This window comes from Bradyrhizobium hereditatis, assembly GCF_020329435.1.
Lineage (GTDB): Bacteria > Pseudomonadota > Alphaproteobacteria > Rhizobiales > Xanthobacteraceae > Bradyrhizobium > Bradyrhizobium hereditatis.
On the sequence record NZ_JAGKJK010000012.1, the window covers coordinates 169,588 to 225,123 of the forward strand.

A 55,536-nucleotide genomic window follows, 5' to 3' on the forward strand; every position below is an offset into this window, starting at 1 on the left:
ATATGCGCGCAAAACCCGGTTCAAACTACGGCTCTGATACCGAACCGGGTTCGGCCCACAGGACATTTTTGATCGGCGGCCACGTCCTTAACGCCGCGAAGCCCGCGCCGGGCCTCTATCTGGTGGCAACCCCGATCGGTAATCTCGGCGACATCACATTGCGCGCCCTGGAGACGCTGGCTGGCGTCGACATCATCGCCTGCGAGGATACCCGCATCACCCGCCGCCTGACCGAGCGCTATGCGATTTCGGCGGAACTCAAGCCCTATCACGAGCACAACGCGGCCATGGCGCGGCCGAAAATCCTGGAACGGCTGGCGCAAGGCGCCTCGATCGCGCTGGTGTCGGACGCCGGCACGCCCCTCATCTCCGATCCCGGCTTCAAGCTGGTGCGCGAGGTCTGTGCCGCCGGCCACGCCGTGATCGCGGTGCCGGGCGCGTCCTCGGTGCTAACGGCGCTGTCGGTCGCGGCCCTCCCGACCGATCGCTTCTTCTTCGACGGATTTTTGCCGGCCAAAGAAATCTCGCGGCGGACGCGGCTCGCCGAACTGGCCCGGATCGACGCCACGCTCGTCATGTTCGAATCCGGCAACCGCGTGCAGGAGACGCTCGCCGACCTCGCCGAAATCATGGCCGGCCGCGACGTCGCGATCTGCCGCGAGCTGACAAAGCTGCACGAGGATATCAAGCGCGGCCCCATCGCCGATCTGGCGAAGGCTGCCGGCACGCTGGAAACCCGCGGCGAGTTCGTGCTCGTGGTCGGCCCGCCGCGCAAGGACGCCAATGTCATGACGCAGCACGACCTCGACGATCTACTGCGCTCGTCGCTCATGCGCGACAGCGTCAAGGACAGCGTCGCGCATGCGGTCGAGCTTTCGGGACGGCCGCGCCGCGAGGTCTACGCTCGCGCGCTCGAGCTCGCCAAGGAGATCAAAGAGGAAGTCAGGGGCGACGATGGCGAAGAATGACGGCACATCGCCACCGGACGCGGTGGCAAAGCTCGCCGCGCCAGAGCGGGTCGCCGCCTTTCGCACTGGCCTCTCGGCCGAAAGCCGCGCGGCCGCTTATCTGATGGCCAAGGGCTATCGCATCCTGGCTAAGCGCTTCCGCAGCCCTTACGGCGAGATCGACCTGATCGCGAAAAAGCGCGATCTCGTGGCCTTCATCGAGGTCAAGGCCCGCGCCAGCCTGGATGACGCCGCCTACGCCGTGACGCCGCGCCAGCAGGCGCGCATCGTCAATGCCGCCCAGGCCTGGCTGATGGCGCATCCCGAGCATGCCGAATTCGAGCTCAGATTTGATGCCATCCTGATTGCGCCGCGTCGCCTGCCACGCCATGTGTTATCGGCATTCGACGCCAGTCCATAAATATCCCTCAAGAGACCCGGACCTCTCCCATGAAACTGAATGTCGCCGTCCAGATGGATCCCATCGCGCGTATCAACATCCGCGGCGATTCGACCTTTGCGCTGCTCCTGGAAGCGCAAAAGCGCGGCCACAGCCTTTGCTATTACACCCCCGACAAGCTGTCGCTGCGCGGCGGGGAGCTGGTGGCGCCGGTGCAGCATCTCACCGTGCGCGACGAGGTCGGCGATCATTTCACCCTCGGCGAGCCCAGGCGCGAGCCGCTTGAGTCCTTCGACGTTATCCTGCTGCGGCAGGACCCGCCCTTTGACCTAGCCTACATCACCTCGACCCATTTCCTGGAGCGCATCCATCCCAAGACGCTGGTGGTGAACAACCCGGCAGCCGTGCGCAACGCGCCGGAAAAACTCTTCGTGATGAACTTTCCGCAGCTGATGCCGCCAACGCTGATTTCGCGTGACCTCGACGAAATCAATTCGTTCCGCGACCAGCATGGCGCCGTGGTGATGAAGCCGTTGCACGGCCATGGCGGCGCCGCGGTGTTCCGCGTGATGCCGCAGGATATGAATTTCGGCTCATTGTTCGACATGTTCTCGGTCACCTTCCGCGAGCCTTGGGTGATCCAGCGCTTCCTGCCCGAGGTGAAGCACGGCGACAAGCGCATCATCCTGGTCGATGGCGAATTCGCCGGCGCGGTCAACCGCGTGCCCGCGCCCGACGACCTTCGCTCCAACATGGTGCGCGGCGGCGCTGCACACGCGACCGAGCTTTCACCGCGCGAGCGCGAGATCTGCGACACGTTGGGGCCGGCGCTGCGCGAACGCGGACTATTGTTCGTTGGCATCGACGTGATCGACGGCAACCTCACCGAGATCAACGTGACCTCGCCGACTGGCATCCGCGCCATCCAGCGCCTCAACGGCCCGGACGTCGCCGGAAAAATCTGGGATACGATCGAGAAGAAACGCGCCGGGAAATAGTTTCCCCCAAACGACCTATCGACCAACTTGTTTGCAGCGCGCCCGGCGCGACCTGACTTGCGCCGGATGAGTTGCGGGCGCTCTCCTGCCGGCTGGATGGAACCGACGGGGGAGCCGCGGTGCCGTTCTGCTGCGCCGCCGGCAGCGGTCTGCCGGATTCCATGACGCTATCGCCACGCGATCCGATATTCTATCATCATACGTCCACTCTTTGGACAAGACTGCACGGAGCGCTGCCGGATGCTCGACCGGCCACCTTCGGATGACATTGGACGAAAGGAGCGCCAATGAACTCCACGCCACCTCCGAAACAAACCGAACCTCACGATGCGCCCGCCGCACGCGCTGATGAACGGCTCGCCCACGCCCGCGAACAGATCAAGCGCGCGGACGAACAGCTTGCGCGTCTGACTGAACAGGTTGCAAAAATGGAGCGCGACGATGCGCATCCGCCTTCGGCGCGATCCGCTCCGCAATCTGACCCGCAATCACCAAGAAAGCTGGCGTTCCGGACCCTCGCCGCCTTGCCGCTGGCGGCGTGCATCATTGTCGTTGCCCTGGTTTTGCAGTCGTCCTATGGCGACGGCGCCAAGCGCGGGGCACCGCAGCTCGCTTCAACGCAATCAGCGCCGCCGGAAAATCCGTCGTCGCCCGCAGAGCCCACTCCATCTACCGTTCAAGTGGCCGGTGCGGCGCCAGCGCCGCCGCAAGCATCATCACCGCAAGCACCATCCTTGGCTGAGGCCCCATCACCGCAAGCATCACCACCGCAAGCACCAACCCTGGCTCAAGCCACACCACCGCAAGACGCCGCGCCGCCTGCTGCCGCGGCGGCTCCCGAACCGACACAGTTGCTGCAAACCATCGCGCGCGATCTCGCGAACCTCGAGCGAAACATCGAACAGCTCAGGGCGAACCAGCAACAAATGGCCAGCGACAATGCAAAAGCCATTGGGGATCTGAAGGCGACCCAGGAAGAGATGAAACGCGCGCTCGCGAAGGCTTCCGAGCAGAACCCGCCCAAGGTGTCAGCGCCTGCGACGCAGCGGGCTCCGACCTTCCGCAAGCCAGAGCGCTCGCAAGCGAGATCGCGGCCGCGATACCCAAGGGAGTGGATGTACGACGACTACGACTGGTAGCTGTCGATGCCAGTCTTATTTTAAGCCGTAGCGCGACATCTCGCCGGCAATATCCGGTTTGACGCGCTCCGCCATCATTATGTCGACAGTGCCACGCGGCTCGTCACCCTTCATCAACCTCGCCTTTCCGCGTCCAAACAGAGCGTGCGGTTGATTCGGGTTGATCTGCAAAGCAGCGTCGTAATCCGCAATTGCCTTATCGAGGTTGCCCATCTTGAGATAGACGAATCCGCGACTGTCCAGGAAAGCGGCGTCCGCCTGGTACAGCCGGAGCGCCTCATTGCAATCGGCTAACGCGGCCTGCAGTTCGTCCCTGATTGCGCGGGCGTAACAACGGCTGTTGAAGGCTACAAAGCAATTTGGCGCGACTTTGATCGCTTGACTATATTTATCGATAGCACGATCATGCTCTCCTTTGTCGCGGTATACTTGACCCCTTCCCACGTGAGCCAAGGCGTTGTTGGGATAGATATTGATTGCGATATCGAACTGGGTAGCAGCTCGATCGTTGTCGCTTCGTTGCAAAGACCACAGTCCGCTATTGTAAGCCTGCGCGCTGTTACGCCAGTTCTGATAGGCTGGACCCTTGGGATTTGGCATGCATGCCGCGACGGTTTTCGATGCCCGACTGTTCTCCGGCGATTCGGACAATTTCAACAAACTGTCCGCCGTGGCTAGACCGGCAAATCCAACCGCCGCAACAAATTCGACGACAAGCCATAGCGTAGCTACGCGCGCAGGCACTCTCGATTTCATAGCCGACCTTGATGATTTTAAAGCTTGCACTTTCATATCTCTGCAATGTGACGCTGCTGTTGTTCGGACGCCCGTTCGTTCTGCCGTTCTGTCTCTGACGAACTGGCGCTATCTCGTTTTCACATCGCTGCTCTGTCGCCGCCTCCCACTTGCCAATTTCGGCAGGCGGGAGCAGCCTGTAGCCGCGGATGAATCTGTCCGGGCACGAACTGCAAGACATAAAATAGTGGAGGAAGAGGCATGACGACGAATCTTTCGCGGCGGTCTTTGCTTGCGCTTGGCGCAGGACTCGGTGTGGGTCTCGGCGCCTCGACGATGCTCGGCGGCAGCGCGCTGGCGAAGGCGCCGAAGCTCGGCACCCAGACGCCCTATTGGCACCGCTTCATCCTCGGCGACGCCGAAGTGACCGTCGTCTCCGACGGCCCGCTCCCGCTCGGCGATCCCTCCGGCACCTTTACCGGCGTGCCGAAGGAAGAAGTGAAGAAGATGCTCTCCGACAACTTCCTCAACCCGGACAATGTCGTGCTCGAGCAGAACTCGCCCGTTGTGAACACCGGCGACAGACTGATCCTGTTCGACACCGGCATGGGCACTTCGAAAGCGTTCGGCCCGACCACCGGCCAGCAGCAGAAGAACCTCGCAGCGGCGGGCATCAAGCCTGAAGACATCGACGCGGTGGTGTGCTCGCACGCCCATATCGATCACATCGGCGGCCTCGTCGGTGCCGACGACAAGCCGCTATTCCCGAACGCGCAGGTCTACATCGCCCAGAGCGATTTCGATTTCTGGACCGATGAAGGCAAGCTCGGCAGTCCGCTCAAGGATTTCATCATCCACGCCCGCAAGAACCTGATGCCGGTGCGCGACCGGATCGTCTTTATCAAGGACAATCAGGAATTCCTGCCCGGCGTCACCGCGCTCTCGGCTCCCGGCCACACCGTCGGCCACACCATTTATATGGTGAGCTCGAAGGGCAAATCCTTCTGCTTCCTCGGCGATCTCTCGCATCATTCGGTGTTGCTCTTGGAGAAGCCGCGAATGGAATTCGCCTACGACAGCGACCCGAAGCAGGCGGCCGCCTCGCGGGTGAAGATGCTGGACATGCTCGCTGCGCAGAAGATCCCCGTCATGTCCTACCACTTCGCCTGGCCCGGCTACGGTCACGTCGCCAAGAGCGGCGACGGCTTCAGGTATTATCCGGAGCCGATGAATATGCAGCTCTAGGAAAGTCCTCGGTCCGGGGCCGGCCGGTGATCGGCCCCGGATTATCAACGTGGTACCGCGGGCGACCATGCGCACGGCTGGCGCTTCGCCGGGAGCGTCGATCCAAAGCGTCTTGGAACGATCGCGGACCGCCGAAATTGGTTCTCCTTACGCGAGAAAGCACCAGGAGCGTCAGGCCACAGGACCAGCGGGCACCTAGGCCGAAGCAGTAAATAGTAAGCCTGCATCTCGTCCGCTCGGCAGCCAGTTTGGAGGCCCGGCAAATGACCAAGGACATGATAGCGATCGGCGCGGGAATGCTCGTCGTCTGGCTAGGCGTGTGGAGCCTCCGCGATGGCCTGCCGAATGCGAGCCCTGCAAAGACGCAAGCGGTACGGACTCTCGCCGACGATCCGGCGCTGAAGCTCGTTTCCGAGAATAGCCCGTACATGCGAACGGAGCGCTGAGCGCTCCAGTACGGGCCGGAATGGTTGACGATCTGGGGTTGCGCCGGTCGGCGGGTGCCGACAGGCGGCGAAGTCTTTTGCGCCTATGTTCCCCTATTGTTCTTGACTTACCCTCCGGTTCCCCGCTACCTTTGATTGCGTCACGAGGGGTAGCATGGTTGCGCGGGTATCTACCGTAGCCTTTGAAGGGATTGAGGCCCGCGCGGTCGACGTCCAGGTGCAGGTCGCGCCCGGCCTGCCGGCGTTTGCGATCGTCGGTCTTCCCGACAAGGCGGTGTCGGAAGCGCGGGAGCGGGTGCGTTCGGCGCTGATCGCCTCAGGTCTGGCACTGCCGGCGCGGCGGATCACGGTCAATCTCGCGCCGGCCGATCTGCCCAAGGAAGGCAGCCATTATGATCTGCCCATCGCACTCGGGCTGATGGCGGCGATCGGCGCGATCCCGCCGGATGCGCTGAACGGCTTTACCGTGCTCGGCGAGCTCGGGCTCGATGGCTCCATCGCACCTGTGGCGGGCGTGTTGCCGGCGGCGATCGGCGCCAATGCGCGCGAGGAAGGATTGATCTGTCCGGCGGCATGCGGAACGGAGGCGGCCTGGGCGAGCCCCGACATCCAGATCATCGCGGCCAAATCGCTGATCCAGATCGCCAACCACTTCAAAGGCACGCAGGTGCTGTCGCGCCCGCAACCGAAAGTGCACGAGCCGGAAGCGACGCATCTCGACCTGCGCGACATCAAGGGCCAGGAGAGCGCCAAGCGCGCGCTGGAGATCGCCGCGGCAGGCGGACATCACCTCCTGATGATTGGGTCGCCAGGCGCGGGCAAGTCGATGCTGGCGGCTCGGCTGCCCTCGATCCTGCCGCCGCTGTCGCCGTCGGAGCTGCTGGAAGTCTCGATGATCGCCTCGGTCGCCGGCGAAATCCGCGACGGGGCCTTGACGGCGCGGCGGCCGTTCCGCGCGCCGCATCATTCTGCAAGCATGGCTGCGCTGACCGGCGGAGGCCTGCGCGCAAGGCCCGGCGAGATTTCGCTGGCGCATCAGGGCGTGCTGTTTCTCGACGAGCTGCCGGAGTTCGATCCGCGCGTGCTCGATTCGCTGCGCCAACCCCTGGAGAACGGCGAGGTCTCGGTCTCCCGTGCGAATCACCGCGTCACCTATCCGGCCCGCTTCATGCTGGTCGCGGCGATGAACCCTTGCCGCTGCGGTCAGGCTTATGATCCCGGCTATTCCTGCAGGCGCGCACCGGTCGACCGCTGCACGGCGGATTACCAGATGCGCATCTCCGGCCCGCTGATGGACCGCATCGATCTGCGCATTGAGGTTCCCGCGGTCACCGCCGCCGACCTGATCCTGCCGCCGCCGTCCGAAGGCTCGGCAGAGGTCGCCGCTCGCGTCGCTGCCGCCCGCGACATCCAGCTTGCGCGCTATGCATCGACCGGCATGCCGCAGATCCGCACCAATGCTGAAGCCCCGGCCTCGCTACTCGAGACGATCGCGCAGCCGGATTCGCAGGGGCAAAAGCTTCTGCGCGACGCTGCCGAAACCATGAAGCTGACGGCGCGCGGCTATCACCGCGTGCTCCGCGTCGCGCGCACGCTTGCCGATCTCGATGGCGCAGAGAAGATCGGCCGGCTGCATCTGGCCGAGGCGCTGTCCTATCGCGCGCTGGCCGAGGATCTGCGGCGGGCGGCTTGATGCGTCGCACCATTCCGGCTGGCGCACGGCTCGTTGGAGCGCGGCCATAATAAGAGATCATCAAACAAGCCGAGCATTTGCCCCTCGTTATTAAGATGCAGGCGTCGAAAGAAGTCTGGGACAAGATCTTCGGCACGATCGACACCAGGCAGAAATTCCAAAATCACCGGCTCGAACTCGCCAAGCACGAATGATCCGCGCGCCGAGCTGGCACGCTATTTTTCCACGGCTACCGCCGAGCGGCCCTAAAGCAGGAGACGATCCGAGGAATGATCGTCACGCTCTAATCCCTCGCTCGCCGGTCGGCGTAGCGTAAACCGCGGATCAATTCCTCCAGGTACGGCAGGACTTCGAACAGGGCGGTCGCGACCAGCATCGTGACGATGTACGTCAGCGGCAGTGGCTGTTGCTTCAGCGTGAATGAAAAGTCCGGTGTTCCCTGACCGAACAATGCGGCGAAGGCTGGCCAGTGCAGCGCGATGACGAGCAGCAATCCAGTGAGCGGCAGCATCTCGAGGAAGCTGTGAACGTGCTGCTCGGTCGGCGAAACTTCACGCGTTTTCGACGCGTAGCGGACATCCCAAATTGCGGTGACCTCGTGAAGAAGCAGGAATACGATCATGACGAGGATCACGCCCGAGGTTATTTCGAGGAAAAGCGCGGCCAGCACCGGAACGGCCATTTGCGCAAATTGGGCCAGATGCAGAACCGACTCCCACCAGCCGCTTGTTTTCTCGATGTGGCTGGCGCGATGACAGAGATAATCGGCAAAGCCGGCAGCTAGCCAAAGCGGCAGTATGAAGTACATCAACATCCCTCGCAGGACCTCGTCAGCCCCCATCGGCACCTCCCGTGACAAGCCCGACGGTACAAACGGCTGAGTTCGGACAAGTTCCTGTGCGCCGGGATCCGAGCCCCCTAACCCGGGTGAGCGCAGCGACACCGATTTTGGACTTACGCCGTCATTGCGAGCGCAGCGACGCAATCACTTGTCGCCTCACGCGCGGAGAGATTGATTGCTTTTGCTGCGCTTGCAATGACGGCGGGGGAGGCTTCGGAATAGCGATACCCCGCCGGCGCGGAGATGGCGGCCATCCATCCACATGCAATCCACATCCCTCACCCCACTCGCGATCAGGGTGCTGCGTCTCACAAAAACAACCGGCGTCAACCTGCCGGTAACTAGTCCCCTTTACCTTCTGCCAACCATAAGCCCCGTGTCGCGGGCTTATCGTTGGCGAGTAGCGTGTCATGTTGCGTTTGAAGATCCTGGCCTCGGCGATTCCGCTGGCGATTGTCGCGCTGTTCGCACACGGAGAGTTTTTGGGCGGTCCCCGACCCTGTATCGAAGTCGCGGGTACGACGGTCCAGATCGCCGCTCTCTCCTGGCAAGCGCACCACCACGTCAGTTTCACCGATGATCCCTCTCGGGCGACGGTACGGGTCCAGGTTTCCGACAGCGCGGAAGCCGCCGACTTCACCGTGATCGACGATATCGATACCGCCGAAACCGGCGCCTGCCAGAGCAGCACACCGCCGCGGCTGATTGCGATCTCCCGGCACACCTCGGAGGCCGACCCCGTCATCTATTTGTCGAGGGACGGACCGGCGGACTACCGTATCTTCGTTGCCTCGAAGAGCTTTTCGCTGCTCGATGCCGCGGCCCTGATCGTCGGCGCCCGCGGCGAGCGCCATCGCCTTCAGGCGGCATCGCTTTAACACTTGATTCACCCTGTTCTCATCGCGGCCACGACGCGCTGGGAGCCTCAAGCACTTTGCAACGTCGGCGAAGCATCGTCTCTCCGATAGCGACGGCGAAGCAAGCCGGGTCAATTCAGGCAGCAAGCTCAGGGTTATTGGCGATGGGGCGGATTTTCCGGATCAAACTTCGCTTTCGCCGTTTCGGCCGCCGCCATCCCTGGCTCACCTTCACGCTACGCTCGCTCATGATCTTCTCGGTCGTGTTCGGTGCCGCCTATGGATTCATCACCGGAAGCAAGACCGAGAATTCCGGTTACGACCCGCACGCATTTGCAATCGGCGTTTCCTTTCTGTTTGCGATCGCCTGCGTCGCGCTTGCCACGTTCAGCGTCCGCCTCCGCCTCATGCGCAAGAAGATGCGCAAGATCGCGCTGCACAACGAAGCCTTGGCCGACCGGAACTGGGAATTGCAGGAAGCCGAGCAGCGCTCCCGTCGCCTGTTCGAGTCGCAGGGCGATCTGATCGTGCTGCGCGATACCGAGGGTCGCATTACCTTTGTAAATGACGCCTACTGCGAACTCGCGCAAAGGTCCCGCGATCAGTTGATCGGCAGCCGGTTCGCGCTGCCTGTGCTCGAACAGGGCGACACCGCGCTCGAGCCGAACGGCACCCGTGTTCACGACCAGCGAATTGAAGGTCCACTCGGCCCGCGCTGGATTGCCTGGCGCGAGGGCCTCGTCCGCAATGACGCCGGCGGACCGGCCGAAATGCAAGCCGTCGGGCGCGACGTCACCGACCGTACCGAAAGCGAGCGCGCGCTGACCGAAGCCCGCGACCAGGCCGATGCGGCGAGCCGCGCCAAGTCGCGCTTCCTTGCGATGGCAAGCCACGAGATCCGCACGCCGCTCAACGGCATCATCGGCATGAGCAGCCTGTTGATGGATACGCCGCTGACGCCGGAACAGACCACCTATGTCAAGGCGGTGAAGACCTCCGGCGACGCCCTGCTAGCGCTGATCGAGGAGCTGCTCGACTACTCCAAGATCGAGGCCGGCAAGATCGACCTCGAACATCGCCCGTTCGCACTAGCCGGCATGATCGAGGACATTACCGAACTGCTGGCGCCGCGCGCCGAGGCCAAGAAAATCGAGATCGCCGCCTATGTTGACGAGCGGCTGCCGCGCGAGGTGATCGGGGATGCTGCGCGCTTGCGCCAGGTGCTGCTCAACCTGGCCGGCAATGCGATCAAATTCACTTCGGCTGGCGGCGTTGCCCTGATCGTCGAGCCCGGCATCTGGCCCAATGAAATCAGTTTCCTGGTGCGCGACACTGGCATCGGCATCGCGCCCGAGGCGCGCGAGCGCATCTTCCGCGAATTCGAGCAGGCCGATGACAAGATCGCCCGCAGCTATGGCGGCACCGGCCTTGGGCTGAGCATCTCCGACCGTATCATCAAGCGCATGGGCGGCCGTATCACGCTGCACAGCGAGCCGGGCGTCGGCTCGACCTTCGAAGTATCGATCCCGCTCGCTGACGCCGAGGGCGAACAGACCTCCTTCTCGGCACCAGATCTCGCCGGTCAATCGATCATGTTGGTTTCGCCGCAGAGCATCGAGGCCTCGCTTACGGCGCGGCGACTGCAGCGCTGGGGCGGACAGGTCTGCATGGTATCCGAGGTCGATGTCGCCGAGGCCCTGCTGCCCGAGCGTTCCTGGCATGCCGTGCTGATCGACCACACGCTGGGGCTTGCCGAGATTGAGCGGCTCGGCGAAGCCGCGCGCCTACATGCCACGCAGCGCATCGTGATGTTCACGCCGGCGACGCGGCAGGAAATGCAGCCGTCCGCCAGTTCGGCCCTCACCGGTTATCTGGTCAAGCCGCTGCGCGCCGCTTCGCTCGCGGCCCGCCTGACGGCCGCGCCGGAAGTGGCCGCGCCCAGCCTGGAGCCGGCCATCGACCCTGACAAGACGCCGGCCGCGCCGGAGAACAAAGGCCTCTCGATCCTGGTTGCCGAGGACAATCAGATCAATGCGCTGTTGATCCGCTCGCTGCTCGGCCGGCTCGGCCATCACGCCGTCATCACAACCAATGGCGAAGAGGCGCTGGAGTCCTGGCTGTCGGCGAAATCCGCTGGCACCCCTTATGATCTCGTCCTGATGGACATCCAGATGCCGCAGCTCAACGGTATCGAAACCACCAAGCGGATTCGCGCCCTCGAGGCCGGCGAGCCGGGCAACCGGACGCCGATCCTTGCGCTGACCGCCAACACGCTGGTCGAAGATCGCTACGCCTGCTTCGAAGCCGGCATGGACGGATTTTTGATCAAGCCGCTCGACCGCGAGAAACTTGCCGAGGCGCTTGCCGGCCTGATCGCATCACGGCACATCGCGGCGTGATTTCGTAGGGTGGGCAAAGCGGAGCGTGCCCACCATTCAGCAATTGAGGATAGATGGTGGGCACGGCGCAAGAGCGCCTTTGCCCGCCCTACGAAAGCCGCTAACGCAGGGACGACAGCGACTACAGCCGCCGCAACGCCACCGTCTCGACGAGATGATCGGCGCGCTTTTTCAGGATCAGCGTCGCGCGCGGACGGGTCGGCAGGATGTTGTCCTCGAGATTGGCAAGGTTGGTGCGTTCCCAGATCGCGATTGCGGTCGCGGTCGCCTCCTCGTCGGACAGCACCGCATAGCGATGGAAGTACGATTTGGGATCATGGAACGCGGTATCGCGGAGCGCGAGGAAACGCCTTACATACCATTCGCGCAGCACCGGCTCCTCGGCGTCGATATAGACGGAGAAATCGAAGAAGTCGGATACCACCGGCACGGCTTTGCCATCGCGCGGCAGACGGCCGGTCTGTAGCACGTTGACGCCCTCGACGATCAGGATGTCGGGGCGGTCGACCTCGATCCACTCGTTCGGCACGATGTCGTAGACCAAATGCGAATAGACCGGCGCACGCACCGGCCGGCGCCCGGCCTTGATGTCGGAGAGGAAGGCCAGCAGCCGCGGCAGATCGTAGCTCTCCGGAAAGCCCTTCTTCTGCATCAGCCCCTGGCGCTCCAGCACGGCATTGGGAAACAGGAAGCCGTCGGTCGTCACAAGGTCGACCTTGGGCCGCGGCGACCAGCGTGCGAGCAGCGCCTGCAGCACGCGCGCGGTGGTCGACTTTCCGACCGCGACAGAGCCGGCGACGCCGATGATGTAGGGCACCTTGCGGTCGCGGATGCCGAGAAACTGACGCTGCGCGCGGAAGAGCCGATCGGTCGCATCGACATAGATCGACAACAGGCGCGACAGCGGCAGGTAGATGTCCTCGACCTCCTGCAAGTCGAGGCGGTCATGCATCGAACGCAGCCGCTCGAATTCACCCGGCTCCAGCGTCATTGGGGTGTCGTCGCGCAGCCGCGCCCACTGCTCGCGGGTGAAGATGCGGTAGGGATTATATTGCTGATCGGGGGTCCGGATATCCATGAGCTGCCTCTCGGTCAGTCGCGCTTGCGCGACGCCTTCTCCTCGAGCCCGGACATCGAGGTCCGCTGCGCCAGCGCGGCCTCGACCTCTTCCAGCTTCACGCCGCGCGACTTCAAAAGCACCAGGAGGTGAAACACCAGGTCTGCGCTTTCGGCGATCAGGTGGCCACGATCGTTCTCGATCGCCGCGATTACGGTCTCGACCGCTTCCTCGCCCAGCTTCTTGGCGCAGTGCTCCGCGCCCTTGTCGAGCAGCTTGCGGGTGTAGGACGCCTCTCCTCCCGATGCGGCCCGTGCATCGATGGTGGCGGCCAGATCATGGATCGTGAAACGCGACATCAACCGAACTCAACGCTCGCGCCCGGCCAAAGGCCGCGGCGCCGTCCCAAGGCAGGACCTAACGCAGGACTTAGCACTTTTGTGACAGCGAGTCGTCAGGGATCGAGCCGCATCGGCAGGCCGGCCCGCGCCATGTGCTCCTTGGCTTGGCGTATGGTAAATTCGCCGAAGTGGAATATCGAAGCGGCCAGCACCGCGGTGGCGTGGCCTTGGCGGATGCCGTCGACGAGATGGTCGAGGTTGCCGACCCCGCCGGAGGCGATAACCGGTACGGGGACACTATCGGCGATGGCACGGGTCAACGGCAGGTCGAACCCTTGGCGCGTGCCGTCACGGTCCATCGAGGTCAGGAGGATCTCGCCGGCGCCGAGCGACACCACTTCCTGCGCGTATTCAATGGCGTCGATCCCGGTGGAGTTGCGGCCGCCATGGGTGAAGATCTCCCAGCGGTCCGAGCCGCCGGCGCGCTTGACCCGCTTGGCGTCGATCGCGACCACGATGCACTGTTCGCCGAACTTTTCGGCCGCCTGCTTGACGAATTCGCGGTTGGAGACCGCGGCCGAATTGATCGAGACCTTGTCGGCGCCGGAGCGCAGCAGCGTCTTGATGTCCTCGATGGTGCGGACCCCGCCGCCGACCGTCAATGGCATGAAGCAGGCTTCGGCGGTGCGCCGCACGACATCCAGCATGATGCCGCGGTTTTCGTGGGTCGCCGTGATGTCGAGGAAGCACAATTCGTCGGCGCCGGCGGCGTCATAGGCGATCGCCGCCTCGACGGGATCGCCGGCGTCGCGCAGATCGACGAAATTGACGCCCTTGACTACCCTTCCATCTTTCACATCGAGACATGGGATGACGCGGACTTTGAACATGGCGAAACTCCCAAAGCGTTTTCAAGCGAAGTGGGTACCGGTTCGCGTGAAGAAAACGCGTCAAAATAAAGAAGTAGAGCCATGGTTCCAACCATGGCTCTACGCCGCGGCGCGCGCGTTGCGGATCAGCGCGAGCGCGGCGGCGGGATCGAGCCGGCCGTCATAGAGCGCGCGGCCTGCAATGGCGCCGGCGAGCTTTTTGGCGCGCGGCTCCAGCATCGCCTTGACGTCCTCGATCGAGGCGAGGCCGCCGGAGGCGATCACGGGGATGGAGATGCGCTCGGCCAGCGCGATTGTGGCATCGAGGTTCAGGCCCTTTAATAATCCGTCGCGGGCGATGTCGGTAAAGATGATGGCAGCGACGCCGGCATCCTCAAAACGCTGCGCGATTTCGAGGACGGTGACCTGCGAGGTTTCGGCCCAGCCTTCGACGGCGACCTTGCCGTCGCGCGCATCGAGCCCGACCGCGACGCGGCCGGGAAATTTTTTGGCCGCGCTCTTCACCAGTTCCGGATCGCGTACCGCCGCGGTGCCGATGATGACGCGGGCGATGCCCTTGTCCAGCCAGGCTTCCACGGTCTTGAGATCCCGAATGCCACCGCCGAGCTGCACCGGCATGGTGACAGCCTTGAGCATCGCCTCGACCGCGCGCGCGTTCATCGGCTTGCCGGCAAAGGCGCCGTCGAGATCGACGACATGTAGATATTCGAACCCCTGCTCGGCAAAGGATCGCGCCTGCGCGGCGGGATCGAGGTTGAACACGGTCGCGCGCGCCATGTCGCCTTGCTCGAGGCGCACGCACTGACCGTTTTTCAGGTCAACCGCAGGAAAGAGGATCACGGCTTCCACTTCAAAAAGTTCGAGATCAGGGCCAGGCCAAAGCGCTGGCTCTTCTCGGGGTGAAACTGCGTGCCGATTGCGGTGTCCTTGCTCACGATCGCAGTCACCGGCCCGCCGTAATCGGCGCGCGCCAGCACATCCGCTTCGTTGGCAGCGTTGAGGTGATAGGAATGCACGAAATAGGCGTGGCGTCCCTTCGGCCCGAGCGGCAGGTGCTCCAGCACCGGGTGCTCGCGGAGCAGGTCGAGCGTGTTCCAGCCCATATGCGGGATCTTCAGGTTTTCCTCGCGCGGCGAGATCTTCTCGACATGGCCTTCGATCCAGTTGAAGCCCTCAGTGACGACATGCTCCTTGCCGCGCGTCGCCATCAACTGCATGCCGACGCAGATGCCGAAGAACGGCCGCGCCTTCACGCGCACTGCTTCCGTCATCGCTTCCAGCATGCCGTCCACCGCATCGAGGCCGCGGCGGCAATCGGCGAAGGCGCCGACGCCGGGCAGCACAATGCGGTCGGCGCGGTACACTGTATCAGGGTCGCGCGTCACCATGACCTTCTGCGGATCTTCCATGCTCCGCGCGGCGCGCTCGAAGGCTTTTGCCGCCGAGTGAAGATTGCCGGAGCCGTAATCGATGATGGCAACGGTCATCGCGGCCCTCCCGGTTCGGGGAACAGGCCGATGATCCCGCCTTGCGGCAATGGCGGAGGCTTGGAGAACGGCTGGCCCGGAATGTTGCGGGTCGGCGGCGGCGCCCCGCGATCGACCGACCATTGGTCGTTGACCAAGCCACGGTGCCCACCGGCCCACCGCTCGAAGAAGCGGTGCTCGGCAGCTTCCTCGTCGTCGGCCACCACGATATCGAGCTGACGCCATTTGCCCCGCGACAGCGTCCAGCGCCGCAGGCTGGCCGCCTCCAGACCCATCAGGATTGCGATCAGAACGTCGACGGCAACCATCGTGTTGCGGCTTGCGCCGAGCGCCGACATTCCGAACTGGATCGCGATCATCAGAACAATCCAGCCGATAAGCACCAGCCACAGCCGATGCCACAGCAGCCAGATTACGCTCGCGACCGCTGCCCAGAAATGAAAGCCGTCACGAACAAAGACGAACTTGTCGGTCGCCGAAAGATCGGCGCCATTGGCCACGGGAGCATGCACTGTGTAGACCGGCATCGAACCTCTCCGCCGCGAACAAAAACGCGAACAAGGAATCAACCGCCGAGCTGACCCTTGGTGGAAGGCACTTCGCCCGCCGCGCGCGGATCGATCGCGACCGCGGCCCGAAGCGCCCTCGCCAGACCCTTGAAACAGGATTCGGCGATATGATGGCTGTTCTCGCCATATAAGGTTTCGACGTGCAAAGTCACGCCGGCGTTCATGGTGAAGGCGTTGAACCATTCGCGCACCAGCTCGGTGTCGAACTGCCCGACCTTGTCGCGCGGAAAATCGACTTTGAACACCAGCACCGGCCGGCCCGAAATGTCGATAACCACGCGCGACAGCGTCTCGTCCATCGGCATGTGGATCGAGGCGTAGCGGGTGATGCCGGCCATGGTTCCGAGCGCTTGTTTTACGGCCTGCCCGAGCGCGATGCCGACGTCCTCGGTGGTGTGGTGATGGTCGACATGAAGGTCGCCATCGGCCTTCACGGTGATGTCGATGCGGGAATGCCGGGCCAAGAGATCGAGCATATGGTCGAAAAAGCCGATGCCGGTCGAAACGTTGGATATACCGGTGCCGTCGAGGTTTACCGCAACCTCGATGTCGGTTTCCTTGGTCTTGCGCTTGATGGACGCTGTGCGCATGAAAAACTGCTTCCCTTTGGCCGCTTGGGCCGAAAACGCGGCCCTTTTAACAGGCCGATCTCTCCTTCGCTACTGCGGGAAGCCGCCCAAGGGGCCCAAGTTCGGCCTATGGTGACCGGAATCCGGACCTGGTCGGCCGCGATTGTAACCCTCCTCGCCAGCCCCTAAATCTGACGGGAACGAGGGCGACCCATGCAAGCATCTGAAAATAACCTGCCGATCTGGCACGGCACCACGATTCTGACGGTCCGCAAGGGCGGCAAGGTGGTAATCGGCGGCGACGGCCAGGTCTCGATCGGCCAGACCGTGATCAAGGCCAACGCCAAAAAGGTCCGCAAAATCGGCAAGGGCGACGTGATCGGCGGCTTCGCCGGGGCCACGGCCGACGCCTTCACCCTGTTCGAACGGCTGGAGAGCAAACTGGAACAGTATCCGGGGCAATTGACCCGGGCGGCAGTCGAACTCGCCAAGGACTGGCGGACCGACCGCTATCTGCGTCGCCTTGAGGCGATGATGATCGTCGCCGACAAGGACGTGTCGCTGGTCCTGACCGGCACCGGCGACGTGCTGGAGCCGGAAGCCGGCGTGATGGCGATCGGCTCCGGCGGCAACTACGCCCTGGCGGCCGCCCGCGCCCTCGTCGACACCGACAAGGACGCCGAGACCATCGTACGCCGCGCCCTCGATATCGCCGCCGACATCTGCGTCTTCACCAACAGGAACGTCACGATCGAAACGCTGTAGGGGAGCGGCGGTGATGGTGCCGGACTATGTGTTCCGCCCAATGACATCAGCTGACCTGCCGCTGATCCGACGCTGGCTGGCAGAGCCGCACGTCACTGAGTGGTGGGGAGATCCATCCGAACAATTCGACCTGGTCAGCGGTGACCTCGCCGAACCGGCGATGGACCAGTTCATCGTCTCGACCGCAGGCAGCGATTTTGCCTATCTGCAGTGCTACGCGTTGACCGCGTGGAATTCGGGTTTTGGCGAGCATCCGCTCGGCACCCGCGGCATCGACCAGTTCATCGGCGAGCCCGATATGATCGAACGCGGCCATGGTTCGGCGTTCATTCGTGCCTTCGTCGACGAGCGCTTGCGAAACGGTGCGCCGCGCATCGTCACCGATCCCGACCCGGCCAACGCAAGGGCCATCCGTGCCTACGAGAAAGCAGGCTTTGAAAAAGCTGGTATGGTCGATACACCTGATGGCCCCGCTCTCTTGATGATCCGCAACGCATGACCTCGACCAGCAGCATCGACAACGCGCCGATTGTTCGCACGCTTTCAGGCTGGCAATGGCTTACGATCGCAGCCGCTATCCTCGCAGCGCAAGCCGCGATCCTCTACGGGATGGGACGTCTGCCGATCTGCGCCTGCGGCTATGTCAAGCTCTGGCATGGCGTGGTGCAGAGTTCGGAAAACTCGCAGCACATCGCCGACTGGTACACGCTGTCGCACATCCTGCATGGCATCCTGTTCTACGGCGCAGCCTTCCTGGCGTTCCCTCGCCTCGCCTGGCAAGGCCGCCTGATTCTTGCCATGCTGGTGGAAGGCGGCTGGGAACTGGTCGAAAATTCGGATCTGATCATCAATCGCTACCGCGCCGGCACGATCTCGCTGGACTATTTCGGCGATACCATCGTCAATTCGATCTCCGACTCGCTGGCGATGGTCGGCGGCTTCCTGCTGGCAAAAAATCTGCCGGTAGCCATCAGCGTAGCGCTCGCGCTGCTGTTCGAGTTGGTGATGGCGCTCCACATTCGCGACAATCTGACGCTCAACATCATCATGCTGATTCACCCCGTCGATGCGATCAAGCTGTGGCAGGGTGGGCCGCCGATCATCTGATCTGCTTCACCTACGGCTTGTTCTCGCTACATTGGACGCCTACCTAGGACACATGACCGACTTTTCTCCCCGTGAAATTGTTTCCGAACTCGACCGCTTCATCGTCGGCCAAGCCGACGCTAAGCGTGCCGTATCGATCGCACTGCGCAACCGCTGGCGGCGGCTGCAGCTCACCGGCAACCTGCGCGAAGAGGTGTTGCCGAAAAACATCCTGATGATCGGGCCGACCGGCGTCGGCAAGACCGAGATCGCGCGGCGGCTGGCGAAGCTGGCCGGCGCGCCCTTCATCAAGGTCGAGGCCACCAAGTTCACCGAGGTCGGCTATGTCGGCCGCGACGTCGAGCAGATCATCCGCGACCTCGTCGAAGTCGCGATCATCCAGGTGCGCGAGCGCAAGCGCAAGGACGTGCAGGCCCGTGCGCAACTCGCCGCGGAGGAGCGCGTGCTGGATGCGCTGGTCGGACCGGCATCGAGTCCGGCCACGCGCGATTCTTTTCGCAGAAAGTTGCGCGCTGGCGAGCTCAACGACAAGGAAATCGAGATCGAGACGCAATCCTCCGGCGGCATGCCGATGTTCGAGATACCGGGAATGCCGGGCGCGCAGATGGGCGCGATCTCGATTGGCGATATCTTCGGCAAGCTTGGCGGTCGGACCAAGACCCGCCGCCTGACGGTCGAGGGCTCGCACGAAATCCTCGTCAACGAGGAATCGGACAAGCTCCTCGACAACGACCAGCTCGTGCTCGAAGCGATTGCCGCGGTCGAGAACAACGGCATCGTGTTCCTCGACGAGATCGACAAGATCTGCGTGCGCGAAAACCGCCTGGGCGGCGACGTCTCGCGCGAGGGCGTGCAGCGCGACCTGCTGCCGCTGATCGAAGGCACGACCGTCACGACCAAGCACGGCGCCGTGAAGACGGACCACATCCTGTTCATCGCCTCGGGCGCGTTCCATATCGCAAAACCCTCGGACCTGCTGCCGGAGTTGCAGGGCCGCCTGCCGATCCGCGTCGAGTTGGAAGCGCTGAGCCGCGACGACATGCGCCGCATCCTGACCGAGCCGGAGGCGTCGCTGATCAAGCAATACGTCGCACTGATGCAGACGGAAGGCGTGACGCTCGACATCACCGACAGCGCGATCGACGCGCTGGCGGACGTCGCGGTTGCCGTCAATTCGGCGGTCGAGAACATCGGCGCGCGGCGGCTGCAGACGGTGATGGAGCGCGTACTCGACGAGATTTCGTTCTCGGCGCCGGACCGCCACGGCGAGACCTTCAAGGTCGATGCCGAATACGTGCAGAAGCACATCGGCGATCTTGCCAAGAACTCAGATCTGAGCCGGTTTATTCTGTAACTGTTGTAGCCCGGAGCGAAGCCAACGGCTCGCGTGAATGCGCGCCCGATGACAGGCTCCGCAAAAATACGGATCGGCGTATCCGGGCGGCAAGACCCCGGAATGCGCTGCGCTCCAGCCCGGCTACGTTGATAACCACAAATCTTCGTTGTGCGGTTCGAATTGGGCCGCTATCCGTCTGAACCGCCGGCCTGCGGTTATAGCTCCCGGCTTGCGCGATCGACTGGCCGGGACGACAATGAACTTGAACTTCCGCGTCTGGGAAAACCCCTGGCGCTTGATGCTTGTCGTCAATGCGGCCGTCATGGTCGGGGTTCTTCTCTACAAGTTCGCGCTGCAGCCCTACGTCCCCTACCTTCATCTCCTGGTCGACTATCATTTCGGCTTCAGCAAGCGTGCGCTGATCGGCGCCATTGTGTCGTTGTTCACTGCCAAGGTGCCGGTATGGCTGGTGTACGCACTCGGCGGTACGGTGTGGCTTATGACAGCGGCCCTGTTCGTCCGGCTATTCCGGCGAACGTTCGGCTTCGTCCACAAGCAATTGCCGCTATTCGTGCTGATGGTGGGTTCGCCGTTCTTTCTCAAGAATTTCCTCTACACGCTGGGGCATTTCGACATCTACGGCTGCGCGGCCGCCATCTGCCTACTCCTGGCGCCGGCTCGCTCCGTTGCTTTCGTCCTCTGCGCTGCGTTGGCATCGATGGTCCTGATCCTCATTCATCACGTTCATTTCCTCATGTACGTGCCGACCATCATCGTCATCGTCGTGCTGCGCTACTATCTCGTGCAGGGCGTGACGACGCAGAACGCGATCGCGGGCACCGTCGCGGTACTCGCCATCGGCTTCTTGTTCGTCGCCACACAGTTTTGGGGAACGCTTACCGTGCCGGCGGCCGAGTTCGTCGCCCATGCCCAGAGCCGCGTCGCCGATGCCACGTCCGAGGACATGCTGCGCCACGTCCATGCCTTTGCCTACATCTGGTACCAGCCGCTTTCGCAGGAAGTCCGCGATACCTGGGAACGGATGCCTTCCAACCTCCTCGGCGTGCCGGTATTTACGCTGCTGATCTGCTTGCACGCACCGCTCTGGTGGTATTTCGAGGATTCCATTCGATTGCTCGCATCGGACCGCGACCGGCGCGTGGTCGTGGCCGCGATCATCCTCGTCAGTGCCGCCTATCTCGTCATGTTCGCGATGATCTTCGATTATTCCAGGTGGATCTCGAACTGGGCGGTATGCCTTTTCCTGATCCTGCACGCGGTGAAGATGCTGCCGTCCTCAAAGAACGCGCCGGTCATTTCGGCGAATGATCCAACGACATTGGCATTCGGCTGGATCGTGACATTGATTCCGCGCGTCGGAATCGTACGGCCGTTCTGAGAGAGTCTAATACCGCGCGCGCCTGACGCGGACGTACAGCGCGCCCTCGCCGCCATGGCCGATATGGGCCTCCTCGAAGCCGACTACCAGCGCACGGAATTCCGGCAGGCCCAGCCATTGCGGCACCTGACGGCGCAGCACGCCGCGTTCAGATTCGGCGCCCACCTTGCCCTTGCCGGTGATGACGAGCACGAAAGTCAGCCCGTCACGATGGGCGCGCTGCAGGAAGCCGAGCAGCGCGCGATGCGCGCGCGTCTGCGTCATGCCGTGGAGATCGAGCATCGCATCGATCTCTTTTCGGCCTCGCGACAGATGCGAGCGCTCGCGGCGGCCAATCGGCGCCAGCGGCGGAGGCGATGGTTTTGAAGGAGCGCCGGGCCGCGGCGCCGCGACGTGCTTCGGCGATGCGGCCGCTTTCGGCGCGGCATGACTACCGGCTTCCGCCGAAGCCATCGACAGTTTCAAGCCGCGATGCCGTTTGCGCAACGGCTTGACCTGTTTGGCGACACTCTCCCATAGCGCGCGCTCCTCCTCGGTCAGCGCGCGCTTGCGCCGCGGCGGCTCCGGCAATTCGGGAATCGACGATCGACGCTTCATCTATGATGGCGATATCGACGCAGGTGACGTTGATGAGGCTTTGCAGAGACTGCTTCGATCCTGGGCCGCGGCTCGGGCAGTGGCACCGGTTTTGCCACGGCAGCCTGGACCGTCGGGGCGTGCGAAGGTGCTGGCGCGGCCGGCGGCGACACCTGCGTCGCGGGCGTGGTACTGGTCGCCGCGGTTACCTCCGGCGGCTTCGCAGAATTCTTCTGCTCCTTGGATGGAGCAGTTTGCGGGAAAAGCTTTGCGATCTTCTCCGACGGCCGCTCGTCGGGCACCGGCATCTTGCGGCCGCGCTCGACCGGATCGAGGCTCTTCGGCACCAGAATCACGAAACGTGCATTGTGGCGCAGACGGCCGGACACCTTGCCGGCATCGGCGCCGGCGCCAAAGTAAAGATCAGCGCGAGCGGGCCCAACGATCGCAGAGCCGGTGTCCTGCGCAATCATCAGCCGACGGAACGGCGTCTTCGATTGCTCTGATGCGATCGGCAGTTCGCCTTCGATGAAGAACGGCGTGCCATAGACATGCAGCGACTTGTCGACCGCTATCGAGCGGCCCGGCGTCAGCGGCACGCCCTGCGCGCCGACCGCCTCGTCCTTGTCGGAAAGCTGCACTTCGCGGAAGAAGACGTAAGACCTGTTCTGCCGCCGCAGTTCGTCGGCCTCGTTCGGATTCTGCTCCATCCATTCCCGGATCCTCTGCATCGACATCTGATCCTTGGGGATGATGTTGCGCTCGATCAGGATGCGGCCGACCGGCGTGTAGGGAAAGCCATTGTGTGCATCGTAATTGATGCGAAGCGTCGAGCCGTCGTCGAGGCTGACGCGCGCCGACCCCTGAATCTGCGAGAACAGAAGATCGGTCTGATCCTTCAGATAGCAGATTTCGAGGCCACGGCCGGCGATGGCGCCATCCTCGATCTCGGCGCGGTCGTAATAGGGCACCAGCTTGCGGCGGCCGATCTTGCGGAACACCTGGCCCTTGTTCGGCAGCCCGGCCGACGCCTGCGTGGTGCCGCGAACAAACAGATTGGACGGCCGTCGATAGACCGGCACCTTGTAGACCTCGTTTTCGCTCCGTGAACCATCGACGATGGGTTCGTAGTAGCCGGTGACAAAGCCCTCGCCTTCGCCCAGCCGCGAGATGCGGAGCGGAAGAAAGTGCTCTTCGAAGAAGGTCCTGGCTTTTGCCTCGTCGGATAGTTCGAGGCTCCTGGCGATACGGCAGGGATCGCGTAGCGACGTACCCAGCGCCTTCGGATCCGCGGGCGGCTTCTGTTGCGCCACTATCGGCCTGCAGCTGACGCGAAACGCCTTGTAGGCAGCGAGATGATCATCCTCGCTCCAGCCCGCGATCTCGGACCAGGCGATCGGCGCATACTGGCCGCCGTTGATCTGAAACGGCAGTTCGAGCTGCGGATACGGCAGCTGGCGGGGAGGCGGCGAATGCGCCTGCTTCTGCGGACGCCCGTGGCGCGCGGCAAGCGCATCCACCGGCGCAAGCGACAGCGCCAAAGCGATCGCGCCGAACGCGAGCCTCAAAAGGTTCTGCGTCTCAGGCCGCGCTTCCAGTGCCAACCAGCTTCCAGTTCGGATCGCGAGAGCTCGTGTCGCGAGCAAACGTCCAGACATCGGTGATATCGGCGACCTTGTCAGGATTGCCGTCGACAATGGCGCCGGTTTTGTCGCGGGTGACCGAGATCATCTGCGACACGAAACGCACCGTGAGCTGCGCCGCGCGGTCACGGGCTTCCGCGCTCACCAGCTCGGCCTTGTCGATCGATACAAACCGCGTTTCGGTCTTCTGCTCGTGCTTCTCGCGATCCCTGATCACGGCTTCGAAGCTGTCATAGACCTCGGTCGATAACAGATCTTTCAGCGCGCGGCGGTCGCCATTGGCAAAGGCCAGTACGATCATCTCGTAGGCGCTGCGGGCACCGGAGAGGAAGTGCCTGGGATCGAACGAGGAGTCCTGGGCGGCGATGGCGTCCAGACCGGCCGCCAACGGCGTGCCCGGCTCGGCAATGCCCTTCCAGCGATCGGCCGGCGAGATATCGGCATTGGGCGCCAGTGGCGACTGATCGATCACCGTGCCCGGCATCGGAACGACATTATTGTTGTCCTGCGTCCGCTGGGCGACAGTAGGTGCCGCACGATCGTAGGGCCGTTCGCTCCCGGTGCGCTGTCCGAGGACGCTGCGCAGGCGCAGGAAGATGAAAACCGCCAGCGCCAGGAAGATGATGGTGTAGATATCCACGTCGTGTTCGCTTTCTGGTTCTAGGCCGGCAACGGGCCCGGCGGTCGAGCGTTCCCTTGGTGTGAGGCTCTCTTACGATGTTCCCCTGAGAACGGCAGAGATTACATCATCCATTGAGACTGCAGCATGTAGGCATGAAACTGCGCCCGGCCAATGGCGCGTTTTGGCGCGGGTTATTGTAGCGCGTTTTCGCGGTGAGGGGAAACCCGATCGTGGCCGGAAATCGCGCACATTCAATCATTTAGGTATAAAATGGGCGGTCGGCCAAGCCACATTAGGCATATCGGCCACAATTGGCGGTCCCACTGCTCTACCGCCGGTCCGTCGTCCTTGTGGAACGAGCCGGCCCTATGATAGCCACTCGCCCGGAAAAGACCTTTTCGCTGATTTGAGCGAATTCAGACGAACCCCGGGCCCGCGCTCGCGAGCGATTCAGGAGAGAGTTTCATGACCAACGGCAACGGCGCGCCTTCCGATCAGGCCCCTCCCCAGCTCAATGTGCTGGCTCAGTACACCAAGGATCTCTCGTTCGAGAATCCGAACGCTCCCTCCTCCCTGGCGCCGCAACAGCAGCAGCCGAATATCAACATCCAGATCAATGTTTCCGCGAATAATCTCTCGGAAAACGAGTTCGAGGTGACGCTCTCGATTGAGGGCAAGGCCGAAAGCGCCAGCAAGGTGATGTTCAGCTTCGAGCTGGCCTATGCCGGTGTGTTCCGCATCGTCAACGTGCCGAAGGAAAACCTGCACCCGCTCGTCATGATCGAGTGCCCGCGGCTGCTGTTCCCGTTCGCGCGCGAGATCATCGCGACCGCGGTGCGCGACGGCGGCTTCCCGCCCCTGATGCTCGATCCGGTCGATTTCGTCGGTCTGTACCGCCAGAACATGGAGCGGCAGGCTGCGGCACAGGCGGCCTCCGGCGTGAAGCCGAGCTAAAGGCCAGCGGCCGGGCGACCGCTAGACCGCCGCTACCGCGGGAAGAAAATCGTTCCAGATCGGCTTGTCGCCGAGGGTGGCGATGAAGGCGCGATGGGCCTCGCGGTCCGCGTCGGTGATTCGTGGCGCCAGCAGAACCTCGCGTTGCCGGCGCGGCATTTCGCCAATCCCGCTCGTCACCGTGACGCGGGTTTCCGCCGCTAGAATCAGCTGCGACTGCCGCGCTCCGATCAGGTCTATATAGACTTCGGCCAATAGCTCGGCATCGAGCAGCGCGCCGTGTTTGGTGCGGCGGGAATTGTCGATCGCATAGCGCGAGCAGAGATCATCAAGCCGGTTCGACACGCCCGGATGCTTGCGGCGCGCCAACAGCAGCGTGTCGACCAGCCGTTCGCGTGAGATCGGCTGCCGCTTGATACGGTCGAGCTCGGCATTGATGAAGCTGATGTCGAACGAAGCGTTGTGGATGACGAGCGGCGCGTCGCCGATGAACTCCAGGAATTCCTCCACCACCTCGGTGAACAGCGGCTTAGAGGCAAGGAATTCGGTGGACAGGCCGTGCACGGCAAAAGCTTCTGCCGGCATGTCGCGTTCCGGATTGATGTAGCGATGAAACGTCTGCCCCGTCGGCATGCGGTTGAAGATCTCGATGCAGCCGATCTCGACCAGGCGGTCGCCGCGCAGCGGGTCGAGGCCTGTGGTTTCGGTATCGAGAACAATTTCGCGCATGGATTTCCGAGGCCGGAGCTTAAGGCGAATCAGGTCCGCCGCTGCGGCATCTTAACGACCTCGGCCAGAATGTCCTTGATTCGCGCGCGCACCGGGTCCAGCCCGTGCGATGTATCCACCACGAAATCCGCGCGTTTGCACTTTTCGGCGTCCGGTAATTGCCGCGCCAGGATGGCGTCGAGCGCCTCATTGGTCATGGTACCGCGCGCCAGAATCCGTTGGCGCTGGGTCGCAGCATCGGTAGACACCACGACAACGGCGTCGACCCGCTTCTCGCCGCCGGTTTCGAACAATAGCGGGATATCCATCACCACGACCGGCGCGCCGGCCTTTTCGGCATCATCGAGAAATTTCTGGCGGGAGGCGCCGAGCATCGGGTGCACGATCTGCTCGAGCTGTTTGATGGCGGCTGGATCGTGCACCACTTTGGCGGACAGTTTGGCGCGATCGACCTTGCCGCCGACGGTAGTGCCGGGAAACGCTGCCTCGATCGCCGGCGCCGCCTCGCCTTCGTAGATTTTGTGGACGGCGGCATCTGCGTCGTACACCGGCACGCCCGCCTCGGCGAACAGCTTTGCGGTGGTAGATTTCCCCATACCGATGGATCCGGTCAGTCCGAGAATCCGCATCAACTCGCCGTTTTCAAAGCAATGAGACTAGACATTGAGCAGGCCCTCGCCGCGCAGGAATGCCAATAGCGGCAACAATGGCAAGCCGAGAATGGTGAAATGGTCGCCCTCGATGCGCTCGAACAGATGCACACCCAGCCCTTCGAGCTGATAGGCGCCGACGCTGGTTGCGACCGCCTGCCCGGCCTGATTCAGATAGGCTTCGATCTCATTGTCGCTCAGCCGCCGCATCGTCATCTTGGCAATGCTGATGTCGGCAAACACTATCTTGCCGTCGCGGGCCACCGCAACGGCGGAATGCAGTTCGTGCGTCTGGCCGGCGAGCAGGCGCAATTGATCTGAGGCCTGCGCACGGCCGGCCGGCTTCGTGAACATCCGGTTTCCCAAAGCCAGAGTCTGATCGGCGCCGACGACGTAACGGGCGGGATTGTTTGAAGATACGAAGCAGGCCTTCTCGCGCGCCAAAAGGCCCGCGATTTCGCCGGGCGCGGCAAGGCCGGAATTTTTCTGAACGGAACGTTCGTCGATATCGGCGGGAACGGCATCAAAGGAAATGCCGGCATTGGCGAGCAGCATCTGCCGCGCACGGCTTTGCGAGGCCAGTATCAGCGGATGTTGTCCACGCCAGATGGTCATTGCAGAGATATCATTCGGCATGCCGCTGCCGCTGGCGATCGGTAAACAGCTTCAGCACAGCCGCGGCAGTTTCCTCGATGGAGCGCCGCGTCACATCAAGCTGCGCCCAACTGAACCTGGCGCTCAGCTTTCGCGCATAGGCCACTTCGTCCGCTACCGCCTGGCGGTCGATGTAGTCATCATTGGGCGTGTCGGCGCCCATGCTCAGCAACCGGTTTTGCCGGACCTGGATCAGCCGCTCGGGCGTCGCGTGGAGGCTGACGACCAACGGCTTCTTTAGTGTCTCCAGTTGGCGCGGCAGCGGAATGCCCGGCACCAACGGCACATTCGCAGTACGGATGCCGCGATTGGCGAGATAGATCGAGGTCGGCGTCTTCGACGTACGGGATACGCCAACGAGAACAACGTCGGCCTCCTCCAGGCCTTCGACGTGCTGCCCGTCGTCATGCATCATGGTGTAGTTCAAGGCGTCGATGCGCTTGAAATATTCCGCGTTGAGAACGTGCTGGGCGCCTACCCTGCCCGTCGTCGCCGCGCCGAGATAGGCTTCGAACAATTGCATCACCGGCCCGATGATGGAGAGGCTCGGGATATTGATGTCCTTGCACTTGGCTTCCAGCCGGCCAACCAGATCTTTTTCCAACAGTGTGAAAAGTACGATGCCCGGCGCCTCCTCGATCTCGTCGAGCACTCGGTCGAGCTGCTTCTGGCTGCGCACCAGCGGATAGACATGTTCTACCGCGGTCACGTTGGCGTATTGCGCAGCCACCGCGCGCGCCACCGTAATCAGCGTCTCGCCGGTGGAATCGGAGACCAGATGCAGATGAAAATAGTTGCCGGTCGTGGGCACCAGAACCCCTGTGTAATCCTGTGAATCCTGTGGAGCCTGGCCGAGATGTCAGGCCCTGCGTGACGACCTCCGGGAAAACCCTCGGTTTCTTCACAGGGCGTCTCGAAGGGACAAGTCCACCGCCTGGCGGCAATGATAATGAGAAGATGTGGATTTGTCTCTTGATAAGCTGGCCACAGACCATCGCAAGCGATTGATGCAAGTGGCGTTATCCTGGACATCCATGGACCGGCCAAAAATAGCGAGGGATGTGAACAAGACCTTCAAAACGGTGGGACCGCATTGTGTGAGTCCAAATCACCGCCACTCAGACTCAAAACCTAAGATTCTAAAATTATTAGTTTAGAGAAGCGGAGCTTTGCGGATATGTCTTGCGTCCCACGTTGGCGGAGTTCTTCGCAACGCTGAGGCATCGGGAACGTTCCGGGGCGAGACGGCTGCAATGTATGAGTGGATCAAGGCGCTGCATGTGATCGCCGTCATCTCGTGGATGGCCGGCATGCTCTACCTGCCGCGGCTGTTCGTCTATCACTGTGAAGCCGAGGTCGGTTCAAAGCAGTCCGAGACCTTCAAGGTCATGGAATGGCGGCTCCTCAAGCTGATCATCAACCCCGCGATGATCGTTACTTGGTTGGCCGGGATCTATATGGCCTGGAGCGGACATTGGTACACGTCGCCCTGGTTTCACGCCAAACTGACGCTGGTGCTGGTCCTGTCGGGTGTCCACGGTTTTTTTGTCCGCTGGGTCAAGGATTTCGCCGCCGACCGGAATACCAGAAGCCAGAAATTCTACCGTATTATCAATGAAGTACCTACCATCCTGATGATTTTCATCGTCATCCTGGTGATCGTGAAGCCGTTCTAGCCTCGCTTTTCCTGAATCCGGCGGTTTCACACCAGCTTGCGAAGCAGCGGCCGATTTTCTATATTGTCTAAATCCCACCCCACGCAGGCGGATGTGGCTGCGTTCCGGTTCCTCATTGGATCGGCCGCCGCATCAGGTTTGACGCCTCACCGGCGCTTTCCTTGCTTAGATCTGCGGACCTTCCTTTTTCCGTGGCCGCTTTTTCTCAAAGCCACCTCGCACCTTCCAGAAGACACTCCACAGGACCACCCCAATGCGGGAAATGAAACTCCAAGACCTCAAATCGAAAACACCGGCCGAGCTCGTCACGTTCGCCGAAGAGAGCGGGGTCGAAAATGCCAGCACCATGCGCAAGCAGGAGCTGATGTTCGCAATTCTCAAGCAACTCGCGATCCAGGAAATCGATATTATCGGTGAAGGCGTCGTTGAGGTTCTCTCCGACGGCTTCGGCTTCCTCCGCTCTCCCGACGCCAACTACCTGCCCGGCCCTGACGACATCTACGTTTCGCCGTCGCAGATCCGCCGTTTCGGCCTTCGCACCGGCGACACCATCGAAGGCCACATCCGCAGCCCGAAAGAAGGCGAACGCTATTTCGCGCTGCTCAAGGTCAACACACTCAATTTCGAAGATCCGGAAAAGTCCAAGCACAAGGTCAATTTCGACAACCTGACCCCGCTGTTTCCGGATCAGCGCTTCCGGCTCGAGCTCGAAGACTCCACACGGAAAGACCTATCGGCACGCGTGATCGACATCGTCGCGCCGATCGGCAAGGGCCAGCGCGCTCTGATCGTGGCGCCTCCGCGGACCGGCAAGACCGTGCTGATGCAGAACATCGCGCACTCGATCACTGCCAACCATCCCGAATGCTATCTGATCGTGCTCTTGATCGACGAGCGTCCGGAAGAAGTCACTGATATGCAGCGCTCGGTAAAAGGCGAGGTGGTGTCGTCCACCTTCGACGAGCCGGCGGTGCGTCACGTCCAGGTCGCCGAGATGGTGATCGAGAAGGCGAAGCGCCTGGTCGAGCACGGCCGCGATGTTGTGATCCTCTTGGACTCGATCACGCGTCTGGGCCGCGCCTACAACACTGTGGTGCCGTCATCGGGCAAGGTGCTGACCGGCGGTGTCGATGCCAACGCGCTGCAGCGGCCGAAGCGATTCTTTGGTGCCGCGCGTAACATCGAGGAGGGCGGTTCGCTCACGATTATCGCGACCGCGCTGGTCGATACCGGCAGCCGAATGGACGAAGTCATCTTCGAAGAATTCAAGGGCACCGGTAACTCCGAACTGATCCTCGACCGCAAGGTCTCGGACAAGCGGACCTTCCCGGCGATCGACATCTCGCGCTCCGGCACCCGCAAGGAAGAGCTGATCACCGATCCGCAGCTCCTGAAGAAGATGTATGTGCTGCGCCGGATCCTCAATCCGATGGGTACGATGGATGCGATCGACTTCCTGCTCGACAAGCTCCGCAATACCAAGAACAACGCCGAGTTCTTCGACTCCATGAATACCTGAGCCGGGAAGCCGGGCTTAGGGGAGGGCGCCTCGCACCGCGGGGGCGCCCTTTTTCATGCCGCAGAGGTCAGAAGTCCGACGTTGTCGATTGGGTAACCATATAAATCATTGAATTCTATGCGGTTTGTTCTCCTGAGGCGGTGCCTGGGCACAAAACCGCGAAAACAACCCCATGCAAAGTAGAATGAGCCCGAACTTGCTCCACTAATGCTGCTTTGTGTCCGGGCAGGAGATCGTCCGTCGCGACGGACCGGCCGACCTCTGCGTTGTCGCTCACCGCTCGAAATCGCGTTGCCTTTTCAGGACCTCCCGGACAAATAGGCCATGCATCCACGGGACCAGACCATTTTTGCACTTTCGTCAGGCCAGCCACCAAACGCGATTGCCTTGGTGCGCGTCTCGGGTTCGCAAGCGGAAAAGGTCGTGAGGGCGCTTGCCGGCAAACTACCTTCTCCGCGATTGGCTACCCGCGCCCTGCTTCGCGATATCAGCCAGCGGCCGATCGACGATGCCGTGGTCCTCTGGTTTCCAGGTCCCGCCAGCGCGACCGGTGAAGACGTCGCGGAATTTCATATCCATGGCGGGCGTGCGGTGCTGGCAGCGTTGTTCGCCGCGCTGTCCGCATTCGAAGATGTTCGTCCGGCCGAGCCCGGAGAATTTACCCGGCGCGCGTTCGAGAACGGTAAGCTTGATCTCACCGAGGCAGAAGGTCTCGACGATCTCATTCACGCCGACACCGATCGACAGCGCCGTCAGGCGCTGCGCCAGTTGAAGGGATTGCTGGGAGACAAGGCACGCGATTGGCGCGCACGGATCATCGAGGCGTCGGCCTTGATTGAAGCCGGGATTGATTTCTCGGACGAGGGCGATGTCCCGGCGGAGTTGATCACGCCGGCGCTGGCTAAGGTCGAAGCATTATTGGCGGAGATCCAGGAAGCGCTGGCGGAGCAGGGGCGCAGCGAACGCCTTCGCGATGGCTTGGTCGTCGCGATCGCCGGACCGCCGAACGTCGGCAAGTCGACGCTGATGAATCAACTCGCGCGCCGCGAGGTCGCGATCGTGTCGCCGCATGCTGGCACCACGCGCGACATCATCGAGGTGCAGCTCGACCTCGAGGGCTATCCGGTGACCGTGATCGACACCGCGGGGATTCGCGAGACGGACGATCCGGTGGAGCAGGAGGGTGTTCGCCGGGCCCGCGCCCGGGCGGCGGATGCGGACCTCGTGTTGTGGCTGACGGACGCATCAGACGTGGAGAGCGAAGGGAAGGGCGAGGCCACCGCGCCGGTCTGGCGGGTCCGCAACAAGATCGATCTCGATGCGGCTGATCGGCCAATGGCCGAGTCGTCCGGAGGCCGTGTTTTCCGAATTTCGGCCCGGCACGGAGACGGGCTGCAAGAGCTGATCGTGGCCATCGTCGAGTTCGCGCAGGTCTACTTCGGCAGCAGTGAAGGCGGCCTGATTGGCCGGACGCGGCAGCGGAAGCTGTTGCAGGACACGGCGGCGTCCCTGCAGCGCTGCGTCGAGGTGCTGGGGGAGGGCGAGGAGCTGGCGGCAGAAGAGCTGCGCGCCGCAGCCTATTCCCTGGGAAGGTTACTCGGCCGGGTCGATGTTGAGGACATTCTCGACGTCATCTTCCGAGAGTTCTGCGTAGGTAAGTAACGGTCTCTTACCCATGTTTCACGTGAAACACCTGACGCTCGGGGGAGGGTGCGTTTCACGTGAAACATTTCGTCAGCAAACTTCTGCTTCCCGGATTTTCAACTCCGAGATAGAACGCCGCCATGATTTCCCGACCAAACTCCTTTGACGTCGTCGTCATCGGCGGCGGCCATGCCGGCTGCGAGGCCGCAAGCGCGGCTGCGCGCATGGGAGCGAAGACGGCGCTGGTGACCCATCGCTTTGCGACCGTGGGAGCGATGTCCTGCAACCCCGCCATCGGGGGTCTCGGCAAGGGACATCTGGTCCGCGAAGTCGATGCCCTGGATGGCTTGATGGGCCGGGTCGCGGATGCCGGAGGGATTCAGTTTCGGATGCTGAACCGCCGCAAGGGCCCGGCGGTTCGCGGACCGCGGGCACAGGCAGATCGCAAACTCTATGCTGCCGCCATGCAGGCCGCGATCCAAGAGACTGCCAATCTGAGCGTGATCGAAGGCGAAGTGGATGAGCTGATCGTCTCCGGCGGCCGGGTTACTGGAATTCGGTTGGGGGATGGCCGGGAATTCAGCGCCGGGGCCGTCGTCATTACGACCGGGACTTTTTTGCGGGGTCTTATCCATCTCGGCGAGAAGAACTGGCCCGCTGGCCGGGTCGGGGAGGCGCCAGCGATGGGGCTTTCGGCGTCCTTCGAGCGGGCAGGCTTTACGCTCGGACGATTGAAGACCGGCACGCCGCCGAGGCTCGACGGCACGACCATCGACTGGGCTGCGGTCGAAATGCAGCCTGGTGATGACCCGCCGGAGCCGTTCTCGGTTATGACCGATCGCATTACGACGCCGCAGATCCAGTGCGGGATCACTCGCACGACGCCCGCAACCCACGAGGTGATCCGGGCAAACGTCCATCGCTCGCCGATGTATTCAGGACAGATCAAGAGCAGCGGTCCACGCTACTGTCCCTCGATCGAGGACAAGATCGTCAAGTTCGGCGATCGCGACGGCCACCAGATCTTCCTGGAGCCGGAAGGGCTCGACGACACCACGGTCTATCCTAACGGCATTTCGACCTCCCTGCCGGAGGAAGTTCAGCTCGCGATCCTCGCCAGCATTCCTGGACTGGAGCGGGCCAGAATGGTCCGGCCGGGCTATGCCATCGAATATGACCACGTCGATCCCCGCGAACTCGATCCAACGCTGCAGACCAAACGGCTGCCGGGTCTCTTCCTGGCCGGACAGATCAACGGCACAACGGGATATGAAGAAGCGGCGGCGCAAGGGATCGTGGCGGGTCTCAACGCCGCCCTGGCGGCAAGTGGCGCCGATCCGATCGTGTTCGATCGGGCCGATGGTTATCTTGGTGTGATGATCGATGATCTCGTTACCCGCGGGATCACTGAGCCCTATCGGATGTTCACCTCTCGCGCCGAATACCGGCTGACCCTGCGGGCCGACAACGCAGATCAACGTCTGACCGACAAGGGAATCGCCCTTGGCTGCGTCGGGTCGGCGCGTGCGCAGCGGCATCGCGACAAGATGGACGCGCTGGCTGCGGCGAAGGCTTTGGCCAGATCGCTGACGATGACTCCCAATGCGGCGGCCAAGCATGGCCTGGCTCTCAACCGGGATGGCCATCGTCGGTCTGCTTTTGAGCTGCTGGCCTATCCGGAGATCGAGTGGGCGACCTTGCGCAATATCTGGCCGGAGCTGTCGGCCATTGCCCCATCGATCGCGGTGCATCTTGAGATCGACGCCAAGTACGATGTCTATCTCAAGCGACAGATCGCGGACGTCGATGCCTTTCGTCGGGACGAAGGTTTGGTCCTGACCGGCATCGACTATGCGGATGTGCCCGGGCTTTCGAATGAGGCTCGGTCAAAGCTCCAAGCGGCACAGCCTCGGACAGTCGGGCAGGCGGGTCGGCTTGATGGTTTGACGCCAGCGGCTCTTGGCATCTTGGCGGCATATCTGCGTCGCGAAGCGCGGCGGAAGAATTCACGAGTGACGGCGTAAAGAATCTGTTTCACGTGAAACGGGATAGGGTGCCGCCATTGCGAGGAGCGTAGCGACGGCACACTTTCTTGTCGCGCGAAATGGATTGCTTTCGCTTCGCTCGCAACGACCTCCACCAGACAGCAATTTCTGACATGGGCAAAGTTCAATCGGCGGACCGTCCTTCTGCTAAGGACAAAGCGGAGGCACTGAGGCTCACGCCCGTTTCACGTGAAACGGCGGAGCGGCTCGATCGCTATGTCGCCTTGCTCTTGGAGTGGCAGGCCAAGACAAATCTCGTCGCGCCCTCCACGCTCCCCAATCTTTGGACCCGTCATATCTCTGATTCGCTGCAGCTCCTGGACTTGGCTCCATCGGCCAAGGTTTGGGTCGACCTCGGCAGCGGCGGCGGATTTCCAGGCGTCGTGTTGGCTTGTGCACTGGCCGCGACACCAGGCGCCAATGTCCATCTGGTCGAGCGCAACGCCAAGAAAGCGGCGTTCTTGCGCGAGGCGGTGCGCGTGACTTCTGCGTCGGCAACCGTGCATTTGGCGGGAATCGGGGATATTGTGGATAGAATCGGTGGCAGCGTCGATTGCGTCACTGCACGGGCGCTGGCTCCATTACATCAACTTGTTGGTTTCGCGGAACCGTTTGTGAGCAACGGCGCCAAGGCGTTGTTTCCTAAGGGCCAAGATGTAGAGGCTGAATTGACTGAAGCCACTAAATATTGGAATATTGAACCGCGACTCCATTCCAGCCGAACGGGCGGGCACGGCTGGATCGTCGAACTCGATCGGATCGAGCGGCGCAACCCCTCCGCGATCACACATGGCGATCGGGCATGAGCGAATTAGACCAGATATATCAAGAGGATAGGGATCCAACTCCGCCACCGCATCCACGCATCCTGTCGCTGGCCAATCAGAAGGGTGGCGTAGGCAAGACCACTACAGCGATCAATCTGGGCACCGCGCTCGCGGCGATTGGCGAGCGCGTGCTGATCGTCGATCTCGATCCGCAGGGCAATGCGTCTACCGGCCTCGGCATCGATCGGCGCAACCGCAGCTGCTCAACCTACGACGTGCTGATCGGCGAAGCGCCGCTGCGCGATGCGGTGGTTGCGACCGCCGTGCCGCGGCTGCACATCGCCTACTCGACCATGGATCTGTCGGGTCTCGAGCTCGAACTCGGCACGACGCCCGGCCGCGCCTTCCGATTGCGCGATGCGATCGCGGCGCTGAACAAGAATGCGGCGCCGGATACCGACTACACCTACGTGCTGATCGATTGCCCGCCTTCGCTCAACCTTCTCACCGTCAATGCGATGGCGGCGTCAGACGCGATCCTCGTGCCGCTGCAGTGTGAATTCTTCGCGCTCGAAGGTTTGTCGCAATTGCTGCAGACAGTCGAGCAGGTGCGCTCGACGCTCAATCCGAACCTGTCGATCCACGGCATCGTGCTGACGATGTTCGATTCGCGCAACAACCTGTCGAACCAGGTGGTCGCCGACGTCCGGCAGTTCATGGGCTCCAAGGTCTACGACACCATGATCCCGCGCAACGTGCGCATCTCCGAGGCGCCGTCCTATGGCAAGCCGGTGCTGGTCTATGATCTCAAGTGCGTCGGCAGCGAAGCGTATCTGAAGCTTGCGACCGAAGTGATCCAGCGCGAGCGCGATCTGCGGACGCATTAAAGAAATGAAGGATGGGTTGAGCGCAGCGATACCCGTCAAGACGCGCGGTTAGGATGGGTTTCGCTTCGCTCTACCCATCCGACACTCTGTCGCGAAAGCCGGTGGGCACGCTTTGCATCGCCCACCCAACTGAGCAATCGAATTCTGTAGTGGAGTAGCCAAGTGAATCCGAGGGAGTTGGCGGCTATGGCCGACGAAACGCGTTCGCGACTGGGTCGTGGTCTCGCAAGTCTGATCGGGGATGTCGGCGGCGAAGCCGCGCATGTCGAACGACCGCGTAACCAGCGCAAGGTGCCGATCGAATTCTTGAAGCCGAATCCGCGCAACCCGCGCCGGACTTTTTCCGATACCGAACTCGGCGAGCTCGCCAGCTCGGTCAAGCAGCACGGCGTGATCCAGCCGATCGTGGTCCGTCCGGTGAAGGGCACCCAGGATCGGTACGAGATCATTGCCGGCGAACGTCGCTGGCGCGCCGCGCAACTCGCCAGCCTGCACGAGGTGCCGATCGTCCCCATCGATGTCAGCGACTCTGACGCACTCGAGATCATGATCATCGAGAACGTGCAGCGCGAAGACCTCAATGCGATGGAAGAGGCGCAGGGCTATCACGCGCTGGCCGATGAATTCAAACGCAGCCAGGAAGAAATCGCCAAGGAAGTCGGCAAGAGCCGCAGCCACGTCGCCAACATGATGCGGCTGACGAAACTGCCGACGGAGGTGCAGGCCCTCATCAAGAGCGGCGAATTGTCGGCGGGTCACGCCCGCGCCCTGATCAGCGTGCCTGATCCGCTGGCGGCGGCAAAGCGTATCGTCGCCGAAGGCCTCAACGTTCGTCAGACCGAGGCGCTCGCGCACGAGGAGGGAGTGCCGGAGCGCAAGCCGCAGAAGACGAGGAGCGGCGGCGGCAAGACCAAGGATCCCGATACGATCGCGCTGGAGAAGCGCGTCAGCGATGCGCTCGGTCTCACCGTGACGGTCAATCACCGCGACCCCGGCGGCACGGTCCAGGTCAGCTATCGCAATCTCGAGCAGCTCGACGAGGTGATGCGGCGGCTGGAAGGGAAGTAATCTAACCAGCCTCTCCACCTCATTGCGAGCGCAGCGAAGCAATCCATTCCACCGCTTGTGGAAGCGTGGATTGCTGCGTTGCTTCAGCGCAAAATTGCTTTGCAATTTTGTCGCGAGCTCCTCGCAATGACGGTGTTGGCATCGTTGCCTCAGCCCCGCCGCTTCGCGTTCGCCGCAATCGATAGCAACGTCCGCAGCGCGATCGCCGGCGCCAGCGCGGCCTGCTTGCGCATGTCGAGCGCCGCCGTCCCAAGCTGATCGATGATCGCGGCCAGTCGCGTCGGACTGAAATTGCGCAGCGCGATTTCGACAGCGCCCTTGCGCGAAAAATGCAGGCGCGGGTAGCCGCTTTCGAGCAAGGTCGCGACCGGCGTGCCGTCGGCAACCGCGAGCGCCGATTTGTGCAGCCATGCCGCCTGGCGCTGCGCGGCGGAGATGATGACGCCTGGATAGGTGCCGGCAACCATCGCTTTGGCAAATTCGCTCTCGACCAAATCGGGCTTGCCTGCAAACGCACCATCCACGATTGGATCGAGCTTCAGCTCGGAGGCGTCCGATACCACGGTCATGACATCGTCGAGGCCGATCTCGCCGTTGCCATGGGCATAGAGTGCAAGCTTGCGAAGCTCGTTGCGGGAGGCCTGACGGTCGCCGCCGAGCAACGACATCAGCACCGCGCGGGCATCCGAGGCGATGCGCAAATTGGAAGTCCGCAGTTCCTCGTCGATCAGCCGTGCTAGCTCGCGTTCAGTGTCGGGATAGCAGGCGATGGCGACCGCGGTCTTGGCGCGCTCGCAAGCCTTGCGCAGCGGCGATTCCGGCCGCAGCTCGCCGGCCTCGATCACGATGCGGCAATCCTTCACGGGCGAATCGGCCAGCGTATCGACGCCGCTGGCAAAACTGCGGGAGCCGGCGCGGACACGAATGGCGCGGCGGCCGCCGAACATCGGTATCGTCATGGCTTCGTCGACCAGCCGGGACGGCTCGGCCGACAGCTCGTCACCGTCCAGCCGCACCAGCGAAAAGGGATCGTTGGGATCATCGACCGCGGATGCGATCAGCGCGTCCGCGCGCTCGCGGACCAGGCCGGCATCAGGGCCATAAAGCAAGATGATCGGGCGACCGGGATCGGGCCGGGCAAGAAAAGCGTCGATGTCTTTTCCGCGGAGCGCGACCAACGGGATCAGGTGCCGGCGTAGAAGTAGGACGCCAGCCGGGTCTGGATGTTTTCCGCGATCTCCTGGGCGGCGCGATCCTCGGCGTCGCGGAAGGCGCGGGTGCGGGCGAAGCGCTGCAGATTGCCCGGAATGTCATAGGACACGCGAGAGAAGGTCGTCCCGGTCATGACAGATTTGTTGGTCGCAAGGTCGATCAGATTGAACTGCGCGTCGATGCCGTAGTTTTCGCTCGTCGGCAACGCGGTGTTCGGATCGATCATCAGCGAGTTGCGGGTGCTGTTGAAGCGCAGCACCAGCCGATGGGTCGGTGGCATGCCGGTAGCGTTGCCGTAGAGCTTGAACGCCAGCGCGTTGCGGATCTCCACCTGGATCCTCGCTTCGCGGGAAGCATTCGGCTTGTCGACCGGCGGGATTTCCACGCCCATCAGCTTTTCGCGCAGGCCGGGCTTGCCGTCGTTGCGTTCCGCATACATCGGCTGGAAACAGCCGGCCGTGAGCGCCGCCAGCGCGGCGACGGCGATGAGCCGGACGGCGATCCGGGTCCTAGCCAACGACATTCACGATCCTCATGGGAACAACGATTACCTTGCGGACGACCTTGCCGCCGAGGGCGAGTTTTACCGCATCGAGCGCCAAAACGGCAGCCTCAATTTCCGGATTTTCGGCGCCCCGTGGCACGGTGACATCACCTCGTTTCTTGCCGTTGACCTGGACCACCAGCGTCACGGTGTCCTCAACCAGCAAATCGCGTTCGATTTGGGGCCAGCTCGCCTCCGAAATCAGCCCGGATTGGCCCAGAACCTGCCAGCACTCCTCGGCCAGATGCGGCATCATCGGGGAGATCAGTTGGACCAGGATGGTGGCGGCTTCTCGCACGGACCAGGCCAAGTCCGGTGCCAGCGTGCCGCCGCGTCCCAGCACTTCGGCCAGTGCATTGGTGAACTCGCGGATATGGGCGAGGCAGACGTTGAAATGCAGCCGTTCGATTCCGGACGAGACCTTGTCCAGCGCGCCATGGGCGGCCTTGCGCAAGGCAAGCGCATCGGGCCCGAACGAGGCCGGTCGATCGGACGGAGCCGTCTTGGCGATCTCAGCGGATTCATTCACCAGGCGCCACAGCCGCTGCACGAAGCGCGCTGCGCCCTGCACGCGCTCGTCGCTCCAGATCACGTCGCGGTCGGGCGGTGAGTCCGACAGCATGAACCAGCGCGCGACGTCGGCGCCATAGGTCGCGATGATGTCGTCGGGGTCGACGGTGTTCTTCTTCGACTTCGACATCTTCTCGATCGGGCCGATCGTCACCGGCTCGTCGCCATAGATCATGCTGGCGCGGCGCTCGCTGCCGACCATCTCGACCTTCACCTCGGCCGGCGTCACGTAAGTGCCGTCAGCCTTCTGATAGGTCTCGTGCACCACCATGCCCTGCGTGAACATGCCGGCGAACGGCTCCTTCATGTCGATATGGCCGGTCGCCTTCATCGCGCGGGTGAAGAAGCGGCTGTAGAGCAGGTGCAGGATCGCGTGCTCGACGCCGCCGATATACTGATCGACCGGCATCATGCGGTTGGCGACGTCAGGCGTCGTCGGTGCCTTCTCGTTCCAGGGATCGGTGAAGCGCGCAAAATACCAGGACGAATCCACGAAGGTGTCCATGGTGTCGGTTTCACGCTGCGCCTTGCCGCCGCATTTCGGGCAGGTGACGTGCTTCCAGGTCGGATGATGGTCGAGCGCGTTGCCGGGCTTGTCGAAGGTCGCATCTTCCGGCAGCGTCACCGGTAGCTGATCGTCCGGCACCGGCACGACGTCGCATTTCGGGCAGTGGATGACCGGGATCGGGCAGCCCCAATAACGCTGGCGCGAGATGCCCCAGTCGCGAAGGCGGAAGTTCACCTGCCGCTCGCCCACTGGCGCATTGCCGCGCGTCTCGTTCTCCAGCCGCCTGGCCACTTCCTCCTTGGCACCTTCTATGGTCATGCCATCGAGGAAGCGCGAATTGATCATGCGGCCGTCGCCGTCAAAGGCGGTATCGGTAATGACAAACGTCTTCGGGTCCTGACCCTCGGGACAGACCACGGGAGTATTGCCGAGATTGTATTTATTGACGAAGTCGAGGTCGCGCTGGTCATGCGCCGGACACCCGAAGATGGCGCCGGTGCCGTATTCCATCAGCACGAAATTCGCGACATAGACCGGCAGCTTCCAGTTCGGGTCGAAGGGGTGAATAGCCTTGATGCCGGTATCAAAGCCCTGCTTCTCGGCCGTGTCGATGATTTCCTGCGCGGTGCCGATTTTTTTCACGTCCGCGACGAACTCAGCGAGATCAGGGTTCTTCGCAGCCGCCGCCTGCGCCAGCGGATGATCCGCCGAGATCGCCATGAATTTCGCACCGAAAAGCGTGTCCGGCCGCGTCGTGAAAATCTTCAGCTCAGTTTCGCCCGCCGGCGTCGTTGTCGGATCCAGCGCGAAGCGGATCAACAGACCTTCGGAGCGGCCGATCCAGTTGCGCTGCATCAGCCGCACCTTGTCGGGCCAGCGGTCCAGCCCGTCGAGTGCGTCCAGCAACTCCTGCGAATACTTCGTGATCTTGAAGACCCACTGGTTCATCTCGCGCTGCTCGACGACGGCGCCGGAGCGCCAGCCGCGGCCGTCGATCACCTGCTCGTTGGCGAGCACGGTCATGTCGACCGGGTCCCAGTTGATCTTGCGCTTCTCGCGTTCGGCCAGGCCCGCACGCAGGAAGTCCAAGAACATCTTCTGCTGATGCTTGTAGTAGCTGGGGTCGCAGGTCGCGAACTCTCTGCTCCAATCGAGCGACAGCCCGATAGATCGCAGCTGCTTCTTCATCGCGGCGATGTTGTCGTAGGTCCAGGCCTTCGGCGCGACCTTGCGCTCGATCGCGGCATTCTCGGCCGGCAGGCCGAAGGCGTCCCAGCCCATCGGGTGGAGGACGTTGAACCCCTTGGCGCGCATGAACCGCGCCAGTACGTCGCCGAGCGTATAGTTCCGGACGTGCCCGATATGAATGCGCCCGGACGGGTAGGGGAACATCTCAAGCACGTAGTATTTCGGCCGCGGATCGTCATTTTTCGAAGCGAAGATCGCTTTTTCGTCCCACTGGCGCTGCCAGCGCGGCTCGGATTCACGGGCGTTGTAACGTTCGGCGGTCATGAAATCGCAGGGCTTTTGGTGGATTCGGGTCCCCATCCAGAGGACGGCGGACTAGGCCACAAAAGCGGCTGCGGGGCAACGTCTTGGGGAGGAGGGCAGGGCCGATTTGAGCGAGCGGCGCGGAACGTTGGCTTATCCCGCCATCGCCATGCCAGTCTTGTCCGCGAGCTTGGCAAACCCGTGCTCGACCACGGTATTACGACCGCGGTGTTTGGCGGCATAGAGGGCGGCGTCCGCGGCTTCGATCAGCTCTCCGGGGGTTTGGGTATCGCTTGGCAGTGTGGCGGCCACGCCGACGCTGACAGTGACCATTCCGTAGCTGGATGTGATGTGGGGCAGGGCGAGGCCTTGAACTTTCATGCGCACAGTTTCGCCGACCTCCAGCGCCTTCTGCGCGCTGGTGTTCGGCAGCAGCAGACAGAACTCTTCGCCGCCATAGCGGCCCGCAAAACCCATCGTCTCGCCGGCGATGCGGGCCAGCGCCTCGCCGATGCGGGTGAGGCAGGCGTCGCCCTCAGGGTGGCCATAGGTGTCATTGTAGAGCTTGAAGTAATCGACATCGATCATCAACAGCGACAGCTCGCTGGTGAACTGCTGCGCCTTCAGCCATTCGAATTCGAGCCGGCTCTGGAAGCCGCGACGGTTGGCAAGGCCCGATAGCATGTCGATCGAGGCCATCACGGTAAGTCGGTCGTTGGTCGCAACAAGTTCGCGCTCGCGCTGGCTGAGCTGGGCCGCCATCGCATTGAAGGCGCGCGCCAGCGGCATGAATTCCGAGGGCAGCCGGCTGCGCGAGACGCGAGCCGACGAATCGCCTTCACCGAATCGCTTGGCCATGCCGGTCATGACCTCGATCGGATTGATGATGAGCTTCTCGGCGCCGATCAACGCGCCGAGCAGCACGAACAGGCAGACGAATGCCAATTGCAGATAGGCGGTGCGGATGTCGCGGTTGATCGCGGCCGTGACAATGTCCTCGTCGACGCTGACGATCAGGCGCGCCTGCGTTCCGGGAATGCGCGCGAAGCTGATGGTACGCTTGGAGTCGGTCGCAGCGAAGGAAATCGAGCCGGTATCGGTGTTCGAGCTGAGCGCTTTGTAAGTAATGGCCGAGAGCAGCGGCACGTTATCGAGGGGGCGGCCGATCATGCTGGCCTGGTCCGGTGGCGCCGCCAGCACCACGCCGGTGCTGTCAATCAAAACAGATGAAATACCCGGCCGCCCGCCGAGGTTGGCCATGATCTTCGACAGCCAATCGAGATTGATGCCGGCGACCGCAACCGAATCTTCCTCCGGGTTGATCGCGGCGACCGGATAGGCCGCCATCATGATCGGCCGATTGTTGGTCTTGCCGAACAGATAGTCGCTGAAAACGAAATCGCGCGTCTCCTGCGCTTTCCTGAAATATTCACGATCAGCGATGTTGAGGCCGACCTGTGCGTTCAGCGTGGAACATTGCACCACACCGTCCTTGCTCACGAGCATGATGCTGCGGATCCAGGGCAGGTTGGCAGGCAGGCTGGCGCGCAGGATCTCGCAGCTGCGTGCGATGCCGCTGGAGGCGCGGATATAGGCGGCCGATTTCAGCATCGTCTCGACCGAGGAGATCACCTCGCGCTGGGTCTCGGCGCTGTGATGGGTGATATTGGCGTATTCTTCCGACGCCGTCGCGATCTGTTTGGCGCGCGCATCTTCGAGCGAGCGAACGCGATCCAGCATCAAGGGCGCCACCAGCAGCACGGCCAGCATCGCAAGCCGGGCGCGGATGCCCAGAAGCTTCTTGAGTTTGACGCGATTGCGGCTGAAAGTAACGCCAGACATCCTTTCCCCCCACACCGCAAGGTAGAGCGAAGGTTTCAAAAAGCCTTTCCCGAACTTGGTAAAATTCAAGGAAATGCCGTAAAATTTCGGCCGGGAATTCGATCAAGAATGGGACATGACGCGACAGAGATGGCGACGCCGCTAACCAAGTCTTTACCAACCGGTCTGGCTCAGGTGGAGCAGGAGATTGCGCGCGCGTGCAAGGAAGCGCGCCGCGATCGCGCGTCGGTGACGCTGGTCGCGGTATCAAAGACGTTCGACGCCGCGGCGATTTCGCCCATCATCGATGCGGGACAGCGCGTGTTCGGCGAAAATCGCGTGCAGGAAGCCAAGGCGAAGTGGCCGGCGCTGGTTTCGGCCCATCCCGGAATTACGTTGCACCTGATCGGGCCGCTGCAATCCAACAAGGCCAGGGATGCGGTGGCACTATTCGACGCCATCCATTCGGTCGACCGGCCGAGCCTCTGCGAAGCACTGGCCAAGGAAATCAAAGCGCAGAACAAGCGGCCGGAATTGTTCGTTCAGCTGAACACCGGCGAGGAGCCGCAGAAGGCCGGCGTCGTGCCCGGTGAGGCCGACGCTTTCATCGCCAGCTGCCGCGAGAAATATGGCCTCGTCATTTCCGGCCTGATGTGCATTCCGCCGGTCAACGACGCGCCGGCGCCGCATTTTGCGCTGACGGCCAAGATCGCCGCACGCAATGGCTTGAAGAATCTGTCGATGGGTATGAGTGCGGATTTTGCGGTCGCGATCCAACTCGGCGCCACGCATGTGCGGGTAGGCTCGGCGATTTTTGGGGCGCGGTGACAGCGCCTCGGTCTCCGTCATTGCGAGCGCAGCGAAGCAATCCATGGCGCGGCATAACGGCTTGATGGATTGCTTCGTCGCTTTGCTCCTCGCAATGACGGGGAGAAAGTCTACTTGAATCCCACCGACACTTTTCCAAGCATCCCGAAATCAACCGCGCAAAAATTACCCGATTGAATCGGAAGCGGCGGATGGCAAGTGCCCGTGGTAACCACCCTCCCCGCCTTCAGCGTCACGCCGAGCTGGCGCAGCTCATTGGCGAGCCAAGTTAGCGCTATCCTGGGATCGCCCAGCACATTCTTGCCGTGACCAACGAACCGCTGGCCGCGCATTGTGACCACAGGCCGCTCTTCGACGAGGTCCATCGCACGCCAGTCGGCGGTTGCAGCAGGTCCCAGCACGAACAGATGCGCACAGGCATTGTCGGCGATGAGCTGGGCCTCGCCGGCGCTGACGAAATCGGCAAACCGCGAGTCCGGAATTTCGATCGCCGGATGCAGCGTGTCGACCGCATCGAGCACCTGCTGCACCTCATAGGGCGTGGAGCGCGCCGGCAGGTCCACGCGCATGCGGAAGGCGAATTCGGGTTCGGCGACGCGCATTTCATTGCCGGTCATCGAAGCCGTGCCACCGTCGGCAATCACGGTCTCGGCCAAAATGCGTCCCGCCATCGGGCCGGCGACGTTGATGTGCTTTTGTCCGGCCTCGCTGGTCGCCGCGATTTTCCAGCCGAACAGACTGTCGGACGAATATTTTTCGATGGCCGCCTGGATCGCGTAGCCCTCGGTGCGGTCACGCGGCCGCATCGTTTCGTCGAGGGCGGCAAGCTTGGTGCCGGCACGCCAGTGGTCGTGCAGCGTCTTCGATGCGGCCGATATAGCGTTCTTGTCGAGCATGGTTTTCAGTCCCCTCAGCCGATCATGATCTTCGTCTGCGGGCCCATGCGCTGTAGCAGCCGCAGCATGGAAGACTTTGTCATCGAAACGCAGCCCGCCGTCGGCGCAAAATTGGGCCTTGCCAGATGCAAAAACACGGCGCTGCCGCGGCCGGCAATTCGTGGTGCGCTGTTGTGATCGATCTCGACAATGAAATCGTAGAGATGGTCCTCGCGCGTCAGCCGATCGCCGGCCTGGTCGTGGACCAGGCGAATGGGCTGATTGTAATGGCGATCGCGCGGGTCTTCGCACCAGGCGTCTTCGGGCCGGATCGGCCGGATCGGGAGATAGGTTCGCGGCCGGATGTGGCGGTCGGCGCGCCACCACAATCGTAGCGGGCGATAGATGCCCCGCGGCGTGCCGCCGTCCCCTTCTCTCTTGTTGGCAAGAATACCGCCGCGACCAAGCGCCACCGGCACTGACCAGCCGTCGGCCGTTAGCCAGCCCCGGCGCGGGTCGCCTGCAGCCCTTCGGACCCAAATTGTCGCAATCGGGCGATCAGCCGTAACCTTCGTGTAAGCATTTGAAGTAACGTATCTTTTCATGCGACTGCCCGAATCATCGGATTGCCTGCTCGGCCACAATTGCCCCATTTGGCGCCATTACAGGACATTCATCCAAACGCGCCTCAAAATTGAGGTAGACTGCGCCTCGCCTTGTGAATCTGTAACAATCTCTTACCTCAATGCGAATCAGTACCCCGATGACCCGGTTTGCTTGCGAAGCTTGCTCGCGAATCGGGTCATCATCGACCAAGACCCGGCTTGAGACGCTTCCACTTGTGTCCGCCGCCTGCCTCAAGAGGATCGTATCCTATGCCCAATGCCCGCAAGATCCTGATCGTGGATGACGATACCGATCTGCGCGACACGCTGGTCGAGCAGCTATCGCTGCATGAAGAGTTCGAAGCTTCCGCCGTCGATACCGGCGCCAAGGGCGCCAGCGCCGCCAAAGCCAATTCCCCCGATCTGGTGCTGATGGATGTCGGTTTGCCGGATACCGACGGCCGCGAAGTCGTGCGCAGCCTGCGCAAGGGCGGCTTCAAGGCGCCGATCATCATGCTGACCGGCCACGACACTGATTCGGACACGATTCTCGGACTCGAATCGGGCGCCAACGACTACGTCGCAAAACCATTCCGATTTGCTGTTCTCCTCGCCCGGATCAGGGCGCAGCTGCGCCAGCATGAGGCCAGTGAGGACGCGGTGTTCTCGGTCGGTCCCTACAGCTTCCGCCCTGGCTCCAAGATGCTGACCGCCGCCAATGCCAGGAAGGTGCGGCTGACCGAGAAGGAAACCGCGATCCTGCGCTTCTTGTATCGCGCCGGCCAGTTGCCGGTGTCGCGCGAGACGCTGCTGCAGGAAGTCTGGGGCTACAATTCGGGCGTCACCACGCACACGCTGGAGACCCACATCTACCGTCTCAGGCAGAAGATCGAGAAGGATGCCGCCAACCCTGAAATCCTGGTGACGGAAGCCGGTGGTTACAAGCTGGTGCCGTGATACGATTCGCTGCCAAGATTCGTAGTTTTCGCGAATCCCGGTCTCAGGTTCATGTCGATCGAAGATGATGTAGCCCTGCTGGAGCGGGTCCCGACACTGCGCCTCTTGGGAACGGCGGCGCTGCGCATGCTGGCGATCGGTTCGGAGCAGCGCGATTTCTCGCCCGGCGACTACCTGTTCAACGCGGGCGACGATGCGGATGCGGGCTACATCGTTCAGCGCGGCTCGTTCCGGGTCGAGGACGGCGGCGCCGAAGTTGTTGCCGGTCCCGGCTCCCTGATTGGCGAACTGGCGCTGATCGTCGCGATGAAACGGCCGTCGAGCGCGGTCGCGCTCGATCATGCCTCGGTTATCAGGGTGGCGCGCAGTCTGTTTCAACGTGTGCTCGAAAGCGATCCCGCAGCCGCGCGCCGCCTGCGCGACGAACTCGCCACCCGCACCAGCCAGCTCGCCAGCGATCTCCTGATCGCCGGCGCGAAGCTGATGACCTGATCTCTAAACCTCTAGGGTCACCGTCACTGGGACGTGGTCGGACGGACGCTCCCACCCGCGGGCATCGCGAGTGATCCTGAAATCGGTGACGCCATCCTTCAGCGCGCGCGAGACCCAGATATGGTCCAGCCGGCGGCCACGATCGCCCACCGTCCAGTCGGCGGCACGGTAGCTCCACCACGTATAGACCTTTTCGGAAAGCGGAATCCGCTCGCGCGCGACGTCAAACCATTCGCCTTGCGCCTGCGCGGCCAAGAGCTTCTCGCATTCGATCGGCGTGTGCGAGACGACCTTCAATAGCTGCTTGTGCGACCACACGTCGTTCTCATGCGGTGCGACATTGAGGTCGCCGACCAGGATATGACGGTCGTCGCCACGCGGATGCAGCGGCTCGCACGCCTTCATCTCGTCGAGAAATTTCAGCTTGTGATCGAACTTCGGATTGAGCACGGGATCGGGAATGTCGCCGCCGGCCGGGACATAGAAATTGTGCAGCACCACCGGCTTCGCAAGCTGCGCCTTCTCACCGAACGCCACCGAGATATGGCGCGAGTCGATCTTGTCGCAAAAGGTCCTAATATCGGTGGCGTCAAAGGGCAGCTTCGACACGATGGCAACGCCGTGATAGCCCTTTTGTCCGTTCAGCGCGATGTGCTCGTAGCCGAGACGCTTGAATCGCTTTAGCGGGAAAGCGTCATCGATGCATTTGGTCTCTTGCAGGCACAGCACGTCCGGCCGCGCCGATTTGAGGAATTTGGCGACGATATCGATGCGCAGGCGCACCGAATTGATATTCCACGTTGTCAGGGAAAAACGCATGGGAGCCGTGTCTTACCACGGTTCGTGATGACTTCGCGCTGTTTGTCCACAGGTAGGATTTCGGGCCGGCGGACGGGCATCGCGCTTTGGCGCCACGTCCACCCCAGCGGTCATGATCAAGGGAAGCGATGGGCACGCTTGCGCTTTGCCCGCGCTACGGCCCCGCGGAAAGATGGCGAAGCCGTCAGTTGGCCGGCGTGACGTAATTGGTGAAGTCGATCTTGAAGAGGCCGGGATCGACCTTCTTGGACGAGTCGAGATTGTAGACCGCGACCGTGGTGTCATAGCCCTGCGGGTCGGTCACCGTCCATTGCTTGAGCTGGCCGTCCTTGACACCGACCATCAGCATCAGCCGACTGGTGCCGATCAGGGCCTGCTTCTCCTCGATAGTGACGCTGATATAGACGTCGTCGGCTGTGACGTTGACGACGTTGGTATCCTTCAAGAGATCGATTCGGTCCGACAGCAGGAAACGCAGCGGCGTCTGCGACAGCGGATAGATGTCCTGCGTCGCAAGCTTGCGGTCGCGCACGGCCAGCGACGAACCATCGGCGATGATGGCGATCGGGCTCGGATCGTCATATTCGAAGCGCACCTTGCCCGGCTTCTGGATGTAGAAATCGCCCTTGGTCCTGCTGCCGTCGGGACCGACCTGAACGAAATTTCCGACAAGCGTCTGCAGTGAGGAAAGATAGGAACTCACCCGCGCAGCCTGCGCCTTCTGGTTAGCGTCGAAGGTTGCAAAAACATTCGCGGGGACATTGCGGTTAGGGTTTGGAATCACGGGGTTCGGCGGGGTCTGGGTCGCGCCGGTTGTCATCGGAACCTTGTCCTGCGCACTCATCTGCACGCCGCTGTCGCGCGCCTTGGGCGCGGGCTTCGGAACCGGAACGTTCTGCGACAGAGCCGGCGTCGCAAAGGCCGCGATGGAAGCGGCGAGCAAAAGGGCCAGTCCGGAGCGCAGCCCGCGATGGGTGGGTAATTGTGTCATCAGATATTTCGGATCTCTATTGATGAGATTGATGAGGCATCCCGCTGCCGCCCAGTTTATCGCGCTTTCGCGCCAAGGAGGTATCGTTTTTCCGTGAAAATTGTTACGCCGAATCAACGTTCGGCGCCGGAATCTAGAAGCCGCCCTCCTCTTCGGCGACCAGAATCTCGCGTTTGCCGGCGTGATTTGCCTGGCCAACGATGCCTTCGAGTTCCATCCGTTCCATCAAGGAGGCGGCGCGGTTGTAGCCGATCTGCAGGCGGCGCTGAATATAGGACGTCGAGGCCTTGCGGTCGCGTTTGACGATCGCGACCGCCTGCGCGAACAGGTCGCCGCCGCCATCGCCGCCCATGCCGGTGGAATCGAAGACTGCGCCGTCTTCTTCGCTCGGCTCCTCCGCAGTGACCGCTTCCAGATATTCCGGCGCGCCTTGCGTCTTGAGGTGACGTACGACCTTTTCGACTTCCTCGTCGGAAGCAAAGGGCCCGTGCACGCGGCTGATGCGGCCACCGCCGGCCATATAGAGCATGTCGCCCTGGCCGAGCAGTTGCTCGGCGCCCATCTCGCCGAGAATGGTGCGGCTGTCGATCTTCGATGTGACCTGGAATGCGATGCGGGTCGGGAAGTTCGCTTTGATGGTGCCGGTGATGACGTCGACCGACGGGCGCTGGGTGGCGAGGATGACGTGGAGTCCCGCCGCGCGCGCCATCTGCGCCAGACGCTGCACCGCGCCTTCGATGTCCTTGCCGGCGACCATCATCAGGTCGGCCATTTCGTCGACGATGATGACGATATAGGGCAGCGGTTCGAGGTCGAGCTTTTCTTCCTCGTAGATCGCCTTGCCGGTTTCCTTGTCGAAGCCGGTATGCACCGTGCGCGTCAGGTCCTCGCCCTTGCTCTTGGCTTCGCCTAGACGCTGGTTATAGCCGTCGATATTGCGCACACCGAGCTTGGCCATCTTCTTGTAACGCTCTTCCATCTCGCGCACGGCCCATTTCAGCGCGACCACCGCCTTCTTCGGATCGGTGACGACCGGCGTCAGCAAATGCGGGATGCCGTCATAGACGGAGAGTTCGAGCATCTTCGGATCGACCATGATCAGCCGGCACTGATCCGGACGCAGCCGGTAGACCAGGCTAAGAATCATGGTGTTGATCGCGACCGATTTGCCGGAGCCGGTGGTGCCGGCGATCAGCATGTGCGGCGTCCGCGCCAGATCGATGATGACAGGATCGCCACCGATGGTCTTGCCGAGGCAAAGCGGAAGCTTGGCGACCGACTCGTTGCTGTCCTTCGCGGTCAGCAATTCACGCAGGTAAACCTTCTCGCGATGCGCGTTCGGCAGCTCGATGCCGATGGCGTTGCGGCCGGCGACCACGGCGACGCGGGCGGACAGCGCGCTCATCGAGCGGGCGATATCGTCGGCGAGGCCGATGACGCGCGAAGACTTGATGCCGGGCGCCGGCTCGAGTTCGTAGAGCGTCACGACAGGTCCCGGATTGGCCTTGACGATCTCGCCGCGGACACCGAAGTCGCCGAGCACGCCCTCCAGCGTGCGCGAATTGGCCTCCAGCTCGGCCTTGCTGAGCGGCTGGCGGTCGGACGCCTTGGGCGCCGTCAGCATCGAAACCGAGGGCAGTTCGAACTTGTCGGATTTGCGGGCAGATGGACGCGGCGCGGCCTTCTTGCGCGGAGCGCGGGGGGCTTCCTCCTCCTCCTCGTCCTCCTCTTCTTCCTCCTCCTCGTCCTCGAATTCCTCATCCTGCGGGGCCAGCTTTGGTGCTGCGCGGCCGCCGAGGCTCGGCTCCTGACGTTCGAACGCGGCGGTGCGGGAAGGCGTCGAGCTCGACACCAGCGATCGGTAGGCCGCGCTCATCAGCCATCCGATCCGCGCCTTTGCGCTCATCAGGGCATGATACACCCATCCGAGCGACACCGAGCTGCGATCCCCTTCCTCGACAAAGGGCGTGTCATCGTCCTCGATCGGCGTCAGCTCTTCTTCCTGTGAGCGCGAGCCCCAGCCGCAGGCAAACAGGAACGTCGCGGACATCGCCACGAACAGGATGATGCCGAGCACAAGGCGATAAGTGAAACCGGCCGGTCCGAACACCACGGCGGGCGCGCGCACCAGCGCGTCGCCGACGACGCCGCCAAGCCCGGTCGGCAGCGCCCACGCGCCGCCATGCGGCCAGCAGCTTGCAAAGCCTGCCGCGATCGCCGTGCAGAGAATCCAGCATCCAAGGCGCAGCGCCTCGCGATCGAAGGGGCGATGGGTCAGCATGCGCCAGCCCCACACCGCGACGGGCAGGATCAGCATGATCGCGCCGAGGCCGAGAATCTGCATCAACAGATCGGCACCGATCGCGCCGGGATATCCGAGCACGTTGCGGATCGGGCGCGAGGTCGCATGGCTCAGGCTCGGGTCCTGTACCGACCACGTCATCAAGGCCGCCGCCGCCACGCCGGACAGTGCGATCAGGCTGAGGCCCATGAGTTCGCGCAGGCGCCGCGCCAGGGCCTCGCGGATCGAGACCGGCAGATGGCCGACCAGGGGGATGACACGTTCGATCGCTGGCATGCTCATTAGGCCCTGCGATTAATCCAGAATTTCGACCAGCCGGTGCAATGCCTCGGCTGTTGATTCACTGTCTGAGACCAGCGCAAGACGGATGTAGCCTGCGCCCGGATTGAAGCCGTCGGGTTGCAGCCGCGACAGATAGCTGCCCGGAATCACGCGGACGCCCGCGTCGCGATAGAGTCTTACCGCCGCCGCCTCGTCACCGCCGCGCTCGGATACGTCGAGCCAGACGCAGAAGCCGCCGGCCGGCCGCACATAGCCGTAACGGCTGCCGAGAATCTGGTCGGCGAGATCGAACTTGATGCGGTAGAGCCTGCGGTTCTCCTCGACATGCGTCTCGTCGCTATAGGCCGCGACCGCGACATGCTGCAGTGGCACCGGCACCTGGGGTGCTGCGACGTTGCGCAATTCATGGAAGGCGGCGAGAAACTTCCGGTCGCCGGCGGCAAAGCCGACGCGCATGCCGGGAAGGTTCGAGCGCTTCGACAGCGACTGGAATGCAATGACATTGGTGAAGTCGGGCCCGGCGCATTCCAGCGCGCTGCCCGGCGCCTGCTTGGTATAGATTTCCGAATAGCACTCGTCGCTCAGGATCATGAAGCCATAGGCGTCCGCGAGTTTCTTTAGTCGCGTGAAGTAGTCGCGCGAGGCGACGGCGCCTTGCGGGTTGGCGGGCGAGGCAATGTAGATCGCGACGGTCCGCGCCAGCGTCGCTTCGTCAAGCGTGTCGAGATCGGGCAAAAAGCCGTTGGCGATCGTGGTCGGCAGGTAGATCAGTTCACAGCCAGCCGCGCGAGCGCCCGCGCCATAGGCCGGATAAAACGGGTTGGGCATCAGAATCGCGGGCCTGCCCTTGCGCGGGCCGACATAGCGGGCGGCCGTGATCGCGGCAAAGAACAGCCCTTCGCGGCTGCCGTTCAGGACCAGGATCTCGCTCTCGGGATCAATGGGCCGCGGCAGATCGAATCGTTTCGACAGCCAGTTGGCGGCGGCGCGCCTGAACGGCTCGATCCCCTTGGCCAGGGGATAGCGCCCGAATTCGGCGATGTGTTTTGCCAGCACCGGCCCGACGAAGTCAGGCACCGGGTGCTGCGGCTCGCCTAATGAGAGCGTGATCAATGGCTTGGCCGGCTGGTACGGCGCCAATAGCTCGGTCGTCCGGATAAAGGGCGAGCGCTCGGCCTGACCGGCAGATGCGTTGCCGGCGCCGTGCGCCACGCCGGAAGGGACGGTCATTGCCATGTCTGAAACGCCAGTACTCTCAAAAGCAGCCGAGGTCTTTTCCCGGGACTGCGAACCCATCAAATCACCATAGATACGGCGAGGTTAAGACGCGATTAACCATCGAAGCCTGCAGCGATTTTACGGCCTTTGACCTTTGGAACCGAGGTTTTTCGGGGATCCGCGACAAGGGTTGAAGACGGCGGGGGCCCTTGGGCGGGAGAAACAAAAAAGAAAGGGGCTCCAACTTGCGCTGGAGCCCCTCAACGGTCAGGGCATTGCCGGGTATGTGCCCGAACCGGAGTAGTGGATGCGACCTCCTCTCGGGATCGCACCCCGGGAGAACTTACATGTTGTAAGCGCGCTCGGTGTGCTCGGTGACGTCGAGGCCTTCACGCTCGGTCTCGACGTTGACGCGCAGACCGACGATCACGTCGACCACCTTGAAGAGGATCGCCGAACCGATGCCCGACCAGACCAGCGTGGTGCAGACGCCCCAGAGCTGAGAGGTGATCTGGGCGACGAAGTCGTAGTCCGCGACCTTCGGCGGAATGGCGGTGTAGTCGATGACGCCCGCGCCACCGAGGGCCGGATTGACCAGGATGCCGGTGCCAATCGCGCCGACGATGCCGCCGACGCAGTGGACGCCGAACACGTCGAGCGAGTCGTCATAGCCGAGCGAGTTCTTCACCACGGTGCAGAAGAACAGGCAGACGACACCGACCACGAGGCCGAGCACGATCGCGCCCATCGGACCGGCAAAGCCGGCTGCCGGGGTGACCGCCACGAGGCCCGCCACCGCGCCGGACAATGCGCCGAGCACGGAGGGATGGCCCTTGACGATCCATTCCGCGAACATCCAGGCCATCGCCGCCGCTGCGGTTGCAACGAAGGAGTTGGTCATGGCGAGCGCGGCGCCGCCCGAGGCTTCCAGGTTCGATCCGGCGTTGAAGCCGAACCAGCCGACCCAGAGCAGCGAAGCGCCGATCATGCTCATGGTCAGGGAGTGCGGAGCCATCAGCTCCTTGCCGTAGCCGACACGCTTGCCGATCAGGAGCGCACCGACCAAGCCGGCGATACCGGCATTGATGTGCACCACGGTGCCGCCGGCGAAGTCGATCGCTCCCTTCTTGAAGATCCAGCCGGCATCGGCGTTGATCTCGTCGAGCTTGGCCTGCGCCGCCGTCTTCGCCGCACCGTCAGCCGCTGCGGCGAGCGCCTTGGCTGCATCCTGGATCGCATCCGGACCGGGCCAGTACCAGACCATGTGCGCGATCGGGAGGTAGATCAGCGTGACCCAGAGCGGGATGAACAGCGCGATTGCCGCGAACTTCATGCGCTCGGCAAAGGCACCGACGATGAGGGCGGGGGTGATCGCCGCAAACGTCATCTGGAAGCAGATATAGATCAGTTCGGAGATGTTGGCGTCGACGCTGAAGGTCGCCACCTTCGAATCCGTGGTCACACCCATCAGGAAGGCCTTGGAGAAGCCGCCGATGAAGTCGGATCCGCCGGTGAAGGCGAGGCTGTAGCCGTAGAGGGCCCACAGAACGACAACGATGCAGACCGTGTAGAAGACCTGCATCAGGACCGAGAGCATGTTCTTGGAGCGGACGAGACCACCATAGAACAGCGCCAGGCCCGGGATGGTCATCAACAGCACCAGCACTGTCGAGGTCAGCATCCAGGCGTTGTCGCCCTTGTTGACGGTCGGCTCGGCATAGGCAGCGGTCGCGGCGAACATGCCGACTGCGAGCGCCGCCAATCCCGCGCTATAGGGACGTTTAAACGTCATTGATTCTACTCCTGAATGGTAAGGTTTGTGCGCAAAATCAGAGGGCCGCGGCATCCGCCTCACCGGTGCGGATGCGGACCGCATGGTCGAGGTTGATGACGAAGATCTTGCCGTCGCCGATCTGTCCGGTCTTGGCGGCTGACGTGATGGCGTCGATGGTCTTGTCAACCTGATCGGAGGCCACGGCGACCTCAATCTTGATCTTGGGCAGGAAGCTCACGGCGTATTCGGCGCCGCGATAGATTTCAGTGTGGCCCTTCTGGCGGCCATAACCTTTGACTTCGGTCACCGTGAGGCCGTGAACGCCGATGGCGGTCAGGGCGTCGCGGACTTCTTCGAGTTTGAATGGCTTGATGATCGCCATAACAATTTTCATGGGTCTTGGTCCCCGCTTGGGCCCGGCTGGGAGGGACCGGGCGTTCTCGACTGAGATCACCACGCGGAGATGTTCACTACGCGGGCACAGCCAGGACCCTTAGAATCAAATGCCGTGCCAGATCGGGACCATTCACTAACAGATTATGAATTCGGCCCTTTTTGCCCTCCGCGGGAATTGCATCTTCCTGCGCCATTCCGTCGCGCCCAAAGCGTAGTCAGGCCTGCACAAATCGTGAGCAGGCCTGACGGCCGACACATTCGTGCTCAGCGGTAGAGCAACAAAATGGTAGCGGGGTGGGTGTCCGCTACTGCAGGGCTTCGCCGTGCTGGGAGATATCGAGGCCTTCCAGCTCCTGCTGCAGCGAGACCCGCAGCGGCGCGAATACGCCCACCAGCTTGAGCAAGACAAAGGTCACGACCGCAGACCAAACCAGCGTGGCGGCGATCCCATAAAGCTGGGTCAGGACCTGCTGCGCGTTGCCCTCGAGCAGGCCCGAGGTGCCGCCGATGGCATTCACTGCAAAGACGCCGGCGAGCAATGTGCCGGTCAATCCACCAATGCCGTGGACGCCGAAAACGTCGAGCGAATCGTCGTATTTGAAGCGCTGCTTCAGCCAGGTGCAGGCCCAGAAGCAGAGCGTCCCGGCGACGACGCCGATCAGAACGCCATGCCACGGCGCAACGAAGCCCGAAGCCGGCGTGATCGTGCCAAGGCCCGCGATGGCACCCGAGATCATGCCGAGCACCGACGGCTTGCGCCGCGTCGCCCATTCGATCGCGGCCCAGGTTAGCGCACCAGCGCAGGCGGCGAGATGGGTCGCGGTGATCGCCATCACCGCGCGCGAATTGGCAGCCAGCGCCGATCCGCCGTTGAAGCCGAACCAGCCGACCCACAACAATCCGGTGCCGATCACGGCGAGCGACAGATCGAACGGGGCGAGGTTCTCGCTGCCATAGCCGTGACGCCGGCCCATCACCGTCGCGGCCACCAAACCGCCGATGCCGGCCGACAGATGCACGACGAGACCGCCGGCGAAATCGAGAACCCCCGCACTTGCAAGGAATCCGCCGCCCCAGACCCAGTGCGCCAGCGGCACGTAGACGAACATGAACCAGCCGACGGAGAACAGGAGGTAGGCTGAAAACCGCATCCGGTCCGCGACCGCGCCCGCCACCAGCGCCACCGTGATGATCGCA

54 protein-coding genes and 1 pseudogene (1 of these 55 only partly in view) are annotated in these 55,536 nt (G+C 62.6%); 26 read left to right on the top strand and 29 right to left on the bottom strand.

Going from position 1 to position 55,536, the window contains the following annotated elements:
* The first annotated feature begins 2 nt into the window (after positions 1-2).
* The 4 genes from rsmI (at position 3) to J6524_RS26595 (ending at position 3,484) form a co-directional block, all read left to right on the top strand.
* The gene (gene rsmI, locus J6524_RS26580) at positions 3-968 is read left to right on the top strand and encodes a 16S rRNA (cytidine(1402)-2'-O)-methyltransferase (protein WP_225676068.1); all 966 of its coding nucleotides are present in this window, start codon (positions 3-5) and stop codon (positions 966-968) included.
* Complete coding sequence (locus J6524_RS26585; RefSeq protein WP_225676070.1) at positions 955-1,368, top strand: YraN family protein; 414 nt, start codon at positions 955-957, stop codon at positions 1,366-1,368. Before rsmI ends, J6524_RS26585 begins: the two co-directional genes overlap by 14 nt.
* Positions 1,369-1,397: 29 nt before the next feature.
* Complete coding sequence (gshB, locus tag J6524_RS26590; RefSeq protein WP_225676072.1) at positions 1,398-2,345, top strand: glutathione synthase; 948 nt, start codon at positions 1,398-1,400, stop codon at positions 2,343-2,345.
* A 287-nt stretch (positions 2,346-2,632) separates the two neighbouring features.
* Positions 2,633-3,484, top strand: a complete 852-nt coding sequence (locus J6524_RS26595; RefSeq protein ID WP_225676074.1) for a hypothetical protein — start codon at positions 2,633-2,635, stop codon at positions 3,482-3,484.
* Positions 3,485-3,499: 15 nt separating this feature from the next.
* On the opposite strand, the gene J6524_RS26600 is transcribed toward J6524_RS26595, so the two are convergent.
* A complete protein-coding gene (locus tag J6524_RS26600; protein WP_225676076.1) occupies positions 3,500-4,228 on the bottom strand; it encodes a tetratricopeptide repeat protein in 729 nt (242 codons plus the stop codon).
* A 252-nt stretch (positions 4,229-4,480) separates the two neighbouring features.
* Here J6524_RS26600 and J6524_RS26605 point away from each other — a divergent pair, with 252 nt between their 5' ends.
* The 4 genes and pseudogenes from J6524_RS26605 to J6524_RS26620 form a co-directional block, all read left to right on the top strand.
* Positions 4,481-5,464, top strand: a complete 984-nt coding sequence (locus J6524_RS26605; protein WP_225676078.1) for an MBL fold metallo-hydrolase — start codon at positions 4,481-4,483, stop codon at positions 5,462-5,464.
* 263 nt (positions 5,465-5,727) lie between these two features.
* A complete protein-coding gene (locus J6524_RS26610) occupies positions 5,728-5,910 on the top strand; it encodes a hypothetical protein (protein WP_225676080.1) in 183 nt (60 codons plus the stop codon).
* 154 nt (positions 5,911-6,064) lie between these two features.
* Complete coding sequence (locus J6524_RS26615) at positions 6,065-7,603, top strand: YifB family Mg chelatase-like AAA ATPase (RefSeq protein ID WP_225676082.1); 1,539 nt, start codon at positions 6,065-6,067, stop codon at positions 7,601-7,603.
* A 92-nt stretch (positions 7,604-7,695) separates the two neighbouring features.
* Positions 7,696-7,794, top strand: a pseudogene (locus J6524_RS26620) (NapC/NirT family cytochrome c); the annotation flags it as partial.
* 92 nt (positions 7,795-7,886) lie between these two features.
* Here J6524_RS26620 and J6524_RS26625 read toward each other — a convergent pair.
* Positions 7,887-8,546 carry a diguanylate cyclase gene (locus J6524_RS26625; protein WP_312002481.1) on the bottom strand — a complete coding sequence of 220 codons (660 nt, stop codon included), beginning with the start codon at positions 8,544-8,546 and terminating at the stop codon, positions 7,887-7,889.
* A gap of 308 nt (positions 8,547-8,854) precedes the next feature.
* Between J6524_RS26625 and J6524_RS26630 the strand changes: the two genes are divergently transcribed.
* Positions 8,855-9,322, top strand: coding sequence for a hypothetical protein (locus tag J6524_RS26630; protein ID WP_225676084.1), 468 nt, complete (start codon positions 8,855-8,857; stop codon positions 9,320-9,322).
* Positions 9,323-9,465: 143 nt separating this feature from the next.
* A complete protein-coding gene (locus J6524_RS26635; protein ID WP_225676086.1) occupies positions 9,466-11,700 on the top strand; it encodes a PAS domain-containing hybrid sensor histidine kinase/response regulator in 2,235 nt (744 codons plus the stop codon).
* A gap of 121 nt (positions 11,701-11,821) precedes the next feature.
* On the opposite strand, the gene coaA is transcribed toward J6524_RS26635, so the two are convergent.
* From coaA to hisB, 7 genes are all read right to left on the bottom strand, one after another.
* Complete coding sequence (coaA, locus tag J6524_RS26640) at positions 11,822-12,778, bottom strand: type I pantothenate kinase (protein WP_225676088.1); 957 nt, start codon at positions 12,776-12,778, stop codon at positions 11,822-11,824.
* Positions 12,779-12,792: 14 nt separating this feature from the next.
* On the bottom strand, positions 12,793-13,116 hold the full coding sequence (locus J6524_RS26645; protein ID WP_225676090.1) for a phosphoribosyl-ATP diphosphatase: 324 nt from the start codon (positions 13,114-13,116) through the stop codon (positions 12,793-12,795).
* Between the two features lie 95 nt (positions 13,117-13,211).
* Entirely contained in the window at positions 13,212-13,988 is a 777-nt protein-coding gene (gene hisF / locus J6524_RS26650; RefSeq protein ID WP_225676092.1) for an imidazole glycerol phosphate synthase subunit HisF, read from the bottom strand.
* A gap of 99 nt (positions 13,989-14,087) precedes the next feature.
* Positions 14,088-14,837, bottom strand: a complete 750-nt coding sequence (gene hisA / locus J6524_RS26655) for a 1-(5-phosphoribosyl)-5-[(5-phosphoribosylamino)methylideneamino]imidazole-4-carboxamide isomerase (protein ID WP_225676094.1) — start codon at positions 14,835-14,837, stop codon at positions 14,088-14,090.
* Positions 14,825-15,475 (bottom strand): imidazole glycerol phosphate synthase subunit HisH, encoded by a 651-nt coding sequence (gene hisH / locus J6524_RS26660; RefSeq protein WP_225676096.1) that lies wholly within the window; start codon positions 15,473-15,475, stop codon positions 14,825-14,827. The genes hisA and hisH overlap by 13 nt, the downstream gene beginning before the upstream one ends.
* Complete coding sequence (locus J6524_RS26665; RefSeq protein WP_225676098.1) at positions 15,472-16,002, bottom strand: DUF2628 domain-containing protein; 531 nt, start codon at positions 16,000-16,002, stop codon at positions 15,472-15,474. Before J6524_RS26665 ends, hisH begins: the two co-directional genes overlap by 4 nt.
* 38 nt (positions 16,003-16,040) lie before the next feature.
* Positions 16,041-16,634, bottom strand: a complete 594-nt coding sequence (hisB, locus tag J6524_RS26670; RefSeq protein ID WP_225676100.1) for an imidazoleglycerol-phosphate dehydratase HisB — start codon at positions 16,632-16,634, stop codon at positions 16,041-16,043.
* Positions 16,635-16,826: 192 nt separating this feature from the next.
* Here hisB and hslV point away from each other — a divergent pair, with 192 nt between their 5' ends.
* From hslV to J6524_RS26695, 5 genes are all read left to right on the top strand, one after another.
* Entirely contained in the window at positions 16,827-17,378 is a 552-nt protein-coding gene (hslV, locus tag J6524_RS26675; protein ID WP_225676102.1) for an ATP-dependent protease subunit HslV, read from the top strand.
* A 13-nt stretch (positions 17,379-17,391) separates the two neighbouring features.
* The gene (locus J6524_RS26680) at positions 17,392-17,877 is read left to right on the top strand and encodes a GNAT family N-acetyltransferase (protein WP_225676104.1); all 486 of its coding nucleotides are present in this window, start codon (positions 17,392-17,394) and stop codon (positions 17,875-17,877) included.
* A complete protein-coding gene (locus J6524_RS26685; protein WP_225676106.1) occupies positions 17,874-18,485 on the top strand; it encodes a DUF2585 domain-containing protein in 612 nt (203 codons plus the stop codon). Before J6524_RS26680 ends, J6524_RS26685 begins: the two co-directional genes overlap by 4 nt.
* Positions 18,486-18,537: 52 nt before the next feature.
* Positions 18,538-19,839 carry an ATP-dependent protease ATPase subunit HslU gene (gene hslU, locus J6524_RS26690; protein ID WP_225676108.1) on the top strand — a complete coding sequence of 434 codons (1,302 nt, stop codon included), beginning with the start codon at positions 18,538-18,540 and terminating at the stop codon, positions 19,837-19,839.
* A gap of 244 nt (positions 19,840-20,083) precedes the next feature.
* Entirely contained in the window at positions 20,084-21,220 is a 1,137-nt protein-coding gene (locus J6524_RS26695) for a hypothetical protein (RefSeq protein WP_225676210.1), read from the top strand.
* A gap of 6 nt (positions 21,221-21,226) precedes the next feature.
* Here the strand turns inward: J6524_RS26695 and J6524_RS26700 are convergent, their stop codons facing one another.
* From J6524_RS26700 to J6524_RS26710, 3 genes are read right to left on the bottom strand one after another with little or no spacing between them, the layout of a single operon-like run.
* Positions 21,227-21,817, bottom strand: a complete 591-nt coding sequence (locus J6524_RS26700; RefSeq protein WP_225676110.1) for a Smr/MutS family protein — start codon at positions 21,815-21,817, stop codon at positions 21,227-21,229.
* Positions 21,814-23,400, bottom strand: coding sequence for a murein transglycosylase A (gene mltA, locus J6524_RS26705; protein WP_225676112.1), 1,587 nt, complete (start codon positions 23,398-23,400; stop codon positions 21,814-21,816). The genes J6524_RS26700 and mltA overlap by 4 nt, the downstream gene beginning before the upstream one ends.
* A complete protein-coding gene (locus J6524_RS26710) occupies positions 23,378-24,079 on the bottom strand; it encodes a Tim44/TimA family putative adaptor protein (protein ID WP_225676114.1) in 702 nt (233 codons plus the stop codon). Before J6524_RS26710 ends, mltA begins: the two co-directional genes overlap by 23 nt.
* A gap of 447 nt (positions 24,080-24,526) precedes the next feature.
* On the opposite strand from J6524_RS26710, the gene secB reads away from it, so the two are divergent.
* Positions 24,527-25,015: a protein-export chaperone SecB gene (gene secB / locus J6524_RS26715; RefSeq protein WP_225676116.1), complete on the top strand. Its 489-nt coding sequence runs from the start codon at positions 24,527-24,529 to the stop codon at positions 25,013-25,015.
* 21 nt (positions 25,016-25,036) lie between these two features.
* Here the strand turns inward: secB and dnaQ are convergent, their stop codons facing one another.
* Genes dnaQ through J6524_RS26735 form a run of 4 tightly spaced genes read right to left on the bottom strand, consistent with a single transcriptional unit; the run spans position 25,037 to position 27,859 of the window.
* Positions 25,037-25,744, bottom strand: coding sequence for a DNA polymerase III subunit epsilon (gene dnaQ / locus J6524_RS26720; protein ID WP_225676118.1), 708 nt, complete (start codon positions 25,742-25,744; stop codon positions 25,037-25,039).
* Between the two features lie 29 nt (positions 25,745-25,773).
* Positions 25,774-26,373: a dephospho-CoA kinase gene (gene coaE, locus J6524_RS26725; RefSeq protein ID WP_225676120.1), complete on the bottom strand. Its 600-nt coding sequence runs from the start codon at positions 26,371-26,373 to the stop codon at positions 25,774-25,776.
* Between the two features lie 27 nt (positions 26,374-26,400).
* Positions 26,401-27,009 carry a Maf family protein gene (locus J6524_RS26730; protein ID WP_225676122.1) on the bottom strand — a complete coding sequence of 203 codons (609 nt, stop codon included), beginning with the start codon at positions 27,007-27,009 and terminating at the stop codon, positions 26,401-26,403.
* A gap of 10 nt (positions 27,010-27,019) precedes the next feature.
* Entirely contained in the window at positions 27,020-27,859 is an 840-nt protein-coding gene (locus J6524_RS26735; RefSeq protein WP_225676124.1) for a pyruvate, water dikinase regulatory protein, read from the bottom strand.
* Between the two features lie 442 nt (positions 27,860-28,301).
* Here J6524_RS26735 and hemJ point away from each other — a divergent pair, with 442 nt between their 5' ends.
* From hemJ to J6524_RS26770, 7 genes are all read left to right on the top strand, one after another.
* Positions 28,302-28,724: a protoporphyrinogen oxidase HemJ gene (gene hemJ, locus J6524_RS26740; protein ID WP_225676126.1), complete on the top strand. Its 423-nt coding sequence runs from the start codon at positions 28,302-28,304 to the stop codon at positions 28,722-28,724.
* Positions 28,725-28,977: 253 nt separating this feature from the next.
* Positions 28,978-30,243, top strand: a complete 1,266-nt coding sequence (gene rho, locus J6524_RS26745) for a transcription termination factor Rho (RefSeq protein ID WP_225676128.1) — start codon at positions 28,978-28,980, stop codon at positions 30,241-30,243.
* Positions 30,244-30,567: 324 nt separating this feature from the next.
* Complete coding sequence (mnmE, locus tag J6524_RS26750) at positions 30,568-31,905, top strand: tRNA uridine-5-carboxymethylaminomethyl(34) synthesis GTPase MnmE (protein ID WP_225676130.1); 1,338 nt, start codon at positions 30,568-30,570, stop codon at positions 31,903-31,905.
* Positions 31,906-32,027: 122 nt separating this feature from the next.
* Positions 32,028-33,911 (top strand): tRNA uridine-5-carboxymethylaminomethyl(34) synthesis enzyme MnmG, encoded by a 1,884-nt coding sequence (mnmG, locus tag J6524_RS26755; protein ID WP_225676132.1) that lies wholly within the window; start codon positions 32,028-32,030, stop codon positions 33,909-33,911.
* Between the two features lie 134 nt (positions 33,912-34,045).
* A complete protein-coding gene (gene rsmG / locus J6524_RS26760) occupies positions 34,046-34,738 on the top strand; it encodes a 16S rRNA (guanine(527)-N(7))-methyltransferase RsmG (RefSeq protein WP_225676212.1) in 693 nt (230 codons plus the stop codon).
* On the top strand, positions 34,735-35,586 hold the full coding sequence (locus J6524_RS26765; protein ID WP_225676134.1) for a ParA family protein: 852 nt from the start codon (positions 34,735-34,737) through the stop codon (positions 35,584-35,586). Before rsmG ends, J6524_RS26765 begins: the two co-directional genes overlap by 4 nt.
* Before the next feature lie 186 nt (positions 35,587-35,772).
* Positions 35,773-36,654: a ParB/RepB/Spo0J family partition protein gene (locus J6524_RS26770; RefSeq protein WP_225676135.1), complete on the top strand. Its 882-nt coding sequence runs from the start codon at positions 35,773-35,775 to the stop codon at positions 36,652-36,654.
* A 149-nt stretch (positions 36,655-36,803) separates the two neighbouring features.
* Here J6524_RS26770 and holA read toward each other — a convergent pair whose 3' ends face one another.
* The 4 genes from holA to J6524_RS26790 all read right to left on the bottom strand — a co-directional run bounded on the left by holA (position 36,804) and on the right by J6524_RS26790 (position 42,821).
* Positions 36,804-37,832: a DNA polymerase III subunit delta gene (holA, locus tag J6524_RS26775; protein WP_225676137.1), complete on the bottom strand. Its 1,029-nt coding sequence runs from the start codon at positions 37,830-37,832 to the stop codon at positions 36,804-36,806.
* Positions 37,833-37,837: 5 nt separating this feature from the next.
* Positions 37,838-38,389 carry an LPS assembly lipoprotein LptE gene (lptE, locus tag J6524_RS26780; protein WP_225676139.1) on the bottom strand — a complete coding sequence of 184 codons (552 nt, stop codon included), beginning with the start codon at positions 38,387-38,389 and terminating at the stop codon, positions 37,838-37,840.
* Positions 38,376-41,000 carry a leucine--tRNA ligase gene (gene leuS, locus J6524_RS26785; protein ID WP_225676141.1) on the bottom strand — a complete coding sequence of 875 codons (2,625 nt, stop codon included), beginning with the start codon at positions 40,998-41,000 and terminating at the stop codon, positions 38,376-38,378. Before leuS ends, lptE begins: the two co-directional genes overlap by 14 nt.
* A 132-nt stretch (positions 41,001-41,132) precedes the next feature.
* Positions 41,133-42,821, bottom strand: a complete 1,689-nt coding sequence (locus tag J6524_RS26790; protein ID WP_225676143.1) for a sensor domain-containing diguanylate cyclase — start codon at positions 42,819-42,821, stop codon at positions 41,133-41,135.
* 129 nt (positions 42,822-42,950) lie between these two features.
* On the opposite strand from J6524_RS26790, the gene J6524_RS26795 reads away from it, so the two are divergent.
* Positions 42,951-43,628 (top strand): YggS family pyridoxal phosphate-dependent enzyme, encoded by a 678-nt coding sequence (locus J6524_RS26795; RefSeq protein WP_225676145.1) that lies wholly within the window; start codon positions 42,951-42,953, stop codon positions 43,626-43,628.
* Between the two features lie 110 nt (positions 43,629-43,738).
* Here the strand turns inward: J6524_RS26795 and J6524_RS26800 are convergent, their stop codons facing one another.
* Both J6524_RS26800 and J6524_RS26805 read right to left on the bottom strand, forming a co-directional pair.
* The gene (locus J6524_RS26800; RefSeq protein ID WP_225676147.1) at positions 43,739-44,524 is read right to left on the bottom strand and encodes a 2-keto-4-pentenoate hydratase; all 786 of its coding nucleotides are present in this window, start codon (positions 44,522-44,524) and stop codon (positions 43,739-43,741) included.
* A 14-nt stretch (positions 44,525-44,538) separates the two neighbouring features.
* The gene (locus tag J6524_RS26805) at positions 44,539-45,108 is read right to left on the bottom strand and encodes a L,D-transpeptidase family protein (RefSeq protein WP_225676149.1); all 570 of its coding nucleotides are present in this window, start codon (positions 45,106-45,108) and stop codon (positions 44,539-44,541) included.
* A gap of 270 nt (positions 45,109-45,378) precedes the next feature.
* On the opposite strand from J6524_RS26805, the gene J6524_RS26810 reads away from it, so the two are divergent.
* Together J6524_RS26810 and J6524_RS26815 are read left to right on the top strand one after the other, a co-directional pair.
* Positions 45,379-46,065 carry a response regulator transcription factor gene (locus J6524_RS26810; RefSeq protein ID WP_028348340.1) on the top strand — a complete coding sequence of 229 codons (687 nt, stop codon included), beginning with the start codon at positions 45,379-45,381 and terminating at the stop codon, positions 46,063-46,065.
* Between the two features lie 51 nt (positions 46,066-46,116).
* On the top strand, positions 46,117-46,557 hold the full coding sequence (locus tag J6524_RS26815; RefSeq protein WP_225676151.1) for a cyclic nucleotide-binding domain-containing protein: 441 nt from the start codon (positions 46,117-46,119) through the stop codon (positions 46,555-46,557).
* Between the two features lie 3 nt (positions 46,558-46,560).
* Here the strand turns inward: J6524_RS26815 and J6524_RS26820 are convergent, their stop codons facing one another.
* The 7 genes from J6524_RS26820 to J6524_RS26850 all read right to left on the bottom strand — a co-directional run.
* Positions 46,561-47,376 (bottom strand): exodeoxyribonuclease III, encoded by an 816-nt coding sequence (locus J6524_RS26820; protein WP_225676153.1) that lies wholly within the window; start codon positions 47,374-47,376, stop codon positions 46,561-46,563.
* A gap of 184 nt (positions 47,377-47,560) precedes the next feature.
* Complete coding sequence (locus J6524_RS26825) at positions 47,561-48,367, bottom strand: outer membrane lipoprotein carrier protein LolA (RefSeq protein ID WP_225676155.1); 807 nt, start codon at positions 48,365-48,367, stop codon at positions 47,561-47,563.
* A gap of 133 nt (positions 48,368-48,500) precedes the next feature.
* Positions 48,501-50,951, bottom strand: coding sequence for a DNA translocase FtsK (locus J6524_RS26830; RefSeq protein WP_225676157.1), 2,451 nt, complete (start codon positions 50,949-50,951; stop codon positions 48,501-48,503).
* A 12-nt stretch (positions 50,952-50,963) separates the two neighbouring features.
* Positions 50,964-52,187, bottom strand: coding sequence for an aminotransferase class I/II-fold pyridoxal phosphate-dependent enzyme (locus tag J6524_RS26835; protein WP_225676159.1), 1,224 nt, complete (start codon positions 52,185-52,187; stop codon positions 50,964-50,966).
* A gap of 325 nt (positions 52,188-52,512) precedes the next feature.
* On the bottom strand, positions 52,513-53,961 hold the full coding sequence (locus J6524_RS26840) for an ammonium transporter (protein ID WP_225676161.1): 1,449 nt from the start codon (positions 53,959-53,961) through the stop codon (positions 52,513-52,515).
* A gap of 37 nt (positions 53,962-53,998) precedes the next feature.
* Positions 53,999-54,337 (bottom strand): P-II family nitrogen regulator, encoded by a 339-nt coding sequence (locus tag J6524_RS26845; RefSeq protein ID WP_008142813.1) that lies wholly within the window; start codon positions 54,335-54,337, stop codon positions 53,999-54,001.
* Positions 54,338-54,644: 307 nt separating this feature from the next.
* Positions 54,645-55,536: the 3' portion of an ammonium transporter gene (locus J6524_RS26850; protein ID WP_283843356.1), read on the bottom strand. The gene runs 416 nt beyond the window's last position; the window shows 892 of its 1,308 coding nt (coding positions 417-1,308); its start codon lies beyond the right edge, outside the window — the gene reads right to left on this strand; the stop codon is at positions 54,645-54,647.

What these genes read in the sequence shown, in the direction of transcription:
- rsmI (WP_225676068.1), top strand. Translation starts at nt 3, where the DNA reads ATGCGCGCAAAACCCGGTTCAAACTACGGCTCTGATACCGAACCGGGT.
- J6524_RS26585 (WP_225676070.1), top strand. Translation starts at nt 955, where the DNA reads ATGGCGAAGAATGACGGCACATCGCCACCGGACGCGGTGGCAAAGCTC.
- gshB (WP_225676072.1), top strand. Translation starts at nt 1,398, where the DNA reads ATGAAACTGAATGTCGCCGTCCAGATGGATCCCATCGCGCGTATCAAC.
- J6524_RS26595 (WP_225676074.1), top strand. Translation starts at nt 2,633, where the DNA reads ATGAACTCCACGCCACCTCCGAAACAAACCGAACCTCACGATGCGCCC.
- J6524_RS26605 (WP_225676078.1), top strand. Translation starts at nt 4,481, where the DNA reads ATGACGACGAATCTTTCGCGGCGGTCTTTGCTTGCGCTTGGCGCAGGA.
- J6524_RS26610 (WP_225676080.1), top strand. Translation starts at nt 5,728, where the DNA reads ATGACCAAGGACATGATAGCGATCGGCGCGGGAATGCTCGTCGTCTGG.
- J6524_RS26615 (WP_225676082.1), top strand. Translation starts at nt 6,065, where the DNA reads ATGGTTGCGCGGGTATCTACCGTAGCCTTTGAAGGGATTGAGGCCCGC.
- J6524_RS26630 (WP_225676084.1), top strand. Translation starts at nt 8,855, where the DNA reads ATGTTGCGTTTGAAGATCCTGGCCTCGGCGATTCCGCTGGCGATTGTC.
- J6524_RS26635 (WP_225676086.1), top strand. Translation starts at nt 9,466, where the DNA reads ATGGGGCGGATTTTCCGGATCAAACTTCGCTTTCGCCGTTTCGGCCGC.
- coaA (WP_225676088.1), bottom strand. Translation starts at nt 12,778, where the DNA reads ATGGATATCCGGACCCCCGATCAGCAATATAATCCCTACCGCATCTTC.
- J6524_RS26645 (WP_225676090.1), bottom strand. Translation starts at nt 13,116, where the DNA reads ATGTCGCGTTTCACGATCCATGATCTGGCCGCCACCATCGATGCACGG.
- hisF (WP_225676092.1), bottom strand. Translation starts at nt 13,988, where the DNA reads ATGTTCAAAGTCCGCGTCATCCCATGTCTCGATGTGAAAGATGGAAGG.
- hisH (WP_225676096.1), bottom strand. Translation starts at nt 15,475, where the DNA reads ATGACCGTTGCCATCATCGATTACGGCTCCGGCAATCTTCACTCGGCG.
- J6524_RS26665 (WP_225676098.1), bottom strand. Translation starts at nt 16,002, where the DNA reads ATGCCGGTCTACACAGTGCATGCTCCCGTGGCCAATGGCGCCGATCTT.
- hisB (WP_225676100.1), bottom strand. Translation starts at nt 16,634, where the DNA reads ATGCGCACAGCGTCCATCAAGCGCAAGACCAAGGAAACCGACATCGAG.
- hslV (WP_225676102.1), top strand. Translation starts at nt 16,827, where the DNA reads ATGCAAGCATCTGAAAATAACCTGCCGATCTGGCACGGCACCACGATT.
- J6524_RS26680 (WP_225676104.1), top strand. Translation starts at nt 17,392, where the DNA reads ATGGTGCCGGACTATGTGTTCCGCCCAATGACATCAGCTGACCTGCCG.
- J6524_RS26685 (WP_225676106.1), top strand. Translation starts at nt 17,874, where the DNA reads ATGACCTCGACCAGCAGCATCGACAACGCGCCGATTGTTCGCACGCTT.
- hslU (WP_225676108.1), top strand. Translation starts at nt 18,538, where the DNA reads ATGACCGACTTTTCTCCCCGTGAAATTGTTTCCGAACTCGACCGCTTC.
- J6524_RS26700 (WP_225676110.1), bottom strand. Translation starts at nt 21,817, where the DNA reads ATGAAGCGTCGATCGTCGATTCCCGAATTGCCGGAGCCGCCGCGGCGC.
- secB (WP_225676116.1), top strand. Translation starts at nt 24,527, where the DNA reads ATGACCAACGGCAACGGCGCGCCTTCCGATCAGGCCCCTCCCCAGCTC.
- dnaQ (WP_225676118.1), bottom strand. Translation starts at nt 25,744, where the DNA reads ATGCGCGAAATTGTTCTCGATACCGAAACCACAGGCCTCGACCCGCTG.
- coaE (WP_225676120.1), bottom strand. Translation starts at nt 26,373, where the DNA reads ATGCGGATTCTCGGACTGACCGGATCCATCGGTATGGGGAAATCTACC.
- J6524_RS26730 (WP_225676122.1), bottom strand. Translation starts at nt 27,009, where the DNA reads ATGACCATCTGGCGTGGACAACATCCGCTGATACTGGCCTCGCAAAGC.
- hemJ (WP_225676126.1), top strand. Translation starts at nt 28,302, where the DNA reads ATGTATGAGTGGATCAAGGCGCTGCATGTGATCGCCGTCATCTCGTGG.
- rho (WP_225676128.1), top strand. Translation starts at nt 28,978, where the DNA reads ATGCGGGAAATGAAACTCCAAGACCTCAAATCGAAAACACCGGCCGAG.
- mnmE (WP_225676130.1), top strand. Translation starts at nt 30,568, where the DNA reads ATGCATCCACGGGACCAGACCATTTTTGCACTTTCGTCAGGCCAGCCA.
- mnmG (WP_225676132.1), top strand. Translation starts at nt 32,028, where the DNA reads ATGATTTCCCGACCAAACTCCTTTGACGTCGTCGTCATCGGCGGCGGC.
- rsmG (WP_225676212.1), top strand. Translation starts at nt 34,046, where the DNA reads ATGGGCAAAGTTCAATCGGCGGACCGTCCTTCTGCTAAGGACAAAGCG.
- J6524_RS26765 (WP_225676134.1), top strand. Translation starts at nt 34,735, where the DNA reads ATGAGCGAATTAGACCAGATATATCAAGAGGATAGGGATCCAACTCCG.
- J6524_RS26770 (WP_225676135.1), top strand. Translation starts at nt 35,773, where the DNA reads ATGGCCGACGAAACGCGTTCGCGACTGGGTCGTGGTCTCGCAAGTCTG.
- lptE (WP_225676139.1), bottom strand. Translation starts at nt 38,389, where the DNA reads ATGTCGTTGGCTAGGACCCGGATCGCCGTCCGGCTCATCGCCGTCGCC.
- leuS (WP_225676141.1), bottom strand. Translation starts at nt 41,000, where the DNA reads ATGACCGCCGAACGTTACAACGCCCGTGAATCCGAGCCGCGCTGGCAG.
- J6524_RS26790 (WP_225676143.1), bottom strand. Translation starts at nt 42,821, where the DNA reads ATGTCTGGCGTTACTTTCAGCCGCAATCGCGTCAAACTCAAGAAGCTT.
- J6524_RS26795 (WP_225676145.1), top strand. Translation starts at nt 42,951, where the DNA reads ATGGCGACGCCGCTAACCAAGTCTTTACCAACCGGTCTGGCTCAGGTG.
- J6524_RS26800 (WP_225676147.1), bottom strand. Translation starts at nt 44,524, where the DNA reads ATGCTCGACAAGAACGCTATATCGGCCGCATCGAAGACGCTGCACGAC.
- J6524_RS26805 (WP_225676149.1), bottom strand. Translation starts at nt 45,108, where the DNA reads ATGAAAAGATACGTTACTTCAAATGCTTACACGAAGGTTACGGCTGAT.
- J6524_RS26810 (WP_028348340.1), top strand. Translation starts at nt 45,379, where the DNA reads ATGCCCAATGCCCGCAAGATCCTGATCGTGGATGACGATACCGATCTG.
- J6524_RS26815 (WP_225676151.1), top strand. Translation starts at nt 46,117, where the DNA reads ATGTCGATCGAAGATGATGTAGCCCTGCTGGAGCGGGTCCCGACACTG.
- J6524_RS26820 (WP_225676153.1), bottom strand. Translation starts at nt 47,376, where the DNA reads ATGCGTTTTTCCCTGACAACGTGGAATATCAATTCGGTGCGCCTGCGC.
- J6524_RS26825 (WP_225676155.1), bottom strand. Translation starts at nt 48,367, where the DNA reads ATGACACAATTACCCACCCATCGCGGGCTGCGCTCCGGACTGGCCCTT.
- J6524_RS26830 (WP_225676157.1), bottom strand. Translation starts at nt 50,951, where the DNA reads ATGAGCATGCCAGCGATCGAACGTGTCATCCCCCTGGTCGGCCATCTG.
- J6524_RS26835 (WP_225676159.1), bottom strand. Translation starts at nt 52,187, where the DNA reads ATGGCAATGACCGTCCCTTCCGGCGTGGCGCACGGCGCCGGCAACGCA.
- J6524_RS26840 (WP_225676161.1), bottom strand. Translation starts at nt 53,961, where the DNA reads ATGACGTTTAAACGTCCCTATAGCGCGGGATTGGCGGCGCTCGCAGTC.
- J6524_RS26845 (WP_008142813.1), bottom strand. Translation starts at nt 54,337, where the DNA reads ATGAAAATTGTTATGGCGATCATCAAGCCATTCAAACTCGAAGAAGTC.